Source organism: Streptomyces sp. WY228 (genome assembly GCF_019287315.1).
Taxonomy (GTDB): domain Bacteria; phylum Actinomycetota; class Actinomycetes; order Streptomycetales; family Streptomycetaceae; genus Streptomyces; species Streptomyces caviscabies.
In genome coordinates this window covers 7,811,069-7,866,668 of sequence record NZ_CP079114.1, presented here as the reverse complement: position 1 = coordinate 7,866,668, position 55,600 = coordinate 7,811,069, and the positions used below count along the sequence as shown (strand labels likewise).

The following is a 55,600-nucleotide window of genomic DNA, read 5'->3' as shown; positions in this document are numbered from 1 at the left end:
ATCCGCAGCCGGCGGGTCACCCGGATCAGCGCCCAGCAGCAGCGACAGATGGCCGCCGCCATCAAGAACGCCCGCGAGATGGCCCTGCTCCCGTACACGGGATCCGCGGCAGCCAAGTAGCGCGTATGCCGCCCCGCCCCCGCCCCCGGGATGCGCCCTGCGGCGGGGGCGCGCTCGCGGCTCGGGATGCAGTGCGGCGGCGGTCCGAGCACCATGGACGCATGGGCAGAGACATCCCGGAGAAGGGCGCCCCCGGTCCGAGGTCATCGGATCCGGGAACGGCCGCCCGGCGGGGCGGCCCACCGAACCAGGGCCTCGCTCTCGCGGCCATGCTGTTCGCCGTGTCGATGACGTTCATCGACCAGACCATCGTCGCGATCGCCGCCCCGGACATCATCAATGAACTCGGGCTCACCTCCTCGCAGATGCAGTGGGTCGTCAACGCCTATCTGCTGACGCTGGCCGCCTTCTTCGCCCTGGGCGGAAGGCTGTCCGACATCTTCGGGCACCGCCGCGTGATGCTGATCGGCACCCTGGTCTTCGTCATCGCCTCCGCCCTGTGCGGAGCTGTGCCCTCCGGGGACTTCGCGCAGGCCTGGCTGATCGGCTTCCGGGCCGTCCAGGGCATCGGCGCCGCACTGATGTTCCCCGCCGCACTCGCCGTGGTCATCGCCGTCTTTCCCGTGGAGCGGCGGGGCCGGGCGCTGGCGCTGTTCTTCGGGGTGTCCGGAGCGCTGACCGCGGTCGGGCCGCTGCTCGGCGGCTGGCTCACCGCGTGGACCTGGCGGGCGATCTTCTGGGTCAACGTCCCGATCGCCGTCATCGCCGTCGTACTGGCGCTGCTGGCCCATATCCCGGACCGGGCCCGCCGCGAGCCGCTGGACCTGCCCGGCGCGGCGCTGGTCGCCGTCGGCATGGGGCTGACGGTGCTCGGTCTGCAGCAGGCGGGCACCTGGGGCTGGGACTCCGTCGCCACCTGGGCCTGCATCGCGGGCGGGCTGCTGGTCCTGTCGGTGTTCTGCCGGTTCGAGCTGCGCACCCGCTTCCCGTTGATCAAGCTGCGGGTCTTCCGCGATCTGGCGTTCCGCGTCGACAACGCCGTGCTGTTCTTCGCCATGATGGCGTTCGTCCCGGTGTTCTTCTTCGCCTCCGTGTACGCGCAGGTCTCGCTGAGCGCCTCGCCGAACCAGGCCGCGCTGTACCTCCTCTACTTCTTCATCGGCTTCGGGCTCGCCTCGCAGTGGGGCGGCAGGATCCTCGACAAGCGCGGCGCACGTCCGGCGATGAAACTCGGCACGGCGCTCGGTGCGGTCGGGTTCGCGCTGTGGGCGGGGAAGTTGACGACGCTGTCCATGCACGACCAATGGCTGTACGCGGCCATGGCGGGCGCGGGCATCGGACTGCTGCTGGCGCCGGCCTCGACGGACGCGGTGAACCGGGCGATCGACGCCTCGTACGGCGAGGTCACCGGCATCACCCAGACGGTGCGCAACTTCGCCGCCAGCATCGGTCTTGCCGTCTACGGCACCATGCTGACCCATACGACGATCACCAAGGTGGACGAGACGCTGCGGAGCAAGGGCGTGCCGGACGGCGAGTCGCGCGACATCGCCGAGTCCGTCGCGCAGTCGGTGACCGGTCACGCGGACTCGCGGGGGCCGTCCGGCTCCGGGCCGGTGGCCGAGACCGTACGGGACTCGATGGCCGCGATCCGGATGGACTTCGCCCAGGCGAACCAGTGGGTGTTCTACGGGATGGCCATCGCGCTGGCCGTGGCGTTCCTGATCTCGCTGCGCCATCCGGGCACGCGGGTGACGCAGGAGTCCCCGGACCGGCCGAGTGGACCGTAGCGGAACGGACCGTCGCGGAACGCAGGGGTCCAACCGACCGGGGCGGGTCGCTGCCGGCCGCGGCGGAAACGGCTCGGGCGACCGCGTGGCTCCCGGTCGTCGTGGACGGGGGCGTGTGCGGGGCACGCCGGGTGGGGCGGGTCGCCGGACGCGTTCGGGCGGGGAGGACGGTGTCGCGCTCCGTCACTCCGGCGTCGGCACGCCCCGGTGGATCAGAAGGAGAAGACGGCGTTGTCGTTCATGTTGCCCGCCATCTCGCAGGCGTTGCCGTACGTGGTGCTGAACTGGACCGGCTTGCCCTGCCAGACGCCGTGGGCGGTCACCACGACCGGGTCCCACTGGCGGGTGCACGTCCGGTTCGACGGGCCGGCGGCCAGTTCGGCGAACTTGCCCTGGACCTCTGCCAGTTCCTTGCAGGCCGCGGCGGGCGTGGGGTGCGTTCCCTCGGCGGTGGGGGCGCAGGTGAGCGTGACGGCCCGCTCGACGGTGGCGGTCAGCGGGTCCTCGCCCCGGGCGACGGTGAGGACGAGCGCCGAGGGTGCGTAGAGGCTCTCCGCCTTCGCCGGTGCGGCCTGTGCGGCGGTGGCCGCGAACCCGCCGAGCAGGAGGGTGCTCGCCGTGACGGTTGCGAAGATGGCGTGAGGATTGCGTGGCATGGGTGAAAACTCCTTGGTCAGGTGCGTGATTGCGGTCAGGAGTCTTACGCATGCGGAAAGTAGGCGCACGTCGACGGCCAGCTTCCAGCCGCAGACGAACGTTCGAACCGACCGAATGGTCATTCGGGCAGCTCAGGCACCCCGCGCGAGCTGTCCAGCATATGGACGGACTTCGGCGGTTCAATCCGAAACGACCGCTTGACCTGCGGATACTCCAGAGCGCCCCGATGCGCCAAACCGCCGCTTCGGCCGGAAAGTACCGCCGTCCGGGGGCTCACGCGGCGAATCATCCCCTCCGGCAGCCCTGCCGGAGACGGACGCCCACCGACCGGCCGACCACGCGTGGATCACACGGAGGACACAATTCCGGATCCCGCTTGACCTGGAGAAGTTAGGTCAGGCTAACCTCACGTCGTGATCGCTCCTGCCCTCGACCGAGAAGACCCGCCGCCGCGTCGGCGCTCCGAACCCGACGCCGAACCCGACGCCGGCCTGGACGCCCGCGACGTGACCATCGCGTACGACCGCACCGACGTCGTGCACGGGGCCGACCTCCGGCTGCCGCGCGGTCGTGTCACCGCGCTCATCGGGCCGAACGGCAGCGGGAAGTCCACCCTGTTGCGGGCCGTGGCCCGGCTGCACAAGGCCCGTACCGGCACCGTGACCGTGGCGGCCCAGGCCGAGGACGCCGCGCCCGTCGACGCGCTCGCCCTGTCGCGCTCCGACTTCGCCCGCCGTGTCACCCTGCTCGCGCAGAGCCGCAACGCACCGGCCGGGCTCAGCGTGCGCGACGTGGTCGGATTCGGCCGCCACCCCTACCGGGCCGGGCTCCGGGGGTCCGACCCGGACGGGGCCCGGATGGTCGAGCACGCGCTGGCCGTCACCCACCTCACCGAGTTCGCCGACCGCGGGGTGGAGAGCCTGTCCGGCGGGCAGTTGCAGCGCGTCTGGTTCGCCTGCTGCCTGGCCCAGGACACCGACGTACTCCTCCTCGACGAGCCGACGACCTATCTCGACCTGCGGTACCAGGTGGAGATCCTCGACCTCGTCCGCGATCTGGCCGACACCCACGGCGTCACCGTCGGGGTCGTACTGCACGACCTGGACCAGGCCGCCGCCGTGGCCGACCAGGTCGTCCTGCTCGCGTCCGGACGGATCGTCGCCGCTGGCACGCCCGCCGAGGTCTACGCCCCCGAGCGGCTCAGCGACGCCTACGGCATCCGCATCGACGTCGAACCCGACTCCTCCACCGGCATCCCGCGCACCCGCGCGGTCGGCCGCCACCACCTTCGTTCCGAAAGGCCCTGAACACCCTCATGAAGAACCAGCACCTGACGTGGCCCGTCCTCGCCGCCGCGGCCGCGCTCGCCCTCACGGCCTGCGGCACCACCGAGGCTCCGAAGAAGGAGTCCGCCGGGGACAGCGCGGTGACGGTCACCGACTCCCGCGGCAAGAAGGTCACCCTCGACGGGCCGGCCAAGCGCGTCGTCGGCACCGAGTGGAACGTCGTCGAGACGCTCGTCACCCTCGGCGTCCAGCCGGTCGGCGTGGCCGACGTCAAGGGCTACACCGCGTACGACAAGGCCGCGCCGCTCACCAAGGGCGTCAAGGACATAGGCACCCGGGGCGAGCCCAGCGTCGCCACCGTCGCCGCGCTCGAGCCCGACCTCATCGTCGCCACCACCGACCTGTCCGACTCCGCCATCGCGCAGCTGTCCAAGGCCGCCCCGGTCGTCGTGGTCCGCTCCGCCGACGCGAGCCGTCAGATCGACCAGATGATCGACACGGTCAACCTCATCGCCGAGGCCACCGGCACCGAGGACAAGGCCAAGTCCGAGGTCGACTCCTTCCGCAAGGCGGTCGCGGACGGGAAGAAGAAGCTCGCGGACGCCGGTCTCGACGGCGAGAAGGTCGCCTTCGCCGACGGCTGGCAGGAGGGCAACCAGGTCTCGGTCCGCCCGTACGTCAAGGGCTCGCTGCTCTCCGACGTCAACACCGAGCTCGGTCTCGTCGACCCGTGGAAGCTGAAGGGCGACAAGGCCTACGGCCTGGCCGCGACCGACGTCGAGGGCCTCACGAAGATCGGCGACGCGCAGTTCGCGTACATCGCCAACGACTCCGACGGCGGCGACCCGTTCGCCGACGGCCTCAAGGACAACGCGGTCTGGAAGTCCCTCCCGTTCGTCAAGAACGACGAGGTCCATCGGCTGCCCGACGGTGTCTGGATGTTCGGCGGCACCGCGTCGATGCGCGAGTACATCGACGCCCTCGTCGGTGCGCTGACCGACTGACGATGAGCACACGCACCACAACCGCCCCGCCCGCCCCCGTGAAGACGGCGGCGGGCGCGGCCGGTCCGGCCGGGGCCGTCGCCCCGGTGACGGCCGGCCCCCCGGCCCGTCGCGGCCGGATGCTTCTCCTCGCGCTCGCGGGGCTGCTCGCCCTGGCCGCGCTCGCGGTCACCCATGTGAGCCAGGGCACCGCCGCCGTCGATCTGCACACGCTCTGGCAGTTGGCGACCGGCTCGTCGTCCGACCGGACCGCGCACGAGCAGACGGCCGCCGTGGTCCTGGACTCCCGGCTGCCCCGGCTCGCGGCGGGGCTGCTCGTCGGCTGCGCGCTCGGCGCGGCGGGCGCCGCCCTCCAGTCGGTGTCGCGCAACATGCTGGCCTCCCCCGACACGCTCGCCGTGAACGCGGGCGCGTACTTCGCGGTGGTCACCGTCGCCGCGTTCGGCATCTCCCTGCCCGCGCTGCCGGCCGGGGCCACCGCGTTCCTCGGCGGGCTCCTCGCGGCGGGTGTCGTCCTCGGTCTGTCGCGGGCGGGGGCCGGGCCCATCCGGCTGGTGCTGGCGGGATCCGCGCTCACCCTCGCGCTGTCCGGTATGAGCGGGACGCTGCTGCTCCTGCGCTCCCAGCAGACGACCGGGCTGTTCGCCTGGGGCGAGGGTTCACTCGCCCAGATCGGCATGCAGTCCATCGACCGGCTGGCCCCGGTCGCACTCCTGGCGTTCGCCGGGCTCATGTTGATGGGCCGCCGCCTCGACATCCTCGCCCTCGGCGACGACGGCGCGGCGGTCGTGGGGGTGAGCCCCCGGCTGACGCGCAGCGTCGCCGTGGTCCTCGCGGTGCTGCTGGCGGCGGTGTCGGTGGCGGTCGCGGGGCCGGTCGGCTTCGTCGGCCTGTGCGCGCCCGCCGTGGTCCGGCTGCTCAGCACCTGGATCCCGGGCCTGGTCCGGCACCGGGCGTTCATCCCCGCGTCGGCGCTCGCGGGTGTGCTCGTGGTGCTCGGCGCGGATGTGCTGCTGCGTGCGGTGTTCGGCGGCCAGGCGGGGGCGGAGGTGCCCACCGGCATCGTCACGACCTGTTTCGGCGCGCTCGTCCTGGTCGTCCTGGCCTACCGGTCGCGCGACATGGGCTCGGACAGCGGCTCGACGGCGTTCGCCCGGCTGCGCGGCCGGCGCGCGTTCGTCCTCACCCTGTCGGTGACCGTCGTGGCGCTGCTCGGCGCGGTGGTGGCGGCGACGCTGTTCGGCGACGCGACGCTGCTGCTGGGCGATGTGGGCAACTGGCTCACCGGCCGTTCCGGCCAGTTGGTCACGTACATCCTCGACACGCGCGTCCCCCGGGTCGCCGCCGCCCTGCTGGCCGGTGCGGCGCTGGCGGTCGCGGGCGCCGTCGTCCAGGCGGTGTCGCGCAATCCGCTCGCGGAGCCGGGCGTTCTCGGCGTCGTCAGCGGGGCCGGGGTGGGGGCGGTGACCGTCCTCACCTTCGTACCGCTGGCAAGCTTCTGGCTGATCAGCGGCTCCGCGCTGGCCGGTGCGGCGGCCGCGGCGGGGCTGGTGTTCGGGCTTGCCGCACGGCGTGGTCTGGAACAGAACCGGCTGGTGCTGATCGGCATCGGGGTCCAGGCGGGCGCGGGTGCGTTCGTCAGTCTGCTGATCGTGCTCACCGACCCGTACAACCAGACGAAGGCACTGGCCTGGCTCGGCGGCTCGACGTACGGCCGGACGTTCCCGGAGCTGATTCCGGTGCTGGTGGCCCTGGTCGTCGCGCTGCCCGTCCTCGCGGTGATGCGCCGTGAACTGGACCTGATCGGGCTGGACAACGAGACGCCCGCCCTGCTCGGCGTACGGATCGGGGCCACCCGGCTGGGTCTGCTGAGCCTCGCCGTCCTCCTGACGGCGGGGGCCGTCGCGGCAGTCGGTGTGATCGGGTTCGTCGGCCTCGTCGCCCCGCACGCGGCGCGCGCCCTGGTGGGCCGCCGTCATGTGCGGGTCGTTCCGCTGAGTGCGCTGCTCGGCGCGCTGCTGGTGGTCGTGTCCGACACGGTCGGCCGGACGGTCATCGCGCCGGCGCAGATCCCGGTCGGACTCCTCACCGCCGTGGTCGGAGCGCCCTACTTCATCTGGCTGCTCTGGCGGTCACGGCGCGAGGGGTGACGGCGGCGCGGCCCGTCGCCTGGGCGCGCGTACGCCGTACCGGTGGTGCCTGGCCGCCGGTACGGCGTACGCCTCTCCTCCGGGCGGACTCAGACCGCGAAGCGGTGGCTTCCCGAGCCGACGGCGAAGACCGCGCAGCCGTCCTCCAGCCGCAGGAACCGGGCGCCGGTGTGCGTGACGTCCTCGGCCCGGTCCGCCGGGATCCACACCTCGGCGGTGGTGTTCACGGGCAGGCCCACGGTCAGGTGGAAGCGGCCCTTCTCCGTCTTCCAGTCGGTGGTGACCGGCCCGTGGAGGGAGGCGAAGCGGCCCCGGGCGCGGGTGATGCCGCCGCCGGGCCGGGGCCGCACGGTGACCTCGCGGAAGCCGGGGGCGGCGGGGGCGATGCCCGCGATGTGGGCGTACATCCACTCCCCCACCGAGCCGTAGGCGTAGTGGTTGAAGGAGTTCATCCCGGCGTCCTGGAAGCTTCCGTCGGGCTTGATGGAGTCCCAGCGCTCCCACATGGTCGTGGCCCCGCGGTCGATCTGGTAGCCCCAGCTCGGGAAGGTCCGCTGGAGCAGCAGCCGGTACGCCACGTCGGTGTGCCCGGTGTCGGTGAGGACGGGGAGCAGGCGCGGGGTGCCGAGGAAGCCCGTGGACAGATGCCAGTCCTTCGCCTCGATGAGGGCGACGAGGCGGTCGGCCGCGGTGGTGCGTTCCCCGGTGCTCAGGAGGTCCATGGAGAGCGCCAGGACGTAGGCGGTCTGGGTGTCGCCCTTCACCCGGCCGCCGTCGGTGACGTACGCGGCACGGAAGGCCTCGCGGACCTCCGCGAACAGGGCGGTGTACGGGGCCGGGTCCTTGCCCAGGACCCGGGCGGTACGGGCCACGAGGTCGGCGCTGTGGGCGTAGTAGGCGGTCGCGATGACGTCCTTGGGGGTGTCGTCGGCGATGTTCAGCCAGTCGCCGTAGCCGGTGGCGGGCCGCAGCCGTCCGGTGCTGTGGGCGTCCAGGTAGTCGAGCCACTTCAGCATGGAGGGCCAGGCCGCCTCCAGGACCCGGGTGTCGCCGTACGCCTGGTGGAGGGCCCAGGGGACGGTGACGCCCGCGTCGCCCCAGCCGGCCGAGCCCGCGCCGAGGCCTTCGACGTGCGGCGCGACGTCCGTGAAGGCCCCGTCGGCGGTCTGGTCGTCCTGGAGGTCGCTCAGCCATTTGCCGAGGAACCGCGCGGACTCCATCGCGTAGGCGGCGGTGGGCGCGAAGACGTTGATGTCGCCGGTCCAGCCGAGGCGTTCGTCGCGGGCGGGGGTGTCGGTGGGGATGGAGAGGAAGTTGCCGCGCAGGCCCCAGGTGATGTTGCTGTGGAGCTGGTTGAGCATCGGGAGGTTCGTCTCGAACTCCATGGTGAGGGGCGCGTCGGTGTGGATCACCCGCCCGACGACGGCGTCCAGCGGTGGCTTGCCGGGATAGCCGGTCACTTCGACGTAGCGGAAGCCGTGGAAGGTGAAGCGCGGCTCGTACGTCTCGCGGCCGCCGCCCTTGAGTGTGTAGTGGTCGGTCGCGGCGGCGGTGCGGAGGTTGGTGGTGTAGACGGTGCCGTCGGGGTTCAGGACCTCCGCGTGGCGCAGGCGCACGGTGGTGCCGGCCCGGCCGGTGACGCGCAGGCGTGCGGTGCCGACCATGTTCTGGCCGAGGTCGAAGACGAAGACGCCGGGGCGGGGTTCGGTGATCTTCCGGGCCTTCAGCTCCTGGATGACGCGGCAGGGACCGTCGGGCTCCGCGACCAGTTCGGCGGTGACCTCCTCCTCGGCGGGCACGGCCTTCGCCCAGGCGGCGTCGTCGAAGCCGGAGCGCAGCCAGCCGTCGGTCTCCAGGCGGGCGTCGTAGGTCTCGCCGGTGAGGAGGTCCGCCAGGGTGATGGGGCCGGTGGCGGCCCGCCAGTCAGTGCCGGACAGCACCCGCTCGGTGGTTCCGTCGCGGTACGTCACCTCCAACTGTCCGAGGAACGCCGGGTGTTCGCCGTACTGATGCGGGCCGAACATGCCGACGTTGCCCGCGTACCAGCCGGTCGCCAGCTCCACGGCGAGGGTGTTGGCCCCGGAGGTGAGCAGCTCCGTGACGTCATGGGTCTGGTACTGGATCCGCCGGGCGTAGTCGGTCCAGCCCGGGGCGAGCCGGTCCGTGCCGACGCGCTTGCCGTTGAGGTGGGCCTCGTACAGACCGAGGGCCGTGGAGTAGAGCCGGGCCCGTGCGACGGGCTTGCGGCGCAGCCGGAACTCGTGGCGCAGCTGGGCGACGGGCGCGTAGGCGGGAGCGACCTTCCCCCAGGGGCCGGAGCCCCATGCGGCGAGGACCTTCGCGGCGGGCCAGGCCCCGTCGTCGTACTCCAACGCCTGCCAGTCGCCCGCGGGTTCGGCGTCGGCGGTCTTCCAGCCGTCGCCGGTGGCGATGGTGCGCACGCCGTCGGCGGTGGTCAGCTCCAGGGCCCCGAGCAGCCCGGCGGGGCCGGTGACCTCGTTGGTCGCGGCGACCGCGAGAACATGGCGGCCGGGGGCGAGCCGTTCGGTGACATCGGTGACCGAGGGGCGGCTCCAGGCCCTGGCGACCTCGTCCGGTTCGGCCCGCGCCACTTCCGTACCGTCGAGGTGGGCGATGTACCCGTCGTCGGCGGTGAGCACCAGCCGGGCCCGGGTCACTCCCTCCGGTACGTCGAACGCGCCCCGGAACCACCGGGTCGCGGCCGGGGCGCTGCTCGCCGGGTCGCCTTCCGGGAACCAGATCCAGGAGGCCTCGTCGAGGGCGGGGGCGCCGACGAGGGAGGCGGGCGCCCCGATCCAGTCGGCGGACCAGTCCGAGGCCTCGGTGAGCCCGGTCTCCCACCAGGCGGGTGCGGACCAGCCGGAGACCTGGCCCCGGTCGTCCCAGACCCGCACGGTCCAGTAGTAGCGGGTGCGGGAGCGCAACTCCGGACCGGCGTACGTCACTTGTGCCGATTCGGCGGACTCGACCTTGCCGCTGTCCCACACGTCGGGCCGCTCCAGGGCCCGTTCGCTGAGCGCGACGCGGATCTGGTACGCGCTCTGTGTGCGGCCCGGCGCGGTGGCGGTGAGCGGCCAGCCGAGGCGCGGGCGGGCGGCGCCGAGGCCGAGCGGGTTCTTCACGTACTCGGCGGTCGAGCCGCCCACCCGGAGCCCCTTGGCTCCGTGCGCACCGCGTTCCGCGGCGTGTGCGGGCGGGACGGCTCCGGCGATGAGGGTGGTTCCCAGGGCGGTGGCGGTCGTGCTGAGCAGTCGTCGTCGGCTGATCACACTCGGCTCCGATTCGGCGAGGGGAAGGGGCGGGAAGAGAGGAGAAGGGACAGCGGTGGGGCGGGGGAACGGTCAAGCGTGCAGGCGGCGCGTTCCTTCGGTGCGGCGCGCGGCCGCCTCCCAGACCGCCGGGTCTCCCGACGGTTCGTAGCGGGTCAGGGGCTGGGTGCGGGCGATGAGTTCACGGCCGGCGGCGAGGTCGCCCGGCAGGCCGTGGGCGCGCGCCTGGACGAGGACGTTGCCGAGGGCGGCCGCTTCGGCGGGGCCGGCCACGACCGGCAGCCCGCAGGCGTCGGCGGTGAGTTGGCACAGCAGCGCGTTGCGCGCCCCGCCGCCGACGATGTGCACGACGTCGACCGCGCGGTCGGCCAGGCGCTGCGCCTGGTGGATCGCGCGCCGGTGGGCGAGGGCCAGCGAGTCGAGGATGCAGCGGGTGGTCGCGCCCGGCGTCGCGGGCACGGGCTGCCCGGTCGCCCGGCAGGCGGCCGCGATGCGTTCGGGCATGTCGCCGGGGGCCAGGAACTCCGGTGCGGCGGCGTCCACGACGGACCGCAGGGCGGGAGCACGGGCGGCCTCGGCGAGCAGGGATGTCACATCCTCCCGGCCCCAGGTGCGCATGCACTCCTGGAGCAGCCACATGCCCATGATGTTGCGCAGGAAGCGGACGGTGCCGTCGATGCCCAGCTCGTTGGTGAAGTTTGCCGCGCGGCTCGCCTCCGTGGTGACGGGCGCGTCGAGTTCGAGTCCGGCCAGCGACCAGGTGCCGGTGCAGAGGTAGGCGAAGCGCTCGGCACGGGCGGCCGGGACGGCGGCGACGGCGGATGCGGTGTCGTGCGATCCGACGGTCGTCACCGGTACGGGGCCGGGCAGCCCGGTCAGCTCCTGGACCAGGGGCAGCGTCGCACCGGCGGGGTCGCCGGGGCGGCGCAGCGGGGCGAAGAGCCCGAGGTCGATGCCGAGCCGGTCGGCCAGTCCATGGTGCCAGTCGCCGGTGCGCGGGTCGATGAGCTGGGTGGTGGAGGCGTTGGTGAGCTCGGTGCCCTGTTCGCCGGTGAGCCAGTACGTCAACAGGTCCGGGATCAGCAACAGCCGTACGGCCGCTTCGAGTTGCGGTGTGTGGCGGGCGGCGACGAGTTGGTAGAGCGTGTTGAACGGGGCGTACTGGATGCCGGTCGCCCGGTAGAGCTCGTCGGGTGGGACCGTGGCCCACACCTTCTCCGGGACGCCTTCGGTGCGGCGGTCGCGGTAGTGGACGGGGTTGCCGATGAGGGCGCCCCGGGCGTCGAGGAGGCCGTGGTCCACGGCCCAGCTGTCGATGCCGAGGGAGTCGACCGGGCCCGCCGCGCGCAGCCCGTCGAGCACCCCCCGGTAGAGGCCGAGGATGTCCCAGCGCAGGCCTTCCGGCAGGTGGGCGGGACGGTTGGGGAAGCGGTGGACCTCGGTGAGGTCCAGGATGTCGGGGCCGACGCGGCCGACCATGACCCGGCCGCTGGAGGCTCCCAGGTCGGCCGCGGCGAGGGTACGCGTGGGCGCGCTCATCGCAGGAAGGCCCCGGCGACCCCGGCGTCGACGGGGATGTGGAGGCCGGTGGTGTGGGTCAACTCGCCGCCGGTGAGGGCGAAGACGGCGTTCGCGACGTGTTCGGGCAGCACTTCGCGCTTGAGGAGGGTGCGTTGGGCGTAGAACTCGCCGAGCTTCTCCTCCTCGATGCCGTATGTCGCGGCGCGCTGCGCCCCCCAGCCGCCGGCGAAGATACCGGAGCCGCGTACGACACCGTCCGGGTTGACACCGTTGACACGGATACCGTCGCTGCCCAACTCAGCAGCCAACAGGCGCACTTGGTGAGCCTGGTCGGCCTTGGCCGCGGAGTAGGCCACGTTGTTCGGACCGGCGAAGACGGCGTTCTTGGAGGCGATGTAGACGAGATCGCCGCCGAAGCCCTGGGCGCGCATGACGCGCGCCGCCTCACGGGCCACGAGGAAGGAGCCCCGGGCCATGATGGCGTGCTGGAGGTCCCAGTCCTGGGCCGTGGTCTCCGCCAAGGGCTTGGAGATGGAGATGCCCGCGTTGTTCACCACCAGGTCGACGCCGCCGAAGGCGAGCGCGGCCGCCGCGAAGGCGTCGGCGATCTGCTCCTCGCTGGTGACGTCGACGGGGACGGCCACCGCCCGGTCGGGGCCGCCCAGTTCCTCGGCGACGGCGGCCCCGCTCGCGGCGTCCAGGTCCGCGACGACCACACAGGCGCCCTCCGCGACGAGGCGGCGTGCGATGGCCCTGCCGATGCCGCTGCCCGCGCCCGTCACCAGGGCGACCCGGGTGGCCAGCGGCTTCGGCTTCGGCATCCGCCGGAGTTTCGCCTCCTCCAGCGCCCAGTACTCGATGCGGAACTTCTCCGACTCCTCGATCGGAGCGTAGGAGGAGACGGCTTCCGCGCCGCGCATCACGTTGATCGCGTTGAGGTAGAACTCCCCCGCCACACGGGCGGTCTGCTTGTCCTTGCCGAAGCTGAACATGCCCACCCCGGGGATCAGCACGATCGCCGGGTCCGCACCGCGCATCGGGGGCGATCCGGGCTCGGCGTGACGGGTGTAGTAGGCGGCGTACTCCTCCCGGTAGGCGGCGTGCAGCTCGCTCAAACGACTTACGGCTTCGGCGAGTTCGGCGGCCGGAGGGAGGTCCAGGACCAGCGGCCTGACCTTCGTGCGGAGGAAGTGGTCCGGGCAGGAGGTGCCCAGCGCCGCGAGCCTCGGGTGTTCGGTGCGGGCGAGGAAGTCCAGGACCGCGTCGGAGTCGTCGAAGTGCCCGACCTGGGTGCGGTCCTCGGAGGCGAGCGCGCGGATGTACGGGGCGAGGGCGGCGGCCCGCGCACGGCGCTCGGCCCGGGGCAGCGCCTCGTACCCGTCGAGGACCGGCCCGAACGGCTCGGGCCTGCCGCGTTCGGCGAGGAACGTCCCGGCGGTGCGGATGATGTGGAGCGCGTTGGCCTCGCACTCCTCGGACGTCTCGCCCCAGGCGGTGATGCCGTGACCGCCGAGGACACAGCCGATGGCCCCCGGGTTCGCGTCCTTGACCGCGGCGATGTCCAGGCCGAGCTGGAAACCGGGACGCCGCCAGGGCACCCAGGCGACCGTCCCGCCGAAGCAGTCGGCGGTCAGCTTCTCGCCGTCGGCGGCGCAGGCCAGCGCGATCCCGGAGTCCGGGTGCAGATGGTCGACGTGCGGGGCGTCGACGAGGCCGTGCATGGCGGTGTCGATGGAGGGGGCGGCGCCGCCCTTGCCGTGCAGGCAGTAGTCGAACGCGGCGACCATCTCGTCCTCGCGCGCCTCGCCGGCGTAGACGGTCCGCAGGGCGCGGAGCCGGTCGAGGCGGAGGACGGCGAGCCCTTCTTCGGTGAGGGTGCCGAGGTCGCCGCCGGAGCCCTTGACCCACATCAGCTCGACGTCGTCGCCGGTGACCGGGTCGGGCGCGGCGCCCTTGGCGGAGGCGTTGCCGCCTGCGTAGTTCGTGTTGCGCGGGTCGGAGCCGAGCCGGTGGGAGCGGGCCAGCAGCGCCGCGGCTTCGGGATGGAGTGCCATGGGTTTCTCGGTGTCCTTCGCTCGGGGGCGGCGGAGTGGCGGTTCGGGCGCGGGGCCGGGCGGGGCGTGCGGCCCGCCGGGCGCGGGACGCGGGCGTGGCGGGCCCCGGAGGGCTACGCCCCCCAGCCCGCCTGCTGTCCGCCGATCCGTTCCCCGGCGGTCTTCGCCGCCCAGCCGGAGCGCCGGTAGGCGGTCATCGGGTCGCCGTCGAGGCCCTGTTCCTCGCGGACCTCGGCGAGCAGCGGACGTACGTCGGTGTTGTAGGCGTCCATGAGCGCGGCGTTCGCCTCCAGCACGTCACCGGTGCGCTGCGTGGCGGCCAGCACCTCGCGGTCCACGAGGAGCGCCTTCGCGGTGGCCTCCTGCACGTTCATCACCGAGCGGATGATCGCGGGGATCTTCTCCTCGATGTTGTGGCACTGGTCGAGCATGAAGGCGACGTCCGCGGTGAGCCCGCCGCCCCGGACGACCTCGTACATGATGCGGAAGAGCTGGAAGGGGTCGGCCGCCCCGACCATCAGGTCGTCGTCGGCGTAGAAGCGGGAGTTGAAGTCGAAGCCGCCGAGCCGGCCCTCGCGCAGCAGGGTCGCGACGATGAACTCGATGTTGGTGCCGGGTGCGTGGTGCCCGGTGTCCACGACGACCTGGGCCTTGGGGCCGAGCTTGAGACAGTGGGCGTAGGCCGTGCCCCAGTCCGGCACGTCGGTCGTGTAGAAGGCGGGTTCGAACAGCTTGTACTCCAGGAGCATCCGCTGGTCGTCGCCGAGCCGTTCGTACACGGCGGCCAGTGCCTCGGCGAGCCGGTCCTGCCGCTCGCGGATGTCGTCCTGCCCCGGGTAGTTCGTACCGTCCGCGAACCACAGCTTGAGGTCCCGGGATCCCGTCGCGTCCATGATGTCGACGCAGGCCAGGAGGTGGTCCAGCGCCTTGCGCCGGACGGCGGCCTCCGGGTGGCAGACACTGCCGAGGCGGTAGTCGTCCTCCTGGAAGGTGTTGGCGTTGACGGCCCCCAGGGTGAGGCCCCGGTCCCGGGCGTACGCGGCGAGGGCCGCGTAGTCGTCGACCGTGTCCCAGGGAATATGGAGGGCGACGGTGGGTGCGGCTCCGGTGAACTCGTGCACCTTCGCCGCGTCGTCGAGTTTCTCCTGGGGCGTGCGGGGCACGCCTGGCCGGGCGAAGACCTTGAAGCGGGTGCCGGAGTTCCCGTACGCCCATGAGGGAGTCTCGATGGCCTGGGACATGAGGGCGGCCTTCACCGTGGCGTGCTCGGTCACTTCGTCGCTCCTGTGACATCGGTCTGAACGCGAATGAATCTGAAACGATTCACGCGGCTTGAAGGTAGGAGCGCCCCCGAGAGCTGTCAACCCTTCCGGCAGGCCCGAACTGACAGAGCCTCACGAACGCAAGGGCCGCTGGAGAATTTCCGTTCACCCCCATTGACGCGACCCAGGGGACCTGCCTAACGTCCCGGCAACTCATTTGAAACCTTTCACGATGCCGTGAGGATGCCCTCCGCGTCGTCGAGGAGCCACCGATGACCCACCGGTCCGCCAAGGATCCGGCCCCCGTGCTGGCCCTGAGGGACGTCTCCAAGTCCTTCGGCGCCGTACGGGCCCTGCGGGATGTGTCGCTCGACCTGTTCCCCGGCGAGGTGCACGCCCTCGCCGGGGAGAACGGCGCGGGCAAGTCGACCCTGATCAAGACGCTCGCCGGAGTGCACCGGCCCGATACCGGCCGGCTTCTGCTGGACGGCGAGCCGGTCGCCTTCCACGGCCCCGCCGACGCCCGGGACGCCGGCATCGCCGTCATCTACCAGGAGCCCACGCTCTTCCCCGACCTGTCGATCACCGAGAACATCTTCATGGGCCGCCAGCCCCGGCGGGCATACCGGCGGATCGACCACCGGGCCGCCCGGGACGCCACGGCCGCACTGATGCACCGGCTCGGGGTCGAGCTCGACCCCGACCGTCCGGCGCGCGGCCTGTCGATCGCGGACCAGCAGATCGTCGAGATCGCCAAGGCCCTCTCCTTCGACGCCCGCGTGCTGATCATGGACGAGCCCACGGCCGCCCTGACCGGCAGTGAGGTGGCCCGGCTGTTCGGCGTGGTCCGCGCACTGCGTGAGCAGGGGGCCGCCGTGCTGTTCATCTCGCACCGACTGGAGGAGATCTTCCGCATCTGCGAACGCGTCACGACCCTGCGGGACGGGGCGCTGATCGCCAGTGAACCGCTGGCCGGCATGGCGGAGGAGGACCTGGTCCGCCGGATGGTCGGCCGGGATCTGGACGAGCTCTATCCGAAGCAGCACGTCGAGGCGGGCGAGGTCGCGCTCAGCGTCCGGCGGCTCACGCGCGAGGGCGTGTTCACCGATGTCTCCTTCGAGGTGCGCTGCGGCGAGATCGTCGGCATGGCGGGCCTGGTGGGCGCCGGGCGTACGGAGGTGGCGCGGGCGGTCTTCGGCGTCGACCGGTGGGACGCCGGCGAGGTCGAGGTGGCCGGGCGGGCGCTCGTCAACGGCGCGCCGTCCACCGCGATGGCCGCCGGCCTCGCCCTGGTCCCCGAGGACCGACGGGCCCAGGGCCTGGTGATGGGCATGTCCATCGAGCGGAACATCGGGCTCACCGGTCTGCGCGCCACCAGGAAGGCAGGGCTGATGGACCGGGGCGCCGAGCGCAGCCGGTCGCTCGACTGGGCGGTCCGGCTCCAGGTGAAGTACGCCCGGATCGCCGATGCGGTGTCCACCCTGTCCGGCGGCAACCAGCAGAAGGTGGTCCTGGCCAAGTGGCTCGCCACCGGGCCCGCCGTGCTGATCGTCGACGAGCCGACGCGCGGCATCGACGTCGGCACCAAGGCGGAGGTGCACCGGCTGCTGAGCTCGCTGGCCGCGGACGGGGTGGCGGTGCTGATGATCTCCTCCGACCTGCCCGAGATACTCGGCATGGCCGACCGGGTGCTGGTGATGCACGAGGGCCGGCTCACCGCCGAGATCCCGCGTTCCGACGCCACCGAGGAGTCCGTGATGGCCGCTGCCACCGGGAGGGCCGCCGCATGACGGTGACGACCACCGAACCGGCGCCCGTCGCGCCGATACCCTCCTCCAGCAGCACCCGGCTGGTGGACCGTGTCTTCAGGATGCGCGAACTCGCCATCCTGGTCGTGCTGGTGGTGATGCTGGTCCTGACCCAGCTCGGCAACAGCGCGTTCCTCTCCGAGCAGGGCATCAAGGACCTGCTGCTCAACGCCACGATCCTGGCGCTGGTCGCCACCGGCCAGTCGCTGGTGGTCATCACCCGCAATGTCGACCTGTCGGTGGGCTCGACGCTCGGTATCAGCGCCTTCGCCGCCGGTACGTATCTCCAGGGCGGCGGACACCCGGTGGTGGCCGTGGCCCTGGCCGTCCTGCTGGGCGTCGGCTTCGGGCTGCTGAACGGGCTGCTCGTGAGCCTGGGCCAGGTGCCCGCACTGGTCGTGACGCTGGGCACGCTCTACATCATCCGGGGCATCGACTCGATCTGGGTCGGCTCGCGGCAGATCACGGCGGCCGATCTGCCGGGCGGATTCGTGGACTTCGGCTCCGGCGGGATCTCGGCAGTGCCCTGGCTGGCGATGATCGCGCTGGCCCTGCTGGTGTCGACGGCGTACTACCTCAAGCACTTCGGCAGCGGGCGCGAGCTGTACGCACTGGGCTCGAACCCGGAGGCCGCGCGGCTGGCCGGGATTCCGGTACGCCGGCGGATCCTGCTCGCGTACACCTTCTGCGGGGCGCTGGCCGGTCTCGCGGGCGCGCTGTATCTGGCGCGCTTCGGGAACGTCGACTCGGGCACCGGCACCGGTTACGAACTCACCGTCGTCAGCGCGGTCGTGGTCGGCGGCGTGGTCTTCACCGGGGGCTCCGGCACGGTCTACGGCGCGGCGCTCGGCGCGCTGCTGCTGACCTCGGTCAACAGTGTGCTGCCCGCGCTCGGCGTCAGCTCCGTGTGGGTGCTCGCGATCAACGGCTTCCTGCTCATCCTCGCCATCGCGGTCGACCGGATCGTCGCCCTGCGCGTGGCGTCCGCCCTGAAGAAGAGGAACGCCCGCCATGGCTGACTCCGCACGCGCGCGCGCCGTCCGCTGGGACACGGTCGTCGGCGCCCTCCTGATCGTGGTGCTGCTGCTGTCCTTCGGTTTCGTCGACGGCTTCGGCAACGCCCTCAACCTGTCGTTCCTCATCGGCAACACCCTGCCCATCGCGCTGATCGCCCTGCCCATGACGCTGCTGGTGGTCTCCGGCGAGATCGATCTGTCGGTGGCGTCCACGGCCGGTCTCTCCGGTGCGGTGATGGGGGCGCTGTGGAACCAGGGCCTGCCGATCGAGGCGATCATTCCGGTCTGTCTGCTGCTCGGTGTGGTCTGCGGGCTGGTCAACGGGCTGCTCGTCACCCGGCTCGGGCTGCCGTCGCTCGCGGTCACCATCGGCACGCTGGCCGCCTATCGGGGCATCGCGCAGATCGTGCTCGGCTCGGACGCCGTCACCGACTTCCCCACGCCCTACCTCGACTTCGCCGCAGGACGGATCGGCGACACGTTCGTCCCGTACGCCCTGCTGCCGTTCCTGGCGCTGCTCGCCGTCGCCGTACTCGCCCTGCACGCGACGCCGTTCGGGCGTTCGCTGTTCGCCACGGGGGCCAACGAGGAGGCGGCCCGGTTCGCGGGCGTGCGGGTGAAGCGGCAGAAGCTCATCCTGTTCACGATGACCGGCCTGATGGCCTCCCTCACCGGGGCGTTCTGGGCGCTGCACTACGCCAGCGCCCGCTTCGACAACGCCACCGGTCTCGAACTGTCGGTCGTAGCAGCCGTGTTGCTCGGCGGTGTCGACTTCGACGGCGGCAAGGGAACACTCGGCGGCGCTATCGCGGGGGTGTTCCTGCTCGGGGCGCTGCAGAACGTGATGAGCCTGGGTGACGTCTCCGCGCAGTCGCAGATCGTCGTCACCGGTGTGCTGCTCGTCGTCTCCGTGCTCGGCCCCCGCGTCGGGCGGCAGATCTCCGTCGCGAGGGCGGGGCGCCGGGCCGCCTCGGCTCCCCCGTCGGCCTCGGCGCCGGTTCCGTGACCGCGCCACCGGCTCTCCGCCACCGCCCGCCCGGGCTCCGGCTCCGTCACCGCGCGCTCCTCCCCGTAACCCGCCCCGCCTCTCTCCGTGAAGGACTCCCGCCATGCGTACGTCATCGATCCGCCGCACCTGTGCGGCCCTCGCGGCCGTCACCTCCTTCGCGCTCGCCGTCAGCGCCTGCGGGGGCACCACCAAGAGCGATGTGAAGAAGGAGAGCGGTTCGGCCGCCTCGGCCGGAAAGGCGGACCCGGACGCGCCCACCAAGAAGGGCCTGACCGTGGGCTTCCTGCCCAAGCAGGTCAACAACCCCTACTTCACCACCGCCGACAAGGGCGGGCAGAAGGCCGTCGAGGCACTGGGGTCCACCTTCAAGGAGGTCGGCCCGACCAGCGCCACCGACACCTCGGGCCAGGTCTCCTACGTCAACACCCTCACCCAGCAGCAGGTCGACGCCATCGCCGTGTCCGCGCAGGACCCGGGCGCGCTGTGCACCGCGCTCAAGCAGGCCATGAAGAACGGCGTCAAGGTCGTCACGTACGACTCCGACACCAAGACCGACTGCCGCAATGTGTTCGTCTCGCAGGCCGGCGCGGAGGATCTGGGCCGCACCCAGGTCCAGTTGCTCGCCGAGCAGATCGGCTACAAGGGCGAGATCGCGATCCTGTCCGCCGCCCAGACCGCGACGAACCAGAACCTGTGGATCGACTACATGAAGGACGAGCTGAAGGACCCGAAGTACAAGGACGTGAAGCTGGTGAAGGTGGCGTACGGCAACGACGACGCCCAGCAGTCGTTCCAGCAGACGCAGGGGCTGCTCCAGGAGTACCCGAAGCTCGCCGGGATCGTGTCGCCGACCACGGTCGGCATCAAGGCGGCGGCGCAGTATCTGTCGGGGTCGAAGTACCGGGGCAAGGTGAAGCTGTCCGGCCTCGGCACCCCCAACGATCTGCGCTCGTACGTGAAGAACGGCACCGTCGAGGCGTTCGAGCTGTGGGACCCGGCGAAGCTCGGCGAGCTGGCCGGCCATGCGTCGATCGCTCTGGCGTCCGGGCAGATCACCGGCGTGGAGGGGCAGACCTTCGAGGCGGGCGAGCTGGGCACGTACACGATCGGGAAGGACGGGGTGGTCGACCTCGGCAAGCCGACGGTGTTCGACAAGGACAACATCGACGACTTCGACTTCTGATGCGCGCGGATAGGCTGGGGGCTCGTTCCGCGTCCCTCGCCCCTCTGGAGGTCTCCGTCTGATGGCCCAGTCGGTGGGTATCAAGGACGTGGCCCGGGTCGCCGGAGTATCGGTGGGCACGGTCTCCAACGTCATCAACCGCCCGGACACGGTCGGTCCCGACACCCGGGCCCGGGTCCTGTCGGCGATCGACCGGCTCGGTTACGTCCGCAGCGAGTCGGCGCGGCAGTTGCGGGCGGGGCGCAGCCGGATCATGGGGCTGCTGGTGCTCGACATGGGCAACCCGTTCTTCGTCGACGTGGCGCGCGGGGCGGAGCGGGCCGCGCGCGAGGCGGGGCTCGGCGTCATGGTCTGCAACAGTGCGCAGAGCCCCGGCGAGGAGGCGGAGTATCTGGCGCTCTTCGCGGAACAGCGGGTCCGGGGCGTGCTGCTCACCCCGGCCGACGCGACCGGGCGCAACATCGAGGCCTTCCGCCGCCACGGCATCCCGTTCGTCCTCGTCGACCGGGTCGCCGAGGGAACCACCGAGTGCTCGGTGTCGGTCGACGACGTGGCGGGCGGGGCGCTGGCGGTGCGGCATCTGCTGGACGCCGGGCACCGCTCCATCGCGTACGTGAGCGGGCCGCCCGGATTCAACCAGGTCCGGGACCGCCGTACGGGTGCGCTCACCGCGCTCGCGGAGGCGGGCCTGGGGCCGGGCGCCCTGCGGGAGCTGCCCACGGAACGGCTCGACGTGGCAGCGGGCCGGGACGCGGGCGCGCGGCTGCTGGGGCTCTCGGACCGGCCGACCGCGGTGTTCTGCGCCAACGACCTGCTGGCGCTGGGCGTGCTGCAGTCGCTGTTCGCCGCCGGGGTCTCGGTGCCCGGCGATCTGGCGCTGGTGGGTTACGACGACATCGAGTTCGCGGCGGCGGCCGCCGTGCCGCTCACGTCCGTACGGCAGCCGGCGGCGACGATGGGGGCGCTGGCGGCGGGTCTGCTGCTGGAGGAGACCGGGGCCGGGGCGGCGGACGTACCGCACGAGCACCGGCGGGTGGTGCTCCAGCCGGAGCTGGTGGTGCGCCGCTCCAGCCTCGCCCAGCGCTGAACGGCGAGCCGCCGGTCAGAGGTGCGAACGGTCGGCAGAGGCGCGAACCGTCGGTCAGAGGTGGGCGAGGAGTCCGTCCAGCGGGCGTGGCAGGCGCCCGAGGTCCAGGGCCTCGGTCAGGGCACGGGCGTAGTGCTCCTTGCGGCCGCCGATGGTGCCCATGAAGCGCCGCAGCTGCGCCTCGACGGGCCGCTCGCGCTGGGCGGGCTGCCGTTGGAAGAGCCGGAAGGTGCGCAGATCGCCCTGGTCGTCGATGACCCGCTGGACGCCGTCGGTGCCGAGTGCCCGGATCAGCTCGTCCTCCAGGTCGGCGTGGCAGGTGAAGAAGCCCAGCGCCTCCAGGTCCTCGGGCGTGCGGGCGGTGCCGAAGCCGGTGCGCTCCAGGCCCTGGAGGAAGAACCGCTGCTCCGCCGCGTCGCACAGGCCGGCGGGCCGGACCCCGAGCCCGTCGGGCCCCAGCAGACGCAGGAAGCGGGTGATGCTGGTGGCGCCCCCGAGCGGCACGACCACGGCGCCCTCGGCGGTCAGGTCGCGCTCCTGGCGTTCGGCCAGCGCCTCGACGGCCGCCCGGTCGCTGACGCCCTCCACGAGCACCACGGTGTGCAGGCCCAGGCCGGCGGCCAGCTCACGGGCGGCCTGGGCCTCGGCGGGCGCCGGTGTGTTCTCGTCACCGGCGGCCCAGGCGATGACCGTCTGCCGAAAGTGCGTCGCTTTGTCCACCGGGCCAGTCTCGCACCATGATCGGCGGGGGCGGCAAGGGTTTTCGCGTACGTGAACGAGGCGGGCCTACGCGGGTCGGAGGAGCGCGTACGTCACCCGGGTGCGGGAGGCCGTCGCGCCAGATGCAGGCCGACGCCCAGGGCCAGCGCGAGCACACAGCCGGAGAAGGTCAGTCCGGCGTTCCGGAGCCCGATGCCGAGGGTGAGCGCGCCGACGCCGACGACGGGCAGGGAGATGCCCAGGTAGGCGATGACGAAGAAGGCGGACACGGTCGCCGCCCGGTGCTCGGGCGGCGCCGCCGCACTGATCGCCTTCACCGCGCCCCGGAACGCCAGCCCCTGCCCGAGGCCGCCGCAGAGCGCCCCGGCGACGAGCAGCGGAAGTGAGGCGAACAGCAAGGAGGCCCCGACCAGCAGGAGTCCGGCGACCAGGACGAAGCAGCCGCCCGGCAGGGCCCGGCGCTCGCCGACCCGCCCCATGAGCGCCTGCCCGGCCGTGGAGGCGAGGAAGACGGAGAAGACGACGAGTCCGGTCAGGGCCAGGTTGTGGACGTCGAGCGTCTCGGCCACGAACGCGGGGGCGACCGCCGTGAAGAGGCCCAGCAGGGAGAACCCGGCGAAGGCGGCCAGCGCCGAGGGGGCGAACACCGCGCGCACCTCGGGCGGGACGGCGAGCCCCTGCGGCCGCAGCCGGAAACGGCGGACGCGGGTGGTGACCGTCTCGGGCAGGAGGCAGGTCAGTGCGGCGGCCAGGGCGATCAGCCCCAGATGCACGACGAAGGGGAGCCGCAGCGGCCAGGGGGCGTACTCGGCGAGCAGTCCCGACAGGAGCGGGCCGCAGCCCAGGCCGCCCATGTTCGCGGCGGTCGCGGCCAGCCCGGCGCGTGCCGCGCGTCCCGGCGGGGCCAGTTCCATGACCGTGACCGTCGCCGCGCCGCTCAGCAGTCCGGCGGCGAAGCCGGAGAGGAGCCGGCCGGCGAACAGGGCGGGGAGCCCGCCCTCGAAGAGGAAGCAGAGCGCGCTGGCCGCCGAGAAGCCCAGGGCGGCCAGCAGAACGGGCCGTCGGCCCGCCTCGTCGGAGACGTTCCCGGCGAGCAGCAGAGTGGCGATCACCCCGAGGGCGTAGACGGCGAAGACCACGGTCACCATCAGCTCGGAGAAGCCGAGCTGTTCCCGGTAGAGGCCGTAGAGCGGGGTGGGCAGCGTGGTGCCCGCCATACCGATGGCGAAGACGGCCGCGGCGGCCGGGTAGCCGAGGCGCTTCCTGCCGAGGTGTTTCCCCCGGCGGGCGGGGTCGGTCGTCCCGCTCATGCGGTGGGGGGCGGGTCGGTCGGGGCGGCGGGCGTGATGTGGCTGAGTACGCACCGCCAGCGGCCGTTGCGCCGTACGAAGACGTCCGTGGTCCATTCGTCGGCGTCGAACCGGCGGCCCGCGTAGTGGGCCGTGTTGGTGATCCGGGCGGTGATCGTCGCGGTGTCGCCGTGGACCCGGATCCTCGGCGGGGTGACGGCCCGCATCGCCGAGTGGGTCAGGTCGCCGGACCTCACGTGGCCGAGGAACGCCTCCCGGTCCGTGATGCCGGACTCGGAGACGATGACCCACTCGTCGGCCGTGAAGTCCGCGATCCGTGCCGCGTCGTTCGCGACGATCGCGGCGGCCCAGGCGTCGACGATCGCGGCGAGCCGGGCGTGCTCGGCGTCGGGCGTGCCCGGGGCCGTGGGCGGCTCGGCGGTCGCGTCCTCTCCGCTCTCTCCCATGCCGCGAGCGTAGCCGTGGGCCGGGCGGGCCGCGCGTCCTACGGGGCGGGCGGGACCGTGTCCGGCCCTGGGCCGCCCTGCACGGTCCCGCCCCCTGGTCGCCGGACGGTCAGCGGTGGCGCGGGGTCAGCGCGCTCCGCCCTGTCGGCGTTCGAATCCGGCGAAGGCCGCTTCCTGACGCCACTCGGTGGCCGCCTTGGCGTTGTCCGCGAGATAGCGGGCACAGGCCGGGGCGGGCGGCGCGATGCCCGGCCGGGATCCGGCGCAGACGCGCACCGGGCGGTAGCCGGAGCGCTGGGCGCCGGTGGCCCACAGGCTGTCGCCGTCGAGGAAGGCGTACGTCAGCGAGGCGCGGGCCAGGTCCTTCAGCTCGGTGTAGCTCAGGCCGTAGGTGGCACGGGCGTACTGGTACTCGTGGCTGATGTCGATCCGCGAGACGCCGGGGTCGTCGGTGGCCAGGACCACCGGGACGCCGTAGCGGCGGTAGGCGTTGAACGGGTGGTCGTCGCCCGCGACGCCCAGGATCTGCTTGTTGCTGCTGAACGGCACCTCGACGGCGACATCGCGCCGCGCCATGGTGCGGGCGAGCTGCCGCCAGTCGTCCTCGTGGACCAGGTCGACGCCGTGGCCGATGCGTTCGGCGCCGGCGACGAGGACGGCCTCGCGGATGTGGAACGTCAGGTCCTCGGGCTTGACCAGGCCGGGGGTCAGCTCACCGGCGTGCAGGGTGAGGCGGGCGTCCGGGTACTGGGTGCGCAGGTACTGGAGCATCCGCATCTGGAGTCGGTAGTTGCGCAGGGCGCTCTCCCCGTCCTCCGGCTGGACGAGGTTGACGGCGACGAAGCGCGGGTCGCGCTCCGCGAGTCGCATGCCGACGGCCATCTGCGTGAACACGCGCTCGTTCGAACTGCCGCGGGAAACCTGGGAGATCCACCGGACGGGGAGCCGGCAGCCCGGGTCGGGACGGTCGGTGTCGCAGTGCGCCGTCTCCCGGAACTGGGTGTCGGCGGCGTCCGCCTCGCGTACGGCCTCGGCGACGACCGCGTCGAGCTTTCCGCCGGCGACCAGCTTCCGGTGGAACGCGGCGAGATCGGCGTCGTAGCCCACGGACTCGGCGAGCTTCTTCGCGGAGTCCGAGGCCGGGGTGACCAGGGTCTCCAGGTAGAACTGGTTCTGCTCGACCACGGTGTTGGCGACGTTGGCGAGCATCTTGCCGCGGTCGCGCGTCGCCTCGCCGAACTTGCCGAAGGTGTCGAAGAAGTGGTCGTGGCCGGACTGGTCGGCGGGGAAGTCCTGCATCGACCAGGCGCGGACGATCCGCTGGCGGAACGCGGCGTCCGTGCGGGCGTCGGCGGCCGGCCGGGTGCCCGGTCCGCAGGGCGGGCGCACGGCGGTGTCGGTGGCGTCGATGCACAGGCCGTTCTCGCCCGCGAGGTGGATCAGATACTCGGTGGTGACGGCGCCCGAGAGGTGGTTGTGGAGGTCGCCGCCCTTGGGCAGCGCCGCGAAGAACGCCTTGAGCCGCGCCGGGTTGTCCCGCAACGCGTCGAGACGGGCGTCGGTCCTGCGCTCGGCCGGGGTCGTGAGGCGGCCCGGCGCCTGCGCCTCGGCCCGGGGCAGCGAGTCCCGCGCGGGCGCCGCGGCGGCCGGCACGGCGGGGAGCAGCGTGACGAGAGCGAGGAGACCGAGCCCGGCCGGGAGCAGGGACTTGGGACGGTGGGCCGTCCGAATCGAAGAGATCACCGCCGAATGATCGCGTCGGCGGGACCGTTTCCCGGACCACATCGCGTACCCGGGCAGCAAGATCCACTCGATCGAGTGGGGAAGCATGTCGCTCCGTAGGTGCGGTGTTCCGGGGCCCCGGTACACCGCACCGGGACCCCGGCCCGCTGCTCAGCGGGCTGTCGAGCCGGTCAGGCGACCACGTCCAGCGCGCGGTACAGCGCGTAGAGGATCGCGGGCAGCGCGCCGATGAGCCCCGATACGGCCATGATGACCGCGGGAAGCCGATGCGTGGTCCGCAGCGACTTCACCACATGACCGACGAGGGCGAAGTAGGCCAGCGAGATGACCACGCCGGCCAGTAATCCTGTTGATGAACCCGTGAAGTGCATGACAGCGCACTCTCCTAACGTCCGATTGCCCAGTCCGTGATGAGATCGGCACGCTGCGGGAAGGACGCGTCAGCGGACCCTTGGCTAGAGGGACCTCAGCGCTCTTCAACGGCGTGACGACGCTATGAAGGTAGCTCAAAGTCGCATCTGAGCAATAGACTTGGGGGAATTGGGCATGCCAAGGACCCCGGGAGGCCATCCCGGGGTACCCTCGCGACGCTGGTCCTCCGGACTGGGCAGTCTGGTAATGGACGTCAGGTTCACCATGGTGGGCCCCGGAGATATACGAACGATGTACGTCCCGCATACGGATGCGGGACACGGTCGGAGAAATGGTGGTGCTGGGCGAGGTGATGGCAGCGGAGGCGCCGGACCTGAGGTTCTCGGTGCTCGGCCCGGTGCGCGCCTGGCGTGGGTCCGAGGTGGTTTCCATCGGCAGCCCGCAGCAGCGCGCCCTGCTCTCGGCGCTCCTCCTGAGCAACGGCCGCACCGTGACTGCCGGGGAACTGATCGAAGCGATGTGGGGCGAGGAACCTCCGTCGCAGGCGCTGGCCGTCACCCGCACGTACGCCTCCAGGCTGCGCAAGGTGCTCTCGAGTGAGCGCCTCGTGTCCGAGTCCGGCGGTTACGCACTACGACTGTCCCCCGGTTCGCTGGATCTCGACGAGGCCCGCGATTGCGCCGACCACGCCGATCGGGCCCGCGCGTCCGGAGACCTCACCCGCGCACGGGAGTTCCTGAACCGCGCGTTGGAGCTGTGGGACGGCGAACCCCTGGCCGGAGTGCCCGGGCCCTTCGCCGAGAACCAGCGGACCAGGCTCTTCGAATGGCGACTCCAGTTGCTGGAGAGCCGCCTCGACCTGGATCTGGAGGTCGGTCACCATGCCGAGGCCGTATCCGAGTTGACCGCCCTGGCCTACGCGCATCCGTTGCGGGAACGGCTGCGGGAGCTCTTGATGCTGGCCCTTTACCGTAGCGGCAGACAGGCCGAGGCACTCGCCGTGTACGCCGACACGCGCAGGCTGCTCGCCGAGGAACTGGGCGTCGATCCCCGCCCCGAGCTGGCCAGGCTCCAGCAGCGCATCCTGCATGCCGACGGCGGTCTCGCGCCCTCCGGCGAACCAGCTGCGCCGATCACGGCCGCCTCGGTGAGGCCGGCGCAACTTCCGGCCACCGTCGCGGATTTCACGGGCCGAACCTCGTTCGTCAACGAGCTCGCCGCGACGCTGTCCCGTGGCGCCGAGAGCAAGGTCATGGCCTTCTCCGCGCTCGCCGGGCCCGGCGGTGTCGGCAAGACGACCCTGGCCGTGCACGTCGCGCACAGCGCGCGCATGCACTTCCCCGACGGTCAGCTCTACGCCGACCTGGGCGGTTCGGGAACCTCTCCCGCCGATCCGCAAGCCGTCCTGGGGGACTTCCTCCACGGTCTAGGGATGCGCTCCTCGGACATTCCCGACAGCCTGCCCGCGCGGTCCGCGCTCTACCGTTCCCTCCTCGACGGCAGGCGCGTGCTGGTTTTCCTCGACAACGCGCGCGACGCGGCGCAGATACGGCCGCTGCTGCCGGGCGCGGCGGGCTGTGCCGCCCTGATCACCAGCCGCGTCAGGATGACAGCTCTCGAAGGAGCTCATCTCGTGGACCTCGACGTGATGAGCCCCGAGGAGGGCGTTCTCCTCTTCACCCGCATCGTGGGTGAAGACCGCGTGAGGCCCGAACAGCAGGCCGCACACGAAGTCGTCGCCGCCTGCGGCTATCTGCCCCTCGCCATTCGGATCGCCGCGTCCCGACTGGCCGCCCGCCGCACCTGGACCGTGTCCGTCCTCGCCGCGAGGCTCGCCGACGAACGCCGCCGCCTCGACGAGCTCCAGGTGGGCGATCTCGCCGTCACCGCCACCTTCGAACTCGGCTACGGCCAGCTGGAACCCGCCCAACAGCGTGCGTTCCACCTCCTCGGCCTTGCCGGTGGACCCGACATCTCGCTCCCGGCCGCAGCAGCGGCACTCGATCTGACCGAGTCCAGCACCGAGGACGTCCTCGAGTCGCTGGTGGACAGCTCTCTCCTCGAATCGGCCACGCCCGGTCGCTACCGCTTCCACCGGCTCGTTCGGCTGTACGCACGTGATCGGGCCGAACACGGCGAACATCCCCTCGGCGAAGTCGAAGCGGCCCTCGACCGCCTCCTCGACTTCTATCTCGCCACAGCCTCACGCGTATACGCCCTGGAACATCCCGGCGACCGCTTCCCCTCCCGTCTCTCCGCGACCCACCACCCCGGCCTGGACTTCCCGGAACCGCGTGCCGCACTGGACTGGCTCCATCGCGAGGCGGGCCCTCTCCTGGCCTGCGCCCGGCAGGCCACCGAACGCCCCGGGGCCCTACGGCGGGCCGTGGACCTGGTGTGGGCGGCCAGGGATCTCGGCGAGTCCGCCGCTCACTCCGGCCAGTACGAGTCCACCGCCGTCGCCCTGCGCGACGCCGCGCACAGCTCCGGAGACCCGGGCGCCGAGGGCCGTGCCCGCGCGGCTCTCGCCAACGCCCTTCTGATCACCGGCCGGTTCGCCGAGGCCGACGGCGAGGCCCACCGGGCCATGGACCTCGCCCGCGAGTCGGGCGACGTGTTGGTCGAATGCTGTGCGTCGAACGACCTCGGGATCATCGCGTTGTACCAAGGCCGCCTCCAGGACGGCGAGCGCCACCTGCTGGAGGCCATGGAAAAGTTCCGTGCCGACGACAACGCGCTCGGTGAGGCAGGCGCTCTGTGCAACCTCTCGCGGGTCCATGTCGCGATGGACCGGCCGGCCAGTGCGGTCGAGCTCGCCCAGCGGGGCATCGACCTGTACGACACGCTGGGCGCGTCCCTGCGGGGGGCCAACGGCCGATACGCACTCGGCCTGGCTCTCACCCGGGCGGGCAGGCCGGAGGAGGCCGTCGAGCAGTTGGAGAATGCTCTGCAGGTCTTCCGCGACAGTCTGCAGGACCTGTGGGTGGGGCTCACATACTTCCGCCTCGCCGAGGCCGAGCTCATGGACCGGCCCGCCTCGGCCGCGGCCCACGCCGAACAGGCCATGACCGTTCTCCGTGGAATCGGCGGCGCGTGGCGCCGCGCCACCGTCCTCGTCGTGCTGGGAAAGGCTCTGCACGCGATGGGTCACGCCCACCGCGCCCGCGTTTGCTGGCAGGAGGCGCTGGATTTCTTCGAGTCCACCGAATCCGCGGAGGCTGCGCCGGTGCGGACACTCCTCGCGACGGTCACCGAGGAGGCGGTCAGCGCACCCGTCCCCGGGCCTTGAGGGGCCCCGGCGGAAGCTGAGGAGCAGGGGTCGGGGATCGGGGCACCGTCATAGCCCTTCACCTCACCGAAACGGGAGCCGTTCATCCAGTCCTCGCGGGCCTTCGCCCAGGTGCCCGTGGTGGCCGGTGCCCGGTGGGTGCTCCCCCGCCTCGTCGGTGAGGTCCGCTACACCTCCCGCACTCGCGCCGGAGGCCTGCGCCACCCCCTCCTGGCACCGGCTGCACCTCGACGTGACTCCCGGTCTGGCCCGAGAGTGCGCCGGGCGGGCGTTCGAGGCGGGCGGAAGCAGCAGGACGCTCTGCGCTCGCTCCTGGGCGGCCGCCTGGCCACCCGGCAAATGTCCGGCTGGTACAGCGCGGCTCGTCGGGCTCAGCTGAACATGTCGAGGTAGTGCTGTTGGTGGACCGGGTGGTAGTCGCCGAAGTCGACGGATGCCGCGTCACCGCCGGTCTCGGCGGCGACGAGCCGGTCGAGGTAGTAGTCCCAGCCGGGGCCCACTCCGCCTGCCATCGCCGGGTCGTCCCCGACGGACTGGGTGAAGGTGAGGGTCGTGGCGCCCTCGTGCTCGACGAGCGTGAGCGTCATGTGCCAGACGAGTTCCTGGCCGGGCACCTGCGACGTGAGCACCAGACGGCGGGGGGCCTGGCACTCCTGGATGGTGAAGACTTCAGCCTGGTGCTCGTCGCCCTCGTAGAGCATCCGGAAGTCGACCGATCCGGTCGACGGGTCGCCGGTCCATTCGCCGATCCATCGGGCCAGACGGTCCGACTCGGTGACCGCCGCCCAGACGTCCTCGATGCCGGCCCGGAAGGTGCGGTCGAAGGCGATGCTGTCCAGGCCGTCGATGGTCACGCGACGCCCGGTGGGGGTGCTGGTCATGCGGATTCCTCCTGAGGTCTTCCGGTACCGGGAACGGCGTCGGCGCCGGCCCGGCGGTCGTGGACGGTTCTGCGGACCTCCAGGTCGAGGGCGTCGAAGGCGCTCTCGGGAATCGGGGGCCGCCGCCCGGCAAGCTCGTCGAGCAGAGCGCGGACCGGCGCGAGACCCGGGCGGGCGAGCGCGTAGTGACGCTCACGGCCGCGGTCCTCGGCCGTGACCAGCCCCGCCTCGGTAAGCACACGCAGATGCTTGCTCACCGCGGGCCGGCTGATCGGATACCGCGCCGCGAGGTCGACCACCCGGGCCGGGCCGGAGACGAGTGCGCGCAGCAGATCACGACGTACGGGGTCGGCCAGCGCGATGAACGGGTCCACCTCTTATTGGTAACCCACAGGTTACCAATGAGCAAGTCCACACACCTCAACTGTGACCGTGCAAGCCAGTTGGCCCGAAGGGCCATCTCCGCGCTCACCACGGTGGGGCTTCGCAGACGTCCCGACAGGTCAGGAGGTGGGCGAGGCCTCGGTGAGCGCCATCCAGTCTCGGACCGTCCCGTAGTGCGAGCCGCTCGCCGTGCTTGTAGCCACCGCTTCAGCGTCCTCGGCGGAGCACGGCGCCCCTGCTCGGGCGAGCAGGATCAGTGGCCACGCAGGCCCAGCGCCGGCCGGCTCGTCGTCGAAGGCAGTCCAGTCCCAGGGGCCGCCGAACCGCCATGCCCGGCCCGCGGCGTCGGCGACCTCGTCGCCCACCTGGAGAGACGCATACGGACGCATCCCCCATGCCGCATCCGTCAACTCACCTCGACCTGACACAAGATCAATTATCAGACCGGCCTATAGAGTCCTGCCCGTGGTGAATCATCAGGACGAGACCAGGACGGCCTACGACGGAGTCGTCGAGCTGTACGCATCGCTGTTCGCAAACCGGCTGGAGACACAACCTTTCTCCCGGACCATGATCGGCACCTTCGCCGAACTGGTGCGCGCGACAGGCATCCCGCGGGCAGCGGACGTCGGGTGCGGGCCCGGACATCTGACAGCCATGCTGCACGAACTCGGCCTGGACGCCTTCGGACTCGACCTCGCCCCCGGCATGATCGACCACGCCCGACAGGCCCACCCGGCGCTGCGCTTCCAAGAGGCGCGGATGGAATCCCTGCCGATCGAGGACGCCGCGCTCGGCGGCGTACTGGCCCACTACTCAATGATCCACACCCCTCCGGGAGAACTACCGGAGCTGCTCGCCGAACAGGCACGCGTCCTGGCGCCGGATGGCCTGCTCCTGGTCTCCTTCTTCGGGACCGACGAACAAGAACCGGTCCGCTTCGACCACAAGGTGGCGCCCGCCTACAGCTGGCCGGCGGATCGCCTCGCCGAACTGCTGGCCGATACCGGGCTCGTTCCCTTCGCCCGGCTGCTCCACGATCCAGCCTCCGAAAGGGGCTTCCTCGACGCCCATCTGCTGGCCCGCCGTTCGTAGGCCCTGCCCGGTAATCCCCTCCGGACGGTCGGCGCACCTCCCGATTGCCAACTCGGCCGAACCTCGCTGACTGGAGAAAAATTGTCAGACAGGCTCTAGCACAGGACAGATGCGAATCGGACGGTCGGCGTAGCCGCCGCCAGCGGAAGCGCGGCCAGCCTGCCTTAGAGTTTCCCCAGGTCAGCGCACCCGCCCGCGCGGTTTCAGCGGGGTCGTGGGCAGTTCCGGGGCGGGCAGGCGGGCGCCGTCGTAGCCCTGCACCTCGCCGAACCGCGAGCCTTCCTCCCAGTCCTTTCGCGCCTGTACGATCTCCTCTCCGGATCGGGCGATGAAGTTCCAGAACATCACGAGCTCCTCCTCGAACGGTTCGCCGCCCAGCAGCATCAGACCGGCGTCGGAGGCGGCGCGCAGGGGCAGTTCGGTGCGGCCGCAGCCGAGGTAGAGCATCGAGCCGGGCAGTACGGGGACGCCGTCCACCTCGGCCTCGCCCGACATCGACAGGACCGCGTACTCGAAGTCGGGGTCCAGGGGCAGGCGGGCCTCGGCGCCGGCGATCAGGGTCACGTCGGCGCCGACGATCGGGGTGTACGTGGTGCCGGGCGATGCGGCACCGTCCAGTTCGCCCAGGATGACGGTGGCGGCGAGGCCGGGGGCGGTGACGACGGGCAGGTCCGTGTGGTGCTGGAAGTGCGGCTCGACGGAGCGGTGCGCATCGGGGAGGGCCACCCAGAGCTGCGCTCCGTGCAGCAGCCGGGCGTGGTCCTTCGGGCTCTCCTCGGAGTGACTGATGGCGCGGCCCGAGGTCATCAGGCCCAGCTCGCGGGGGCGTACCGTCTGGAGGCTGCCGAGGCTGTCCCGGTGGAGGACCTCCCCGTCGTGCAGCCAGCTGACGGTCTGGAGGCCCATGTGGGGGTGGGGCGGGACCTGCATACCGGGCTCGTCGGCGATGTCGTCGGGGCCGTAGTGGTCGACGAAGGCCCAGGCGCCGACCATGCGCCGGCCGAGGTTGGGCAGCAGTCGGCGGACCTCGGTGCTTTCGCCGAGCTGGACGCGGCGGGGGGCGAGAAGCTCACGGACGGGCTCGGCGACGACGAAGCCGCGCCCTCCGCAGACGGAGGGCGTTGCCTGGCGATCGAGATTGCTCATGGCGCTCAACCTATTCCCGTGGGGGCGTGGGACACCGGGGTCCCACGCCAGAACTTTAGTGGAATGTTCAACCATTGCGTGGTGTTGTCACGGGCGAACGTACGACGGGGCGGTCCGGAAGCGGCCCGCACCACACGAAGGAGGACACGTGAGCGAGACCGAGACCTACTACGAGTTCGGCACCGCCGCCGACCGGTGGGACCGGGCGCAGATGTTCTTCGAGGCCAAGGAGTACCTGACGGCCGCGCGGATCCTGGCCGGACTGGTCGAGGAAGTGCCGGAGCAGGTCGCGCCGCGGCTGCTGCTGGCCCGCTCCTACTACCACTCCGCCCGGCTGGGCAAGGCGGAGAAGGAGCTGCGGACCGTTCTGGAGCTCGACCCGGTGGAGAGCTACGCGCGCCTCATGCTGGGCCGGACGCTGGAGCGCCAGGGGCGGAGCGCCGACGCGACGCCGCACCTGCGGATGGCCGCCGCCCTCACCGGCGACTTCGGCCCCGGAGCCACCCGCTCCTGAGCCCGCCACCCGCCACCCCGTTTCCCTCTGCCGGGCCCGCACCCCTCGGTGCGGGCCCGGTCTCCTTTACCCGCCGGTACGGACATCGGACAATGGGATCTCCAAGACCAGGGGGTGGGGGAGATGTACGGATCCAGGAGCGCCGCGTTACGCCGGGCGCGGACGGCCGCGCTCATCGGACTCGCGGTGGCGGCCTCGGCCGGCTGCTCCGGCGGCAGCGACGGTGCGAGCGGCGGGAAGAACGGCACCGGGGCGGAGCTGACCGCCCGCCCGCCGGGGGCCCACAGCTGGACCGGCAGGCCATGCGCCCTCCTCTCCGGCGCGGCGCCCGCCGACGGCTTCACCCTCGGCAGCTCCACCGACTCCGCCTCCCCCGACTCCCGGGAGGACATCGGCGAGAACGGTACGCGGCCGCTCTACCGCCGGACCGGCTGCCTCACGGACCTCAAGGCCCCGGACGGCACGTTCTGGAAGCTCAGCACCACCGCCCGGGTGTACGAGAACACCGGGCCCGCCCGCCGCGCCTACCGCGTCAAGAAGGACCTCGACCGTGCCCATGGGCGCGGACCCGAGAAGATCCATGACACCGCCTACGCGTTACCGGAGGACGACCAGGGCCGTCCGGGCCGCACCCTCCTGCTGTGGAACGGTGACCTCGTGCTCACGGTGTCCGCGTACGCGCCGCACGGCAGCACCGAACACGACGTGCAGAAGGATCTCGAACGCATCGTCGGCAACGCGGCGCGCCGCACCGAGGACGGGCTGCGCGATCACGACGTCTCCTCCCCCGCCCCCTGACGCCCCCATGGCCCGCCCACGGCGCGGCGGATCAGAGGCGCGGATCAGGTGTCGGGCCCGGCGTTCGCCACCCGGTCGAGCCACTCCTTCATCAGCGCCGCCTCGGCGGTGCTCAGACCCGCCCCGTGCTCCTTCCGCAGCAGGGCGCTCAACCGGGCCGCCGCCGTGGGCACTTCGGCGGCCGGCGGCGCGCCGGGCGACGCGCTCGGTGACATCTCCGGCGAGATCTCCGGCGTGAGCACCTTCGCGTACAGCGCGTCACGCACCCGATGGGACACCTCGATGTCGTCGAACGTCGCCGGGCGGGACACCAGCATCAGCGCCACCCCCACATTGGCCGACATGATCATCTGGGCGGCGAGCTCGGGCGCGACACGTATCCGGCCCCGGGCGGCGGCCCGTTCGAGGTCCCCGGTCAGGATCCGGTGGGACTCCAGCGCCGCGGCGGGCGGCGTGCGCATCGCCGGCGAGTTCATCAGCCGGTAGAGGTTGCGGTTGTCGAGGGCGAAGGCGACGTGGCTGTCCCACCCCCGGCGCAGATCCTCCACGGGATCCGTCGTCTCGCCCCGCTCCCTCTTCGTCGCCAGGTACTTCTCGAAGCCGTGGTCGACGACGGCCGACAGCAGGCCTTCCTTGTCGCCGAAGTGGCGGTAGAGGGCCGGAGCGCCCACCTTCGCCGCCTCGCACACGGCGCGCGTGGAGATATCGCCGTCGGGCGATTCCCTGACCAGAGTGGCGGCCACTTCCAGGATGCGCGTGCGGGTGCTTGTACTCACCGGACGGACGCTATCAAGCGGCACGGCGGCGGTCAGACGATGCCGCCGTTGGCCCGCAGCACCTGGCCGTTGACCCAGCGGGCCGGGCCGGCGAGGAAGGAGACCACCTCGGCTATGTCCTGCGGGGTACCCAGCCGCTCCAGCGGCGGCTGGGCGGCCATCCGCGCGACGGTCTCCTCGTCCTTGCCGTCCAGGAACAGGGCGGTGGCGGTCGGCCCCGGCGCGACGGCGTTGACGGTGACGTCGCGGCCGCGCAGCTCGCGGGCGAGGATCAGCGTCATGGCCTCGACGGCGCCCTTGGTCGCGGCGTAGGCGGTGTAGCCGGGCAGCGCCAGCGACAGCACCGAGCTGGAGAAGTTGATGATGGCCCCGCCCTCACGCAACCGCCGCGCGGCCTGCTGGTCGACGACGAACGTGCCCCGGATGTTGGTGCGGTGCATCCGGTCGAGCGTGTCGAGTTCGAGCTCGGCCAGCGGCGCGAGCGCCATGACCCCCGCCGCGTGCACCACCACATCGACGCCGCCGAACGTCTCCTCAGCCGCGTCGAAGAGCGCCGCGACAGCGGCCTCGTCGGCCACGTCCGCCTGCTGGGCGAAGGCCTCACCGCCCGCGGCGGTGATGGCGGCGACGGCGGCCTCCGCCTCGGTCCGGTTGCCCGCGTAGTTGACGACGACCGCGAAGCCGTCGGCGGCGAGCCGTTCGGCGCTCTCGCGTCCGATGCCCCGGGAACCCCCGGTGACCACGGCCACCCGACGCGGGGCGTCATCGGTGCGTGCGGCCTGCGCGGAGGACGCGGATGCGGGTGCCGGCGTCGAAGCGGACGTCGATGCGGACGTCGATGCGGATGTGGACTGTTCGCTCGTGGACTGTTCGCTCGTGGACTGTTCGCTCGTGGACTGTTCGCTCGTGGACTGTTCGCTCGTGGACTGTTCGGTCATGGCAGTGCTCCTGGCGACTGGGGTCGCGGCGGTCCCGTGAAACCCGACGAGATCAACGCTAACACCATCACGTTAACGACGCTACCCCGCGAACGTAGCAACGCTAATAGACATCGCTACCCCCGCTACCCCCTATCCCCATGTCGCCCTGTCCGCACACGACGGAACCCGCCGGGTAGGCCCGGCGGGTTCCGTCGTACGCATGCGGGTCGCTCAGCTCACCGCACCCGCGGTGCGAGGCGTCGCCGCACGGGCCACGGGCGTCAGAAGACGTTCGGTGAGGTAGCCGAAGACCACGCCGAAGACGGTCCACAGCGTCGCCTGGACCGCGAGCGTCGAGAGCCGGAACTCCCACAGCAGAGTCGCCGGGAAGTCCTTGCCCACCTCGTCGAAGGAGGGCAGGAAGGCGTAGGAGAGGCCGATCAGCAGGACGAAGCCGGCGACGGCCACGACGGTGGCGTTCCAGTTGCCCAGGCGGGGAGCGAGCCGTTTGCCGATGATGACGGCGGCGACGGCCAGCAGCACGCTGAGGGCGACCATCAGGAAGAACAGGGTGGTGCGCTTGCCGATGGTGTCGGGGTTGCCGACGGCAGGCGGGTTCGCCGGGTACTTCAGGAACGGCACGACGTAGACCGTGAGCAGGGCGGCGCCCGCGATCAGCGCGGCCGTGGCCCGGGGACCGAAGTCGCCGATGCGGCCCAGCGCGTAACAGAACACGAGGGCGGCGATCCCGCCCACCGCGACGCCGAAGACCAGGACGCCGGTGGCGAGTCCACCGGTCGCCTGCATGGTGCGGCTGACCAGTTCCTCGCCGCCGCCGTGGTCGTGGCTGTGAGCCTCTTCGAGGGCGATGGCCGCGTCCACCTGGGACTCACCGAGGAAGTAGGCGACGGCGAGCGCGAGCGCGCCCGCGATCAGGCCCGCGAGCATGCCGCGCACGAGCAGAGCTCTGACAGATATGGAGTTCACGATGGTTTCCTGTTTCTCTTGCTTCCCGTGTCCGCTGATGCCCTGGCTGTTCCAGGTGCCGCAGGTACTGCCGGTGCCTCAGGCGCCTCAAGCGCCTCAAGCGCCTCAAGCGCCTCAGTGGCAGGGGAAGCCGAGCAGGTGGCGGCCGTCGTGGACCCACTCATGGACGCCTTCGCCCGAGATGAGTGCGGTGGCGCCCTGTTCGGCGCCGACGAAGTACAGCAGGACGAGCATGAGGATGCCGAAGAAGATTGCCCACGGGGCAATGGCCTTCGCCGAGATCGGAGTGATCGCTGATGTTCCGGTTGCGGGAACGGCGGACTGTGCCATCGCAGTACCTCCTGTGGGAACACGCGTCCCAGTCGTGGTGCCTCGGACGAAGGTGCTGGGTCTGACTTCCCCGCACGGATGCGGGTTCACAGTGGCGCGACCGTGCCGGATTCTCACCGGACTTCCGTCACACCCTCGTCATGGTCGACGTGACCATACCGCCTGTACGCAGGTACCGCCATGGTCCAATCTGCGGAGCCGCGGAGCACGGATCCCTTGGGGTCACAGGGCTTTGGGGCCCATGGTGAAGGAGTGAGGGCAGGAACATGACAGTACGGGTGATGTTGATCTCACCGGCGATGAACGCGGCACTGCGGGAGGCCCGCTTCGACGGCGACGCCCCTCTGGACCGGTCCGGCCGGGAGCGCGCGCGGGCCGCGGCCGGCGCGGTGCCGGACGCCGGGCTCGCACTGACCGGCCCCTCGGAGCGGTGCCGCGAGACCACCGCCGCGCTCGGCCTGGCGGCACGGACGCGCACCGAACCGGCCCTGGCCGGCTGGGATCTGGCGCGCTGGGCCGGCCGCCGTCTCGACGACGTGGCCGCCGCCGAGCCCGCGCAGGTGGCCGCCTGGCTCGGCGACCCCGCGGCGGCGCCGCACGGCGGCGAGTCGCTGCACGAGCTGGTCGGGAGGACCGGGCGGTGGCTGGACTCCCTCGGCGGACCGGACGCGCCCGGCACGAGCTTCCTGGCGGTGGCCGAGGCCGCGGTCGTCCGGGCGGCGGTCGTTCATGGACTGCGGCTGCCGACGGAGGCGTTCTGGCGGCTGGACGTCGCCCCGCTGACGCTGACCGGGCTCAGTGGCCGGTCGGGGCGGTGGAACGTGGGCCTGGGCCGCCCCCTGACCGCTCCCCCGGCCGACTGAGCGTCACGCCGCGTCGCACCACCGGCTGACCCAACGTCACACCGCGTCGCTGTCCCGCCAGTCGGGCCTGACCAGCACGGCCGTGGCGACGATGCCGCCCTCGATCCGCCAGAGCCCGTGCAGCGTCGTCGGCAGCGCCGGATCGGTGAGCAGCAGCCGTGCGGCGAAGGAGCCCTCGGCGGCCACACCGCCCCGGGCGCCGTCGTCGCCGCCCGGACGATCGGTCCGATGGAACGTCAGGTCGGCCTCGGTGAAGTCGAGTTCGAGTCCGGTGACCGGATACCAGGTCTTGAAGACGCTCTCCTTGGCGCTGAACAGGACCCGGTCCCAGTGGATTTCGCCCGTGTCGTCTTCGTCCGGGACCTCCGCCACGGGCGGACCGATCCGTTCGCGTTCGGCGGGCAGCGTCACCAACTCCCGTACGCCGCTGGGGAGCGGGGCGTGCGGTTCCGCGTCGATGCCCAGCGACAGCACGTCCTTCACACGGGCCAGCGCGGCCGCCCGGTACCCGTCGCAGTGGGTGAGGCTGCCGACGATTCCCTCGGGCCACAGCGGTCGTCCCCGGTGTCCGTGGAGCACGGCCACCGGCGGCAGGCCGAGTCCGGCCATGGCGCGCCGGGCGCAGGCACGGGCCGTCGCGAAGTCGTTCCGGCGTTTGGCCACGCTCTTGGCGATCAGCGCCTCCTCCTCCGGGAAGAGGGTTCCGTCCGGGACGCTCTCCGCGCGGGTCGCCGCACAGGAGACGTCGGCGGGGAGCAGCAGCTCGATCACGCGGCGCCTCCGGGGGTGCGCGGTCGTGCGGACGGTTCGGCGCCGGTCCGGTCCGGTGCGGCGGGATCGCCCTCGTACGGAAGGATCTGCCGCAGCAGGCCGCGCGGGTGTCCCCGCTCGCGCCACTCCCTGGGGTAGCCGATGGAGACCTCCTCGAAGCGCACCCCGTCGTACCAGGTCGTCCGGGGGATGTGGAGGTGGCCGTAGACGACGGCGGTGACGTTGAAGCGGCGGTGCCAGTCGGCGGTCAGTTCGGTGCCGCACCACTGCGCGAACTCCGGATACCACATCACCGACGTGGGTTCCCGCACCAGCGGCCAGTGCCCGGCCAGGACGAGGGGTATCTCGGAGTCGTGCTCCGCGAGCCGGCGTTCGGTCGCGGCGACGCGGGCACGGCACCAGTCGTCCCGGGTCGGATAGGGGTCCGGGTGGAGGAGGTACTCGTCGTTGCAGACGATGCCGGACTCGTGCGCGACGGCGAGCGACTCCTCCTTCGTGTGCGTTCCCGGGGCGCGGAAGGTGTAGTCGTACAGAAGGAAGAGCGGGGCGATCGCCACCGGTCCGTCCGGGCCCGGCCAGAGCGGGAAGGGGTCCTCCGGAGTCGTCACCCCGAGCTCCCGGCACACCTCGACGAGGTGGTCGTAGCGGGCCTGGCCGCGCAGCTGGACCGGGTCCTTGTTCAGGGTCCACAGCTCGTGGTTGCCGGGGGTCCAGATCACCCGGGCGAAGCGTTCGGCGAGCAGTCCGAGCGCCCACCGGATGTCCTCGGGCTGCTCCGCCACGTCGCCCGCGACGATCAGCCAGTCCGCGTCGGTCGTCGGGTGCAGGGACTCCACGAGGGGCCGGTTGTCGGTGACCGCGGCGTGCAGGTCGCTCACGGCCAGCAGACGGCCCACGCCCGGCTGTCGGTGTCCGCCGCCGGGGGCGGGGGCGGCGGCGGGAGCACCGTGCGGTGCGGAGTCGCTCGGAGGAGTCATGGGCAGCTGATTCCTGATCTGTCGGCGGTCGTCCGGCTCCGTCCGCACGGTGGGAGCCCCTGGGTACGTAGCCTCTCACGCTCCCCTCGCGGTTCCCCCGGGGTTTCGGAGGGTGGGCACGTCGGCCGGGGCGGGGTGTCGGCCCGGGGCGAGGACGCGGGGGCGGTGGGGGTCAGTCGGCGTCCGCCCGGCGGGAGTTCAGTTCGTTCACCGCGCCGAGTGCGTCGCCGACCGTCGTGTAGTCGACGGCGATGAAGGTGACCGGGCTGCCGCGCTCCGCCTCGCAGGCCCTGGTCCGCTCCAGGACCCAGTCCCGGGCGTTGACGCGGCCGGCGTCCAGGCGGCTGCCGCCCGCGTTCGTGATGAAGTGGTTGAGGAGGAAGAGCTGCTTGCCGGTGCCGCCCCGGTGCGGCGCGCAGGTCATCTCGGAGGGGCTCCGGAAGGCGAACGGGGTCTCCATCCCGTACCGGTAGAAGTTGCGGTACCAGGGCGCCGGACCGTCGGCCTTCTCGGCGAACACCACCAGCCGGCGGCCGCTGTCGATCATCTCCCCCAGCGTCGGCCACGGAGCGTCCGGGTCCGCCGCCGGGGTGTGCAGGAGGTCGTCCAGGCCGGCAGCGCGGAACGCCTTCTCGGTGTCCTCGGGGCTGATGTCGTCCTGGACGATGAGCGTCACGATCTCGGTGGGGTGGGCGCGCAGCCAGTCACCGATGTCCTCCAGGGCCGGGACCAGTTCGATGGCCCCGGCGCGGCAGACTCCGTGGCAGAGCCACAGTCCCTCGCGCGGCGGATTGACCTTGTCGATGGCGCCGGAGATCAGGCGGCGCTGCTCGGGGGTGAACTCCGGGGAGTCGAGGCGTTCGGCGATGTCCTGCGGGCTCTCCCAGCGGTACGTGTCGAGTTGGAGGGCCCGGACGCCGGTGTTGAGCTGGGTGGTGATGTCGGGGTCCTGGAGCGGGCCGATGAACCGGTCGGCCGTGGTGGACATGGCGTTGTGCGAGGTCAGGTAGGCGGCTTCGTCGTAGCGCAGGTCGCACAGGCGGCTGCTGCCCAGGCACTGGCGCGGTGCGGACGGGCCGAACACGGGCGGCACGACCAGCACGCCGGCGAGTGCGGCGCAGGCCACGCCCGCCGCCGTCGTCCGCACCGCCGCCGGGGTCGGCATCCGGCTCGGGCGCACGAGCAGCGCCCAGCCCACGCCCGTGAGGAGCACGCCGCCGACGAGGGCCGCGAGGGCGGCGCCCAGCCCGGTGGCCGCCATCTGGTCCACGGCGTTGCGCTGGAGGTCGTCGACGAGCGCGGTGACGCTCGGGGCCCAGGAGGACGGGACGGCGAGAAGGCGTCCCCCGGTGATCATCCGGGCCAGCAGCACGGTCACGGCGGTCAGGACGCCCGCGCAGGCGAGCGCCTGCCCCAGCCGCATCAGCCGGCGGGCCGGGGCGGCGGGGCCGGTGAACCAGAGCGTCACGAGCGCGGCCAGGGCCAGGGTGACGGCGAGGACCTGGAGCAGGGTCAGCAGCCGGACGTAGTCGCGGGCCTCCTCCAGGGCCGTGAGATCGTTCCCGGCGGCGGTCAGGGTGTCGGTGAGGTCCCACGTACCGTCCTGGAGGGTGGTACGCAGGTCGGCCACCGCGCCCCGTGAGCTGTCGGAGAGTGCGGCGGCCGCGGTGGCCGCCAGCGCGGTCGACACGTCCCCCTCCCCCAGGGCCACTTCGATCTCGGGGCGCAGCGCCGTCCGTTCCCGCTCGGGTACGGCCGTGAGAAGGGCGTCGGCTGCGCGGTCCGCCTGGTCCTCGGTGAGCGGCAGCGCGGGCAGCTCGGGGGCCCGGCCCTCCCTGAGGGCGTCGAGCGCGGTGGCGAGGTCGGCGGTGAACCGTGCGAAGTCCGGCTGGTCACCGCCCTGGACGTTGGCCACGAGGTCGCCGAAGTAGACCTGTGCGAGGTCGGCGAGGTTCTCCAGCACCGGGGCCAGGTCGACGGTCAGCCGGAGCTCGTCGCGGTCGCCGCGCAGATAGCCGGTCACCGCCTCGATCTGCTGGTCGGTCAGGGCCCGGACCGTGGCGGGCGGCAGGACGACCTTGATGTTCGACGTCACCAGTGCCTCGGGCACGGGCAGGTGCGCGAGCAGGTCGCGGGTGACCGGTGAGATCTCCGGGTCGACGAGCACCTCGCTGTAGAGACGGTCGTAGGCCGACTCCTCGTCCAGCACCGCCTGGTAGAAGCCGGGTGAGGCGACCGTGGAGCGGACGGTCGCGGTCAGGGCGACCGTGCTGACGCACAGGACGGCCAGGAGGAAGGCGAGCACCGGGACGAGACGGCCGGACCGGCGCGGGGACGCGGGGTCCCTCAGGGGCCGGAGCGGGTTCGTGGTCGGTTCGGCGCTCACCCACCCAGCCTATGCGGAATATCAGCTTTTATGCATGAATGATGAGATTCAGGAGCTGAGGAGCCCGCTGTGCATCCCGTCCACCTGGCCGTGCTGATGACGAGTCACGACCGCCGCGCGCGGACCCTGTCCGCGCTGCGCGCCCTGGAGGAGCAGCGCGGGCTCCCCGCCGGGACGACGCTGGGCGTGCATCTCGTGGACACCGGCAGCACCGACGGTACGCCGGAGGCGGTCCGGCTGCGGCATCCGGCGGTGGAGGTCATGTCGGTGGGCGCGGACGTCCCCCGCAACCAGGCGCTGCGCATCGCGAGCCGCAACAGCCGCAGCGGCGGCGGGGGCGGCGGCCCGCTCGGCGCGACGCCGGGCGGACCGAGCCATCCGTGGACGCATCAGCTGTGGCTCGACGACGGGGTCGACCTCTTCCCGGACGCCCTGGCGACGCTGTTGCGCACGGCGGAAGCGGCCGGGCCCGAGGCGGTCGTCGTCGGCGCGGTGCGGAACGCGTACGGGGACACCGTGTACTCCGGGCGGCGGGGCCGGTCCCTGACGCTCGTCGAGCCCGGCGAGCACCGACCGCGGCCCTGCGACACGTACGACGGACGGGTGGTCCTGGTGTCCCGTGCCGTGTACGACCTCGTCGGCGATCCCGACAAGGTCTTCCGTCACCGGATGGGCGACTACGACCACGGCTGCCGCGCGCGGCGGGCCGGGGTGAGCGCGTTCGTCGCGCCGGGGCACGCCGGTGCGTGCGTGGGCGGACCGGTCGCTCCCGGCTCCCGGGAGCCGGGGATCGGCGTCCGGGAGGCGCTGCGCCGGGTGACCTCCGGGCGGGAGCTGCCGCCGCACCAGTGGTGGGTGTACTGCCTGCGGCACACCTGGCCGTGGGCTCCGTACCTGATGGTGTCCCCGTACGCGCGCACCGCGGCCCGCGCCACCCTCGGCAGACTGCGGGGGTGAGCGCGGGCTGGGTGGCGTCAGCCGCGCTCGGCGGCGACCTGCGCGGCGGAGCGGCCGGTGGGTGCGGGCGGTGACGGCACGGTGGGGTGCCCTTCGGCGGTCCTGGCGGTGGCGGTGGTCTTGCCGGGGGCGGCCGTGCCGGGGGCGGGGGCCGCGCCGCCGCCCGGCGCGGCCGGTCCGGTCGACGCCGGGGGAATCGCGGGGCCGGTGGCGTGCGCCGTCGTGCGCCGGGCGGCCGTACGGGATGGGGTCGCGCGGGTCGAGGTCGCGCGGGGCGGGGCGTACGCCGGAATCCTCAGCAGCGCGAACACCGCGGCCGCCGATCCGGCCGGCGGCACGAGCAGGAACGCGGGGTGCAGCAGCTCCGCGTGGACCAGCGTCCCGGTGACCACGGGCACGGCCGCCCAGAGGGCCAGCAGGATCACCGCGCCGGGCACGGTGACGCGGACCCGGCGCAGGCGGTGCGCGATGTGGTCGTCCGTGTCGCGCAGCGGGGAACGTGCGGCGCGGCGGCGGGAGATCAGGACCAGGGCCGTGTCGGCGAGGGCCACCGTCGCCAGGGTGGGCAGCGCGGCCCACGCGGCGCGGCCCGGCGGGGCGGCCGCCTGGATCAGCGCGCCGGACGCGGCCAGCGCGAATCCGGTGAACTGCGCGCCGGACGTGCCGAGCCGGAGGCGGGCGGGGTGCCAGTTGTGGAGCAGGAAGCCGGCGAGGCCCGCCGCCAGCGCGGCCGGGAGCAGGGCGAGGGCGGCGCTTCCGTCGATGAGGGCGCAGGCGAGCAGTCCGGCGGCGGTGACCACGCCGATCGTGGTCAACAGCCCGTCGGCGTGGTCGAGCAGGGCGAACGCGTTGGTGACGAGGACGATCCAGAGCACCGCCAGGACGCCCGCCGCCGGTGACAGTCCGGCGAGGCAGACGACGAGGACCGCGGCGGCCGTCTGCACGGCGAGGCGGAGGGCGGCCCCCAGCGGTTTCAGGTCGTGGACGAGGCCGAGAGCGGCCACGGCCCCGGCTCCGGCGAGCAGCCCCGCGACCGAGCCCGCCGAGCCGTCCGCGGCGCCGAGCCACAGCGCCCCGCCGGTCGCCGTACCGACGCCGAGCACGGCCGCCGCACCACCGATCCCGCGCAGCGCCCCGGCGCGTGGCGCACGCCCGCCCGGTTCGTCCGGGACATGGGGGCGGAGCGCCGCGCGGCGGGCGCTCTTGGCGAGTGCGACCGTGATGAACAGCGCGGCCACACCGGAGGCGATGATCCCCAGCACGTTCACCTGCCCTGCCTTTCCTCGTTCATGACCTGCGGCGCGGGGCGCCGGACGGCCGGTGGAACGACGGCCGCCCGGCCCCGGCCGGTGGTGGGTCGGGGGACGCGGGACGCCACCCGGGTGGCGTGTCTCCCCAACCTACGGGCCAATGTCCCCATTCACCCTAAATAACACGAAAAGGGTGACGCATTGTTCTGTCGTCGGGGCGCGGCACGGCGGCCGCCGGCCGAGCGGCGTCCGTCAAAGCCCGCCGGAACCTGCCCAGTTGAGGGTCGACGCGGACGGATGGGGCGTCAGCCCGCGACATGGCGGTCGGCGTTGCGCTCGGCGGCCGCATGCCACCAGCGGGGCGGCGAGGGTCCGGTGATCACTGCGGCGGGCTGGTCCGGGTGCAGGCCCAGGACGCGCAGCTCGTCCGCGGCGACCCGGATGACGTACCGGCCGTACCCGTGCCCGTCCGCGCCGATGCCGCAGAGGAGATCGCAGTGGATCCGGTGCCCGGCGAAGGGCATCCGGTCGACGCCCCGGTCACGCAGTCAGGCGCGGAGGGCGGCCGGGGGCCGCGGGGAGCCCGGCCGGTTCTCGTAGGACACGACGGTCACCCACTCGGTGCTCGAACCGTCGCCGTTCTCCCGCGCGCGCATGGCGTCGAGCGCAGCGTCACCCCGCGGCGCGGGCGTCCCGGCCGTCCACATAGGTCCGGACGATCTCGATGTCCCCGATCCGCGAGGGGTCCACGCGGTGCGGGTCGTCGCCCAGCACCACCAGGTCGGCGCGCATCCCCGCCGAGAGGGCGCCCGCCGCGTCCTCCCAGCGGCAGGCGTGGGCGCCGGCGACCGTGTACGCCCGCAGCGCCTCGTCGACGGTGACGGCCTCGTCCGGTCCGATGGGGCGGCCCGAGGCGGAGGTGCGTTCGACCATGAACTGGATCGCCCGCAGCGGTGATCCGTCGGTGACGGGCCGGTCCGAGCTGCCGACGACGGCGACGCCGTGGTCCAGGAATCCCCGGCCCCGGTACATCCAGCCGGCCCGCCCCTCCCCCATCACCGTCGCGTAGTCGTCGCCGAAGGAACGCAGGAAGTTGGGCTGGACCACCGCGCTGACGCCGAGCTCGGCGAAGCGGGGCAGCTGGTCGGGGCGGATCAGTCCGGCATGCTCGATGCGGTGGCGCGCGTCCGGGCGGGGCCGGAGCTTCTGGGCCCGCTCCAGGGCGTCCAGGGCGAGGTCGGCGGCCCGGTCGCCGATGGCGTGGACGGCGAGCTGCCAGCCCGCCAGGTGGCCGTCGACGATGAGGCCGGCGATGCGGTCGGGGTCGTCCTGGAAGCGGCCGATGTTGTCGGCCGTGCCCTCGTAGGGGGAGGTGAGCGCCGCCGTACGCGCCATCATCCCGCCGTCGGTGTAGATCTTGAGCGCGCCCACGGACAGCCAGTCGTCGCCGAACCCGGTGCGCAGGCCGAGGTCCAGCGCCCGGGTGAACCCGTCGTCGGCGTGGGCCGCGCGGGGGCGCAGGGTGTCGCCGGACGCCATGAGCTGGATGCGCAGAGGCAGTCGGCCGCGGTCCCGGAGGAGTTGGTAGGCGCCCAGTTCGACGGGGCTGTGGCCGAGGAGTCCACCGCCGATGCCCGCCTCGGCGCAGGCGGTTATCCCCTCGTCGAGGCAGGCGCGGGCGGCGAGCTCGATCGCGTCGGCCAGCTCGTCCAGGGAGTAGGGCAGCCGGAGCCGGCGGGCGGTGGTCATGGCGCTCTCGGCGAGGAAGCCGTCCTCGTGCGGCGTACCGTCCGGCAACAGCTCCAGCACGGCGGTGTTGACGACGCAGGCATGCCCGGAGTCGTGCATCAGGAAGACCTTGCGGCCATGGCTGACCCGGTCCAGTTCGGCGGCGGTCAGATGGCGGCCCAGGGCCCGCTGGTCGTACCCGGCGACGTCCACCCAGGCGCCGGACGGAGCGGGCCGCCGGGCGGCGGCGTCCACCACGGCGAGGATGTCCTCGATCCGCTCGCACGGGGCGACACTCGGCGTACCGGCCTTCAACCCGGCCCAGGCCAGGTGGACATGGCTGTCGATGAAGCCGGGCAGCACGGTGGCGCCGCCCAGGTCGACGACCTCGCGGGCGGGCAGCGAGGTCACGGCCTCGTCCACCCCGACGACCCTCCCCCGCCAGATGCCCAGGTCGTGGGCGACGGGGCGGTGCGGGTCCATCGTGAGGATGCGCGCGTTCGTCAACCGCGTACAGAGCATGGGCAGTCCGTCCGTCTGAGGTGGGGAAGACCGGAGGTGCGGAGGTACGGAAGTTCCATGGTCACCCACCCCGGCCGGACGCTCAACCGGCTGACCACCGAGCGCCGTTGTGCTATTAGGTAAGGCTTGCTTTACTGAGGCGCCGGTTGATCGCTCTTCCAAGGAGGCACCTCCATGCGGGTCGTCATGTTCGGTTACCAGACCTGGGGGCACCGCACCCTGCAAGCTCTCCTGGACTCCGAGCACGACGTGGTGACGGTGGTGACGCATCCGCGGAGCGAGCACGCCTACGAGAAGATCTGGAGCGATTCGGTCGCCGATCTCGCGGAGAAGCACGGGGTTCCCGTGATCATCCGCAACCGGCCGGACGGCGAACTCGTGGAACAGCTCAGGGAGGTGGCCCCGGACATCATCGTGGCCAACAACTGGCGTACGTGGATGCCCCCGGAGATCTACAACCTGCCGCGACACGGCACACTCAACATCCACGATTCGCTGCTGCCCGCCTACGCGGGTTTCTCGCCGATCATCTGGGCGCTCATCAACGGCGAGCCGGAAGTGGGCGTCACGGCGCACATGATGGACGAGGAACTGGACGCCGGCGACATCGTCGTCCAGCGGGCGGTGACCGTGGGACCGACGGACACCGCCACCGACCTCTTCCACCGGACGGTCGACCTGATCGCGCCGGTCACGGTCGAGGCGCTCGGCCTGATCGCCTCCGGGCAGACCGAGTTCACCCCGCAGGACCGTTCGAAGGCCAGCTTCTTCCACAAGCGCGCCGAAGAGGACATCCGCATCGACTGGAACTGGCCGGCCGAGGACCTGGAGCGCCTGGTCCGCGCCCAGTCCGCGCCGTATCCGGCCGCGTTCACGTTCCACCGGGGGCAGCGCCTGGAGGTCGTCTCCGCCGTCGTGTCCCAGGGCCGCTACGGCGGCACCCCGGGGCGCGTCTTCTACCGCGAGGGCGACGGCGTCGTGATCGTCGCCGGAGCCGATGCCCGCACGGGCCGCAACCGCGGCCTGGCGATCACGCGCGTACGGACCGCGGACGGCCACGAGCTGCCCGCGACCGAGTACTTCACCTCGATGGGCGGCTATCTCACCGGCCGCCCCTGACGATCGGGACCCTACCCATGCGTACCGCACGTGCCCGGCACTACCTCATGTGCCGGCCCACCTACTTCGACGTGGTCTACTCCATCAACCCGTGGATGGACCCGGCGAAGCCGGTCGACACTCCGCTGGCCATCGCCCAGTGGGAGCGACTGCGCGAGGTCTACCTGAACCTCGGGCACACCGTCGACACGATCGACCCCGTCCCCGGCCTCCCCGACATGGTCTTCGCGGCCAATGGCGCGACCGTCGTCGACGGGCGCGCCCTCGTGGCCAGATTCCGCGACGCCGAGCGCATCGCGGAGGGTCCCGCCTACCACGACTGGCTGCGGGACAACGGCTTTCCGGATCTGCGCACGGCGTCGGTCGTCAACGAGGGGGAGGGCGACTATCTCCTGGCCGGCGACTGGCTGCTGGCGGGCACCGGGTTCCGCAGCGACCCGCGCTCCCACGACGAGGCCCAGGAGTACTTCGGGCGCCCGGTGATCGGGCTGACCCTCGTCGACCCCGACTACTACCACCTGGACACCGCACTGACCGTGCTCGACGAGGAGACGGTCGCCTACTACCCGGGGGCCTTCTCCCCCGGCAGCCTGGCCGTTCTGGAGCGGCTGTTCCCCGACGCGCTGCTCGCCACGCCCGGCGACGCCGAGGTGTTCGGACTGAACGCCGCATCGGACGGATACAACGTGGTCCTGCCACAGAACGCGACGGACCTGACCGAGCAGTTGCGCGAGCGCGGCTTCCACCCGATCGGCGTGGACCTCTCCGAACTCCTCAAGGCGGGCGGCAGCGTGAAGTGCTGCACCCTGGAGTTGCGCCGGGAGGCCTGAACGGACGGCCTCCCCGCGGAAATCCCGCGGGGAGGCCGCCGGGCCGTCGCTACCGTGGGCGCATGACCACCGAGACCCGGACGACCTTCCCTCCCCGGCCCCTGCACGGCGTCAAGGCCGTGTACGCCCGTCAGGCGGGCTGCCCGTCCTCCTTCGCCCTGGCGGTGGCGGACTTCGAACCCTGGCTGGAGGGGGTGGAGTTCGAGACGGCGGACACGAGTACGGTGCCGGGCTGGTCGGCCGCCGAGGTGGCCGAGCTGCACGAGGCCTTCGGCGTCGGCGTACGTGAGGAGTTGGCGGATTCGGCGGCTCTGGTTCCCGGCACCGCGGTGGCCGTCGCGGTCGTCCTGCGGTCCGTCACGGTGCACGAGGTGGACACCCATCCCCGCGCGTTCCGCCAGGCGGGGCGACAAGCCGTCCGGAACGCGTTGGCTCAGGCGTACGGTCCGCCGGCCACACCCTGGCCGAGACTGCCCTGAACCCGGGCCCGGACCCACCGGCCGACCGGCCGGCACGCTGTCGCGACCGTTCACCTCCTGTCGTCGGGCGCCTTCACCGGTACGCACGGAAAGGCCGTGGTGTCGAGGGAGTGTTCCTTGGTCGGTGCGCACAGCTCGAAGGCGGTGGGGCCCACGGTGCCGGGCAGGCTGAATCCGACGACGCCTCCGTCGAGCATGAGACACGTGAACCGGGCGGACACATCGACCAGTTCGGAGCGCTCCTGATTCCAGTAGGGCTCCACGGTCGCCCGATGGCAGGCACGTACCGCGTCGCGCCTCGCGGTCACCGCCGTACACCCGGCGGGCCCATGAGCGGCGTACGGGAGCGAGGTCGACGCCCTCGATGCGTAGCGCCGGACCGTCCTCTGTCCTCGCCGTGGCGTGCTTCCGTCTACCCCCGCCTCGCGGCATGCCCCGGGTCGGCCGGAGACACCGAGGCTCTCACGGAGGTACGGGAGCGGCGGGAACGTCTCGCGAAACCTCTCCGGATCGCGGTCCGGGTGGGCGCTGGCCGAGCACGACCGCCCCGAGGATGGCGGCCATGCCGACGAGTTGGAGGGCGGACAGCGTCTCGTCCTTGACGAGGTAGCCCAGCAGGGTCGCCACGACCGGGCTGCCCAGTCCGAGGAAGGAGACCGCGGCGGCGGGCAGGCGTTCGATGCCCCGGAACCAGACGATGTAGCTGAGGACCGCGCCCAGGGTGATGAGGTGGGCGAACCCGATGAGGTGGGTGCCGGTGAGGCCGTCGGGCAGCTCCTCCAGCGTCAGCCAGAACGGCAGCAGGACCAGTCCGCCCGCCGTGAGTTGCCATCCGGTGAAGGTGAGCAGACCGACGCCGGCCGGCCGCCCCCACCGTTTGGTCAGCGTGATGCCCAGGGCCATGCACAGCGCACCGCCGACCGCGGCGAGAACGCCGAGGGCGTCGAGCGAGGCCGTGCCCTTGAAGACGAGCAGCACCACACCTCCGGCGCCCAGGGCACACGCCAGCGCGTGGAGGGCTCGGATCCGGTCGCCGAGGAGGAGAGCTGCGAGGACCACGACGACCATGGGCTGGACCGACATGATCATTGCGGCGATGCCGCCCGGCAGCCGGTAGGCCGCGAAGAACAGCAGGAAGTTGAAGGCGCCGATGTTCAGGACGCCCAGCACCGGCGCGCGCCACCACCAGCTGCCGGCCGGCAGCTGCCGGCCGAGAGCCAGCAGCACCAGACCGCCGGGCAGGGCCCGCAGCGTGGTCGCCAGGAGCGGGCGGTCCGGTGGCAGCAGTTCGGTGGTCACCAGATAGGTGCTGCCCCAGACCGCCGGAGCGAGCCCGGTCAGGGCCGCCGTGCGGATGTTCGGCCCACGTGTCATCGCGTCGTCACGTCTTCGTTCATCATCTTGTCCTCGTCTCGTCTCGCCTCGGACCCCCGGGGAATCACGGAGACCGACTCCCGCTTTCGGGCACGCCGGAGAGGCCCCGGACGCGTGACCGGCCTGCGTGGCCCGGCCCGCGGAGGCTTCTGCCGTGTGCGGTGGCCATCAGTCTCGGTCCGGGGGCATTCATGAGTCCAACACATGCTTGTCACGCGATGGATCTCGATTCACGATGGATCCATGGAGCTTCAGCAGATGCGGTACGTGGTCGCCGTGGCCGAGACGAACAGCTTCACGAGGGCCGCACAGCGCTGCCTGGTGGTCCAGTCCGCGCTCAGCCACCAGATCGCGCGCCTGGAGAAGGAACTGGGTGCCAGGCTCTTCGAACGCACCAGCCGCCGGGTCCGGTTGACCCCGGCGGGCGCGGCGTTCCTGCCTGCCGCCCGCCAGTGCCTGGACGCGGCGGAGCGGGCCGCCGCCGAAGTGGCGGCGGCCGTCGGAGAGGTACGCGGACGGCTCACGGTGGGCCTGATCCCCACCGTCGCCGCGGTGGACATCCCCGCCGTTCTCAAGGACTTCCACCAGCGCCATCCGAAGGCCCGGGTCAACCTCAGCGTGGGAGCCAGCGACGAGCTGGTCGAGCAGGTCAGGCAGGGGGAGATCGAGGTGGCCTTTCTCGGCGTCCCGGTCACGGCCCGCCCTCGGGGCGTCATGGCCCGGGAGCTGGCCCGGGAGCGCCTGATCGCCGTGGTCTCCCCGGCCCACCCGCTCGCCGGCGCGTACTCGGTCGATCTCCGCCGGCTGTCCTGCGAGGTGTTCGTCGACCTCCCGGCGAAGACCGCCGGCCGGGCGCAGTCCGATCTCGCCTTCGCCGCCGCCGGCCTCACCCGCGAGGTGGCCTTCGAGGTGACCAACGCCGACTACCTGGCCCGGCTGGTCGGCGCGGGCCTGGGCGTGGCCCTGCTGCCGCCCTCGTACGTCGCGAGCCTGGCCGGGGTGACCACGATCGAGGTCACGGACGCACCGGCCCGCGTCGAGTACGTGGTGTGGGGCCGGGACAGCCGCACCCCGGCGGCCACGGCCTTCCTGGAACTGCTGGGCATCGAGGAGGAGTAGGGAGTGAGGGGTCGAGCGGGGAGGTGGTGACGTCGGTGGCCCGGGGCCGCGATGTGAAGCGCCTCACCGGCCGGGCCCTGCGGGCCGACCGTACGCGATCATGACGGGATGGACGCTCATTTCCTCGGCATCGCCGAACTGACCGAAGCCCCCTCCGTGGCGGTCGTGGTCGACGTCATGCGTGCCTTCACGGTGGCCGCCCAGGCTTTCGGACAGGGGGCCGAGAAGATCGTGCTCGCCGAGTCGCTGGACGACGCCCTCGCGCTCAAAGCCCGCCACCCGGAGTGGGTGACCCTCAAGGACGGCCCGCCGGCGCCCGGCTTCGACGCCGTCAACTCACCGGCCCTGCTGCGGTCGGTGGACCTCGGCGGACGGACCGTCGTGCAGAAGACCACGGCGGGAACGGTCGGCGCCCTCGCGGTCAAGGAGGCGTCGCTGGTGCTGTGCGCCGGCTTCGTGGTGGCGGAGGCGACGGCTCGGCTGCTGCGGCAACGGGCGTGCGACGCCGTTACGTTCGTGGTCACCGGCGAGGAGGGGCGCGCCGAGGAGGACCTGGCGTGCGCCCAGTACATCGCACGGAGGTCCATCGGGGCCGGACCGGACGCGACCCCGTTCCTGCGCCGCGCGGCCGAGTCCCGCGCCGCCGCCGAACTGGCGGAGGGCGTACGGCAAGGAGCCCACCCCGACGACGTCGCGCTCTGCCTCGAACTGGACCGGTTCCCGTTCGCGATGGTCGCGACCGCGGAGGACTCGCTGATGGTCCTTCGCCCGCACGCCGTGCCCACACCGGCCGACGCGGCTTCGGTCTGACCGTCCGGCCGGGCCGTGGTGACGGCATCGGGCGGTGCGTTCAGGCCGTGGTCTCCGGCACGATCCCGGCGATCAGGTCCTCGGCCAGGGCCTTGATCTCGTAGCGGGCCGCTCTTCACGCCTCCTCGGCAGGGGCCTCGGCCTCGCGTACGAGCGCACCACGACCCTCGCGTTCACCGCCGCCGGCGATGACGTCCAACTGGCATCGCCGTCGCCACGTTCGGCGTCACCTCGTCCACCCGCACGGCTCCTCCAACGCCCGGAGCGGTCAGCGCACGGCGGGCAGCGCCAGCAGCTTCCCCATCGCGGCGAGCACCGACGGTTCGACCCGGTAGTAGACCCAGGTGCCACGGCGCTCGGAGGTCAGCAGACCCGCCTCTTTCAGCTTCTTCAGATGGTGGGACACCGTGGGCTGCGAGACACCGACGTCAGAGATGTCGCACACGCACGCCTCCCCGCCCTCGTGCGAGGCCACGGCGGAGAACAGCCGCAGACGCACCGGGTCGCCGAGCGCCTTGAACATAGGGGCGGCCGTGCGCGCCTCCTCGGCGGTCATCGGGCGCTCGGTGAGCGGCGGGCAACACGGTGACACGCCCTGCCCTTCGGCGGGGTCGATCAGCGGCAGCACCTTCGCATTCGACATCTGTCTATGTTCACACACATCGAACCAGCATCACCGACTTCGACATCCATCAATATTGACATCTGTCGATACACGCGCAAGGCTCGACGGCACAGGACATCGACAGCCGTCGAATCAACGAGCAGGGAGTCGCCGCCGTGAACGCACCCGCCACCACCGATCCGCCCGTCGTCGTGATCGGGGCCGGGCCCATCGGCCTGGCCGCCGCCGCCCACCTGGTCGACCGGGGCGTCGAGCCCCTGGTTCTGGAGGCGGGGGTCACCGCCGGTGCGGCGGTGCGCGGCTGGGCCCATGTGCGGCTGTTCTCCACCTGGGGCGAGGTCGTCGACCGTGCCGCCGAGAAGCTGCTGGCCCCCACCGGCTGGACCCACCCCGACCCGGCCTCGTACCCCTCCGGCGGCGACTGGGCCGCGCGGTACCTGCGGCCGCTCGCCCATGCCCTCGGTGAGCGGGTACGCCTCGACTCCCGGGTCACCGGCGTCTCCCGCGCCGGCCGCGACCGGATCGTGGACGCGGACCGGGACCGGCAGCCGTTCGTCGTACGGATCGCCCGCGCCGACGGCAGCGAGGAGCAGGTCCTCGCCCGAGCCGTCATCGACGCGTCCGGCACCTGGGCCACCCCGGGCCCGGCCGGAGCCTGCGGCCTGCCCGCCCTCGGCGAGAAGGCGGCCGCCGACCGGATCAGCTACCGCGTCCCCGACCTCAGGGATCCCGCCGTCCGGGCCCGTTACGCGGGCCGTCGCACCGCCGTCATCGGCTCCGGGGCCTCCGCCTTCACCGCACTCGTCCACCTGGCCGACCTCGCCGGGTCCGGCGGCGACGGCGCGGGGACGAAGGCGGTCTGGGTGGTGCGCCGGGGCATCTCCGGTTCCACCTTCGGCGGCGGGAGCTCCGATCAGCTGCCCGCCCGTGGTGCGCTCGGGCTCGCGGCGAAGGGCGCGGTCGACGAGGGGCACGCGGACGCGGTCACCGGCTTCCGCACCGAGGCGATCGAGCGCGACACCGAGGGCCGCCTCGTCCTGGTCGGCGAGGACGGGCGTCGCCTGGACGCGGTCGACGAAGTCATCGTGCTGACCGGCCTCCGTCCCGATCTGGGCTTCCTCGACGAGCTCCGCCTCCGTCTGGACGAGCGGCTGCGGGCTCCGACCGGGCTGGCTCCGCTGATCGACCCCAACCAGCACTCCTGCGGCACCGTTCGCCCGCACGGCCACCGCGAGCTCTCCCACCCGGAGAAGGGGATCCACCTCGTCGGCATGAAGTCCTACGGCCGCGCCCCGAACTTCCTCGCCATGACCGGATACGAGCAGGTCCGCTCCGTCGCCGCCGCCCTCGCCGGCGACCTCGAAGCCGCCGACCGCGTCGAACTCGCCCTCCCCGAGACCGGGGTCTGCGGCGGTGCCGGGTTCTTCGACACCCCGGCCCCCTCGGCCGCAGCTCTGGCCGTGACCGACGTCCACGCACCGGCGGGCGGCTGCTGCGGCTCGTAGCCGGGCCGTACGGTGACTTCCCGGCGTCGACGGAGCCCGGTCGAACCGCCTACGGGACAAGGTCCGTTCGGGCCGGCTGCGCGGAACTGCTCCTGTTCAGGAGCCGGGCGAGCCAGTCGGTGCGGGTCCGGCGCGCCGTGGCCGAGAGGTCCGCCTGCGGATACAGGGCGTCGAACCCGTGGAAGCCGCCTGCCCAGACGTGGAGTTCGGCCTGACCGCCGGCCGCCCAGATCCGGCCGGCGTAGTCGGTGTCCTCGTCCCGGAAGACCTCGGCCGAGCCGGTGTCGATGTAGGTGGTCGGCAGACCTGCCAGGTCCTCGGCCGACGCCGGCGAGATGTACGGGGACACCTCGTCGCCGGTGAGGTCGCCCAGGACGGCACGCCAGCCGAACTCGTTCATCTCGCGGGTCCAGACCCCGGGCCCACCGGAGTACTGGCGGCTGGAGACGCTGGTGTTGCGGTGGTCGAGCATCGGACAGATCAGCATCTGCCCGGCGATCGCCGGAGTGCCGAGGTCGCGAGCCAGCAGGGAGACACCGGCGGCGAGGCCGCCGCCCGCGCTGGCACCGGCGACGACGATCCGGGCGGAGTCGATGCCCAGTTCCCCTGCGTGCTCGGCGATCCACATCAGCCCTCGGTAGCAGTCGTCGACGAGGGTCGTGCCGGTGGCCTCGGGTGCCAGCCGGTAGTCCACGGAGACCACGACCGCGCCGAACGCGTCGAGCCACTCCAGCGGAATGTCGATCTGCGAGAAGCGGTCGCCCATGACCATCCCGCCGCCGTGCATCCAGTAGACGCAGGGCCTGCCGGTGGTGCGGTCCGTGCTCGCGGGGCTGAAGACCGACAGAGGTACGGCCGCACCGTCCTCGGCGCGCACGGTGGTCTCGCGCCGGACGACCTGCCGATGGGCGAGCAGCGGCTCGACGGGCGTCGAAGGCAGCCGGCGCAGTTGCCCGAGGACTTCCCTGCTGAGCCCGGACATCAGCGGCATGCCGGCGAGCAGCTCACGCAGTTCGGGGTCCAGGGAGGGGCGCGCTGGGTTCATGGTCATCACCTTTCGTGCATCGGAGTGCGGTGATTCCATACAACCCCGCTGACCTGCTGAAACGTTAGAGCGATACTCGCCGTTGCTTGCACAATCCTCGCCCGCACGGGAACCCGGGTCGGCATGGTGCTGCAATGGACGCATGTGCCTCGACGAACTCCGTACCCTGCTGGCCCGGCATGCCCGCCCCGACTGGGCCACCGCCATCGACGGCGTACTCATCTCGAAGGTCGACCGGCCGGATCCGCCGGCGCCCTCGACGTCCGGCACGGTGCTCGCGGTGATCGCCCAGGGCGCCAAACGCCTCGCGCTGGGCGACCGGGTCTACGAGTACGGCGCCGGGCAGTACCTC

51 protein-coding genes, 3 pseudogenes and 1 riboswitch (2 of these 55 cut by a window edge) are annotated in these 55,600 nt (G+C 72.2%); of the genes and pseudogenes, 25 read left to right on the top strand and 29 right to left on the bottom strand.

The annotated features are described in order from the left end of the window. Together rpsR and KV381_RS34265 are read left to right on the top strand one after the other, a co-directional pair. Positions 1 to 120 carry the end of a 30S ribosomal protein S18 gene (gene rpsR, locus KV381_RS34270; RefSeq protein ID WP_030633775.1) on the top strand. It extends 129 nt beyond the left edge of the window, so the window shows 120 of its 249 coding nt (coding positions 130-249); its start codon lies beyond the left edge, outside the window; the stop codon is at positions 118 to 120. 101 nt (positions 121 to 221) lie between these two features. Beyond that, positions 222 to 1,850 carry an MFS transporter gene (locus KV381_RS34265; RefSeq protein WP_103537588.1) on the top strand — a complete coding sequence of 543 codons (1,629 nt, stop codon included), beginning with the start codon at positions 222 to 224 and terminating at the stop codon, positions 1,848 to 1,850. Positions 1,851 to 2,062: 212 nt separating this feature from the next. Here the strand turns inward: KV381_RS34265 and KV381_RS34260 are convergent, their stop codons facing one another. Next, entirely contained in the window at positions 2,063 to 2,506 is a 444-nt protein-coding gene (locus KV381_RS34260; protein ID WP_030633771.1) for a subtilase-type protease inhibitor, read from the bottom strand. 414 nt (positions 2,507 to 2,920) lie between these two features. Between KV381_RS34260 and KV381_RS34255 the strand changes: the two genes are divergently transcribed. From KV381_RS34255 to KV381_RS34245, 3 genes are read left to right on the top strand one after another with little or no spacing between them, the layout of a single operon-like run. Further along, positions 2,921 to 3,814, top strand: coding sequence for an ABC transporter ATP-binding protein (locus KV381_RS34255; protein WP_030081821.1), 894 nt, complete (start codon positions 2,921 to 2,923; stop codon positions 3,812 to 3,814). 8 nt (positions 3,815 to 3,822) lie between these two features. Continuing rightward, entirely contained in the window at positions 3,823 to 4,797 is a 975-nt protein-coding gene (locus tag KV381_RS34250) for an iron-siderophore ABC transporter substrate-binding protein (protein ID WP_098026399.1), read from the top strand. Between the two features lie 2 nt (positions 4,798 to 4,799). Continuing rightward, positions 4,800 to 6,947 (top strand): iron ABC transporter permease, encoded by a 2,148-nt coding sequence (locus KV381_RS34245; RefSeq protein WP_218787028.1) that lies wholly within the window; start codon positions 4,800 to 4,802, stop codon positions 6,945 to 6,947. An 89-nt stretch (positions 6,948 to 7,036) separates the two neighbouring features. On the opposite strand, the gene KV381_RS34240 is transcribed toward KV381_RS34245, so the two are convergent. The 4 genes from KV381_RS34240 to rhaI all read right to left on the bottom strand — a co-directional run bounded on the left by KV381_RS34240 (position 7,037) and on the right by rhaI (position 15,086). Further along, complete coding sequence (locus KV381_RS34240; protein WP_218787027.1) at positions 7,037 to 10,237, bottom strand: alpha-L-rhamnosidase; 3,201 nt, start codon at positions 10,235 to 10,237, stop codon at positions 7,037 to 7,039. A 72-nt stretch (positions 10,238 to 10,309) separates the two neighbouring features. Next, the gene (locus KV381_RS34235; RefSeq protein ID WP_218787026.1) at positions 10,310 to 11,776 is read right to left on the bottom strand and encodes a rhamnulokinase family protein; all 1,467 of its coding nucleotides are present in this window, start codon (positions 11,774 to 11,776) and stop codon (positions 10,310 to 10,312) included. Continuing rightward, positions 11,773 to 13,812: a bifunctional aldolase/short-chain dehydrogenase gene (locus KV381_RS34230; RefSeq protein ID WP_098026403.1), complete on the bottom strand. Its 2,040-nt coding sequence runs from the start codon at positions 13,810 to 13,812 to the stop codon at positions 11,773 to 11,775. Before KV381_RS34230 ends, KV381_RS34235 begins: the two co-directional genes overlap by 4 nt. A gap of 113 nt (positions 13,813 to 13,925) precedes the next feature. Next, positions 13,926 to 15,086, bottom strand: a complete 1,161-nt coding sequence (gene rhaI, locus KV381_RS34225; RefSeq protein ID WP_218787025.1) for an L-rhamnose isomerase — start codon at positions 15,084 to 15,086, stop codon at positions 13,926 to 13,928. Positions 15,087 to 15,346: 260 nt separating this feature from the next. Between rhaI and KV381_RS34220 the strand changes: the two genes are divergently transcribed. The 5 genes from KV381_RS34220 to KV381_RS34200 all read left to right on the top strand — a co-directional run bounded on the left by KV381_RS34220 (position 15,347) and on the right by KV381_RS34200 (position 21,177). Continuing rightward, positions 15,347 to 16,864, top strand: coding sequence for a sugar ABC transporter ATP-binding protein (locus KV381_RS34220; RefSeq protein WP_030081807.1), 1,518 nt, complete (start codon positions 15,347 to 15,349; stop codon positions 16,862 to 16,864). After that, on the top strand, positions 16,861 to 17,901 hold the full coding sequence (locus KV381_RS34215) for an ABC transporter permease (RefSeq protein WP_030633753.1): 1,041 nt from the start codon (positions 16,861 to 16,863) through the stop codon (positions 17,899 to 17,901). Before KV381_RS34220 ends, KV381_RS34215 begins: the two co-directional genes overlap by 4 nt. Further along, a complete protein-coding gene (locus KV381_RS34210; RefSeq protein ID WP_218787024.1) occupies positions 17,894 to 18,904 on the top strand; it encodes an ABC transporter permease in 1,011 nt (336 codons plus the stop codon). Before KV381_RS34215 ends, KV381_RS34210 begins: the two co-directional genes overlap by 8 nt. A 103-nt stretch (positions 18,905 to 19,007) precedes the next feature. Then, positions 19,008 to 20,090, top strand: a complete 1,083-nt coding sequence (gene rhaS, locus KV381_RS34205; protein WP_218787023.1) for a rhamnose ABC transporter substrate-binding protein — start codon at positions 19,008 to 19,010, stop codon at positions 20,088 to 20,090. Between the two features lie 61 nt (positions 20,091 to 20,151). Further along, the gene (locus KV381_RS34200) at positions 20,152 to 21,177 is read left to right on the top strand and encodes a LacI family DNA-binding transcriptional regulator (protein WP_030633749.1); all 1,026 of its coding nucleotides are present in this window, start codon (positions 20,152 to 20,154) and stop codon (positions 21,175 to 21,177) included. Between the two features lie 54 nt (positions 21,178 to 21,231). Here KV381_RS34200 and KV381_RS34195 read toward each other — a convergent pair whose 3' ends face one another. From KV381_RS34195 to KV381_RS34175, 5 genes are all read right to left on the bottom strand, one after another. Beyond that, the gene (locus tag KV381_RS34195) at positions 21,232 to 21,897 is read right to left on the bottom strand and encodes a TOPRIM nucleotidyl transferase/hydrolase domain-containing protein (protein ID WP_030081796.1); all 666 of its coding nucleotides are present in this window, start codon (positions 21,895 to 21,897) and stop codon (positions 21,232 to 21,234) included. Between the two features lie 92 nt (positions 21,898 to 21,989). Further along, positions 21,990 to 23,207: an MFS transporter gene (locus KV381_RS34190; protein WP_030633747.1), complete on the bottom strand. Its 1,218-nt coding sequence runs from the start codon at positions 23,205 to 23,207 to the stop codon at positions 21,990 to 21,992. Continuing rightward, on the bottom strand, positions 23,204 to 23,653 hold the full coding sequence (locus tag KV381_RS34185; RefSeq protein ID WP_218787022.1) for a nuclear transport factor 2 family protein: 450 nt from the start codon (positions 23,651 to 23,653) through the stop codon (positions 23,204 to 23,206). The genes KV381_RS34190 and KV381_RS34185 overlap by 4 nt, the downstream gene beginning before the upstream one ends. Before the next feature lie 126 nt (positions 23,654 to 23,779). Further along, positions 23,780 to 25,396, bottom strand: coding sequence for an adenosine deaminase (locus tag KV381_RS34180; protein ID WP_218787021.1), 1,617 nt, complete (start codon positions 25,394 to 25,396; stop codon positions 23,780 to 23,782). Between the two features lie 170 nt (positions 25,397 to 25,566). Then, entirely contained in the window at positions 25,567 to 25,728 is a 162-nt protein-coding gene (locus KV381_RS34175) for a hypothetical protein (RefSeq protein ID WP_256995211.1), read from the bottom strand. A gap of 350 nt (positions 25,729 to 26,078) precedes the next feature. Here KV381_RS34175 and KV381_RS34170 point away from each other — a divergent pair, with 350 nt between their 5' ends. Then, on the top strand, positions 26,079 to 29,057 hold the full coding sequence (locus KV381_RS34170) for a BTAD domain-containing putative transcriptional regulator (RefSeq protein ID WP_218787019.1): 2,979 nt from the start codon (positions 26,079 to 26,081) through the stop codon (positions 29,055 to 29,057). Here the strand turns inward: KV381_RS34170 and KV381_RS36815 are convergent. Further along, positions 29,032 to 29,161: pseudogene (locus KV381_RS36815) on the bottom strand (pirin family protein); the annotation flags it as partial. The gene KV381_RS34170 and the pseudogene KV381_RS36815 sit on opposite strands and share 26 nt — an antisense overlap. Here KV381_RS36815 and KV381_RS36810 point away from each other — a divergent pair. Next, positions 29,160 to 29,298, top strand: a pseudogene (locus KV381_RS36810) (ATP-dependent DNA ligase); the annotation flags it as partial. The pseudogenes KV381_RS36815 and KV381_RS36810 sit on opposite strands and share 2 nt — an antisense overlap. A gap of 130 nt (positions 29,299 to 29,428) precedes the next feature. On the opposite strand, the gene KV381_RS34165 reads toward KV381_RS36810, so the two are convergent. The 3 genes from KV381_RS34165 to KV381_RS34155 form a co-directional block, all read right to left on the bottom strand. Beyond that, the gene (locus tag KV381_RS34165; RefSeq protein WP_218787018.1) at positions 29,429 to 29,938 is read right to left on the bottom strand and encodes an SRPBCC family protein; all 510 of its coding nucleotides are present in this window, start codon (positions 29,936 to 29,938) and stop codon (positions 29,429 to 29,431) included. Further along, positions 29,935 to 30,312, bottom strand: a complete 378-nt coding sequence (locus tag KV381_RS34160; RefSeq protein ID WP_193463580.1) for a helix-turn-helix transcriptional regulator — start codon at positions 30,310 to 30,312, stop codon at positions 29,935 to 29,937. The genes KV381_RS34165 and KV381_RS34160 overlap by 4 nt, the downstream gene beginning before the upstream one ends. 129 nt (positions 30,313 to 30,441) lie before the next feature. Next, entirely contained in the window at positions 30,442 to 30,711 is a 270-nt protein-coding gene (locus tag KV381_RS34155; protein ID WP_256995210.1) for a hypothetical protein, read from the bottom strand. 76 nt (positions 30,712 to 30,787) lie between these two features. On the opposite strand from KV381_RS34155, the gene KV381_RS34150 reads away from it, so the two are divergent. After that, the gene (locus KV381_RS34150) at positions 30,788 to 31,417 is read left to right on the top strand and encodes a class I SAM-dependent methyltransferase (RefSeq protein ID WP_218787016.1); all 630 of its coding nucleotides are present in this window, start codon (positions 30,788 to 30,790) and stop codon (positions 31,415 to 31,417) included. A gap of 180 nt (positions 31,418 to 31,597) precedes the next feature. Here KV381_RS34150 and KV381_RS34145 read toward each other — a convergent pair whose 3' ends face one another. Then, positions 31,598 to 32,563, bottom strand: a complete 966-nt coding sequence (locus KV381_RS34145) for a pirin family protein (protein ID WP_030081761.1) — start codon at positions 32,561 to 32,563, stop codon at positions 31,598 to 31,600. Between the two features lie 148 nt (positions 32,564 to 32,711). On the opposite strand from KV381_RS34145, the gene KV381_RS34140 reads away from it, so the two are divergent. Beyond that, complete coding sequence (locus KV381_RS34140) at positions 32,712 to 33,077, top strand: M48 family metallopeptidase (protein ID WP_030081759.1); 366 nt, start codon at positions 32,712 to 32,714, stop codon at positions 33,075 to 33,077. 123 nt (positions 33,078 to 33,200) lie between these two features. Continuing rightward, positions 33,201 to 33,875: a hypothetical protein gene (locus KV381_RS34135; protein ID WP_030081757.1), complete on the top strand. Its 675-nt coding sequence runs from the start codon at positions 33,201 to 33,203 to the stop codon at positions 33,873 to 33,875. A 44-nt stretch (positions 33,876 to 33,919) separates the two neighbouring features. On the opposite strand, the gene KV381_RS34130 is transcribed toward KV381_RS34135, so the two are convergent. The 4 genes from KV381_RS34130 to KV381_RS34115 all read right to left on the bottom strand — a co-directional run bounded on the left by KV381_RS34130 (position 33,920) and on the right by KV381_RS34115 (position 36,888). After that, complete coding sequence (locus KV381_RS34130; protein WP_230543997.1) at positions 33,920 to 34,651, bottom strand: TetR/AcrR family transcriptional regulator; 732 nt, start codon at positions 34,649 to 34,651, stop codon at positions 33,920 to 33,922. 32 nt (positions 34,652 to 34,683) lie between these two features. Then, the gene (locus tag KV381_RS34125; protein WP_256995209.1) at positions 34,684 to 35,589 is read right to left on the bottom strand and encodes an SDR family oxidoreductase; all 906 of its coding nucleotides are present in this window, start codon (positions 35,587 to 35,589) and stop codon (positions 34,684 to 34,686) included. A gap of 213 nt (positions 35,590 to 35,802) precedes the next feature. After that, complete coding sequence (locus tag KV381_RS34120) at positions 35,803 to 36,558, bottom strand: CbtA family protein (protein WP_086779829.1); 756 nt, start codon at positions 36,556 to 36,558, stop codon at positions 35,803 to 35,805. Positions 36,559 to 36,672: 114 nt separating this feature from the next. Further along, a complete protein-coding gene (locus tag KV381_RS34115; RefSeq protein ID WP_030081747.1) occupies positions 36,673 to 36,888 on the bottom strand; it encodes a CbtB-domain containing protein in 216 nt (71 codons plus the stop codon). Positions 36,889 to 36,891: 3 nt separating this feature from the next. After that, positions 36,892 to 37,041: riboswitch (adenosylcobalamin (AdoCbl) riboswitch) on the bottom strand. Positions 37,042 to 37,154: 113 nt separating this feature from the next. On the opposite strand from KV381_RS34115, the gene KV381_RS34110 reads away from it, so the two are divergent. Further along, entirely contained in the window at positions 37,155 to 37,751 is a 597-nt protein-coding gene (locus KV381_RS34110) for a histidine phosphatase family protein (protein ID WP_030081745.1), read from the top strand. A 36-nt stretch (positions 37,752 to 37,787) separates the two neighbouring features. Here the strand turns inward: KV381_RS34110 and KV381_RS34105 are convergent, their stop codons facing one another. The 3 genes from KV381_RS34105 to KV381_RS34095 all read right to left on the bottom strand — a co-directional run bounded on the left by KV381_RS34105 (position 37,788) and on the right by KV381_RS34095 (position 41,885). Then, a complete protein-coding gene (locus KV381_RS34105) occupies positions 37,788 to 38,522 on the bottom strand; it encodes a 4'-phosphopantetheinyl transferase (protein ID WP_030081743.1) in 735 nt (244 codons plus the stop codon). After that, entirely contained in the window at positions 38,519 to 39,499 is a 981-nt protein-coding gene (locus tag KV381_RS34100) for a metallophosphoesterase (RefSeq protein ID WP_086779831.1), read from the bottom strand. Before KV381_RS34100 ends, KV381_RS34105 begins: the two co-directional genes overlap by 4 nt. Positions 39,500 to 39,671: 172 nt before the next feature. After that, positions 39,672 to 41,885 carry a membrane protein gene (locus tag KV381_RS34095; RefSeq protein WP_030081738.1) on the bottom strand — a complete coding sequence of 738 codons (2,214 nt, stop codon included), beginning with the start codon at positions 41,883 to 41,885 and terminating at the stop codon, positions 39,672 to 39,674. Positions 41,886 to 41,954: 69 nt separating this feature from the next. Here KV381_RS34095 and KV381_RS34090 point away from each other — a divergent pair, with 69 nt between their 5' ends. Then, positions 41,955 to 42,842: a glycosyltransferase family 2 protein gene (locus tag KV381_RS34090; protein ID WP_218787015.1), complete on the top strand. Its 888-nt coding sequence runs from the start codon at positions 41,955 to 41,957 to the stop codon at positions 42,840 to 42,842. 17 nt (positions 42,843 to 42,859) lie between these two features. Here KV381_RS34090 and KV381_RS34085 read toward each other — a convergent pair whose 3' ends face one another. From KV381_RS34085 to KV381_RS34075, 3 genes are all read right to left on the bottom strand, one after another. Continuing rightward, entirely contained in the window at positions 42,860 to 44,110 is a 1,251-nt protein-coding gene (locus KV381_RS34085) for an MraY family glycosyltransferase (protein ID WP_030081734.1), read from the bottom strand. Between the two features lie 287 nt (positions 44,111 to 44,397). Further along, positions 44,398 to 44,616: a hypothetical protein gene (locus KV381_RS34080; protein WP_030081732.1), complete on the bottom strand. Its 219-nt coding sequence runs from the start codon at positions 44,614 to 44,616 to the stop codon at positions 44,398 to 44,400. Between the two features lie 148 nt (positions 44,617 to 44,764). Further along, on the bottom strand, positions 44,765 to 46,342 hold the full coding sequence (locus tag KV381_RS34075; protein ID WP_218787014.1) for an amidohydrolase: 1,578 nt from the start codon (positions 46,340 to 46,342) through the stop codon (positions 44,765 to 44,767). Positions 46,343 to 46,516: 174 nt separating this feature from the next. On the opposite strand from KV381_RS34075, the gene KV381_RS34070 reads away from it, so the two are divergent. From KV381_RS34070 to KV381_RS34060, 3 genes are all read left to right on the top strand, one after another. Continuing rightward, entirely contained in the window at positions 46,517 to 47,461 is a 945-nt protein-coding gene (locus KV381_RS34070) for a methionyl-tRNA formyltransferase (RefSeq protein ID WP_030081728.1), read from the top strand. Between the two features lie 17 nt (positions 47,462 to 47,478). After that, positions 47,479 to 48,291 carry a dimethylargininase gene (gene ddaH / locus KV381_RS34065; protein ID WP_030081726.1) on the top strand — a complete coding sequence of 271 codons (813 nt, stop codon included), beginning with the start codon at positions 47,479 to 47,481 and terminating at the stop codon, positions 48,289 to 48,291. A gap of 62 nt (positions 48,292 to 48,353) precedes the next feature. Continuing rightward, a complete protein-coding gene (locus tag KV381_RS34060) occupies positions 48,354 to 48,770 on the top strand; it encodes a hypothetical protein (protein ID WP_030081724.1) in 417 nt (138 codons plus the stop codon). Positions 48,771 to 48,820: 50 nt separating this feature from the next. On the opposite strand, the gene KV381_RS34055 is transcribed toward KV381_RS34060, so the two are convergent. Together KV381_RS34055 and KV381_RS34050 are read right to left on the bottom strand one after the other, a co-directional pair. Next, the gene (locus tag KV381_RS34055) at positions 48,821 to 49,078 is read right to left on the bottom strand and encodes a hypothetical protein (RefSeq protein WP_030081722.1); all 258 of its coding nucleotides are present in this window, start codon (positions 49,076 to 49,078) and stop codon (positions 48,821 to 48,823) included. 154 nt (positions 49,079 to 49,232) lie between these two features. Further along, a complete protein-coding gene (locus KV381_RS34050; protein WP_030633694.1) occupies positions 49,233 to 50,144 on the bottom strand; it encodes an EamA family transporter in 912 nt (303 codons plus the stop codon). Between the two features lie 243 nt (positions 50,145 to 50,387). Here KV381_RS34050 and KV381_RS34045 point away from each other — a divergent pair, with 243 nt between their 5' ends. The 3 genes and pseudogenes from KV381_RS34045 to KV381_RS36805 all read left to right on the top strand — a co-directional run. After that, positions 50,388 to 51,263, top strand: a complete 876-nt coding sequence (locus tag KV381_RS34045) for a LysR family transcriptional regulator (protein ID WP_030081719.1) — start codon at positions 50,388 to 50,390, stop codon at positions 51,261 to 51,263. A 108-nt stretch (positions 51,264 to 51,371) separates the two neighbouring features. Beyond that, positions 51,372 to 52,073 (top strand): 2-phosphosulfolactate phosphatase, encoded by a 702-nt coding sequence (locus KV381_RS34040; RefSeq protein ID WP_103536448.1) that lies wholly within the window; start codon positions 51,372 to 51,374, stop codon positions 52,071 to 52,073. A gap of 121 nt (positions 52,074 to 52,194) precedes the next feature. Then, positions 52,195 to 52,307: pseudogene (locus KV381_RS36805) on the top strand (arsenical-resistance protein); the annotation flags it as partial. 34 nt (positions 52,308 to 52,341) lie between these two features. On the opposite strand, the gene KV381_RS34035 reads toward KV381_RS36805, so the two are convergent. Next, positions 52,342 to 52,716 (bottom strand): helix-turn-helix transcriptional regulator, encoded by a 375-nt coding sequence (locus tag KV381_RS34035; RefSeq protein ID WP_030081715.1) that lies wholly within the window; start codon positions 52,714 to 52,716, stop codon positions 52,342 to 52,344. Between the two features lie 137 nt (positions 52,717 to 52,853). Between KV381_RS34035 and KV381_RS34030 the strand changes: the two genes are divergently transcribed. Continuing rightward, positions 52,854 to 54,203, top strand: coding sequence for an NAD(P)-binding domain-containing protein (locus tag KV381_RS34030; protein ID WP_218787013.1), 1,350 nt, complete (start codon positions 52,854 to 52,856; stop codon positions 54,201 to 54,203). Positions 54,204 to 54,252: 49 nt separating this feature from the next. On the opposite strand, the gene KV381_RS34025 is transcribed toward KV381_RS34030, so the two are convergent. After that, the gene (locus KV381_RS34025) at positions 54,253 to 55,248 is read right to left on the bottom strand and encodes an alpha/beta hydrolase (RefSeq protein ID WP_218787012.1); all 996 of its coding nucleotides are present in this window, start codon (positions 55,246 to 55,248) and stop codon (positions 54,253 to 54,255) included. Between the two features lie 142 nt (positions 55,249 to 55,390). On the opposite strand from KV381_RS34025, the gene KV381_RS34020 reads away from it, so the two are divergent. Continuing rightward, positions 55,391 to 55,600, top strand: partial view of an AraC family transcriptional regulator gene (locus KV381_RS34020; protein ID WP_030081708.1) — the 5' portion only. It continues 693 nt past the right edge of the window; the window shows 210 of its 903 coding nt (coding positions 1-210); its start codon is at positions 55,391 to 55,393; the stop codon falls past the right edge of the window.

Bases quoted from the DNA above. Each gene is read 5' to 3' on its own strand.
- KV381_RS34070 (WP_030081728.1), top strand. From the start codon at position 46,517: ATGCGGGTCGTCATGTTCGGTTACCAGACCTGGGGGCACCGCACCCTG.
- KV381_RS34040 (WP_103536448.1), top strand. From the start codon at position 51,372: ATGGACGCTCATTTCCTCGGCATCGCCGAACTGACCGAAGCCCCCTCC.
- KV381_RS34230 (WP_098026403.1), bottom strand. From the start codon at position 13,812: ATGGCACTCCATCCCGAAGCCGCGGCGCTGCTGGCCCGCTCCCACCGG.
- KV381_RS34025 (WP_218787012.1), bottom strand. From the start codon at position 55,248: ATGAACCCAGCGCGCCCCTCCCTGGACCCCGAACTGCGTGAGCTGCTC.
- KV381_RS34145 (WP_030081761.1), bottom strand. From the start codon at position 32,563: ATGAGCAATCTCGATCGCCAGGCAACGCCCTCCGTCTGCGGAGGGCGC.
- KV381_RS34125 (WP_256995209.1), bottom strand. From the start codon at position 35,589: ATGACCGAACAGTCCACGAGCGAACAGTCCACGAGCGAACAGTCCACG.
- KV381_RS34045 (WP_030081719.1), top strand. From the start codon at position 50,388: ATGGAGCTTCAGCAGATGCGGTACGTGGTCGCCGTGGCCGAGACGAAC.
- KV381_RS34155 (WP_256995210.1), bottom strand. From the start codon at position 30,711: ATGCGTCCGTATGCGTCTCTCCAGGTGGGCGACGAGGTCGCCGACGCC.
- KV381_RS34235 (WP_218787026.1), bottom strand. From the start codon at position 11,776: ATGAGCGCGCCCACGCGTACCCTCGCCGCGGCCGACCTGGGAGCCTCC.
- KV381_RS34250 (WP_098026399.1), top strand. From the start codon at position 3,823: ATGAAGAACCAGCACCTGACGTGGCCCGTCCTCGCCGCCGCGGCCGCG.
- KV381_RS34260 (WP_030633771.1), bottom strand. From the start codon at position 2,506: ATGCCACGCAATCCTCACGCCATCTTCGCAACCGTCACGGCGAGCACC.
- KV381_RS34115 (WP_030081747.1), bottom strand. From the start codon at position 36,888: ATGGCACAGTCCGCCGTTCCCGCAACCGGAACATCAGCGATCACTCCG.
- rhaS (WP_218787023.1), top strand. From the start codon at position 19,008: ATGCGTACGTCATCGATCCGCCGCACCTGTGCGGCCCTCGCGGCCGTC.
- KV381_RS34060 (WP_030081724.1), top strand. From the start codon at position 48,354: ATGACCACCGAGACCCGGACGACCTTCCCTCCCCGGCCCCTGCACGGC.
- KV381_RS34170 (WP_218787019.1), top strand. From the start codon at position 26,079: ATGCGGGACACGGTCGGAGAAATGGTGGTGCTGGGCGAGGTGATGGCA.
- KV381_RS34200 (WP_030633749.1), top strand. From the start codon at position 20,152: ATGGCCCAGTCGGTGGGTATCAAGGACGTGGCCCGGGTCGCCGGAGTA.
- KV381_RS34050 (WP_030633694.1), bottom strand. From the start codon at position 50,144: ATGACACGTGGGCCGAACATCCGCACGGCGGCCCTGACCGGGCTCGCT.
- ddaH (WP_030081726.1), top strand. From the start codon at position 47,479: ATGCGTACCGCACGTGCCCGGCACTACCTCATGTGCCGGCCCACCTAC.
- KV381_RS34265 (WP_103537588.1), top strand. From the start codon at position 222: ATGGGCAGAGACATCCCGGAGAAGGGCGCCCCCGGTCCGAGGTCATCG.
- KV381_RS34075 (WP_218787014.1), bottom strand. From the start codon at position 46,342: ATGCTCTGTACGCGGTTGACGAACGCGCGCATCCTCACGATGGACCCG.
- KV381_RS34035 (WP_030081715.1), bottom strand. From the start codon at position 52,716: ATGTCGAATGCGAAGGTGCTGCCGCTGATCGACCCCGCCGAAGGGCAG.
- KV381_RS34190 (WP_030633747.1), bottom strand. From the start codon at position 23,207: ATGAGCGGGACGACCGACCCCGCCCGCCGGGGGAAACACCTCGGCAGG.
- KV381_RS34210 (WP_218787024.1), top strand. From the start codon at position 17,894: ATGGCTGACTCCGCACGCGCGCGCGCCGTCCGCTGGGACACGGTCGTC.
- KV381_RS34110 (WP_030081745.1), top strand. From the start codon at position 37,155: ATGACAGTACGGGTGATGTTGATCTCACCGGCGATGAACGCGGCACTG.
- KV381_RS34165 (WP_218787018.1), bottom strand. From the start codon at position 29,938: ATGACCAGCACCCCCACCGGGCGTCGCGTGACCATCGACGGCCTGGAC.
- KV381_RS34080 (WP_030081732.1), bottom strand. From the start codon at position 44,616: ATGCCCTTCGCCGGGCACCGGATCCACTGCGATCTCCTCTGCGGCATC.
- KV381_RS34100 (WP_086779831.1), bottom strand. From the start codon at position 39,499: ATGACTCCTCCGAGCGACTCCGCACCGCACGGTGCTCCCGCCGCCGCC.
- KV381_RS34215 (WP_030633753.1), top strand. From the start codon at position 16,861: ATGACGGTGACGACCACCGAACCGGCGCCCGTCGCGCCGATACCCTCC.
- KV381_RS34135 (WP_030081757.1), top strand. From the start codon at position 33,201: ATGTACGGATCCAGGAGCGCCGCGTTACGCCGGGCGCGGACGGCCGCG.
- KV381_RS34245 (WP_218787028.1), top strand. From the start codon at position 4,800: ATGAGCACACGCACCACAACCGCCCCGCCCGCCCCCGTGAAGACGGCG.
- KV381_RS34185 (WP_218787022.1), bottom strand. From the start codon at position 23,653: ATGGGAGAGAGCGGAGAGGACGCGACCGCCGAGCCGCCCACGGCCCCG.
- KV381_RS34220 (WP_030081807.1), top strand. From the start codon at position 15,347: ATGACCCACCGGTCCGCCAAGGATCCGGCCCCCGTGCTGGCCCTGAGG.